Raw genomic sequence first — 57,671 nt, 5'->3', positions numbered from 1 at the left:
GCTGAGGATCCGGACGACGAGGAGCCGGTCAAGGCCAACATCACCGAGTTCCGCACCGGGGTGCTGGGCATCCTGCCCGGCGAGGAGAACCGGATCCCGGACACCGACGAGTTCTGGGATCGGCTGATCGCCCTGGAGAGCCGGCTCGAGGGTGTCGACACGGAGCCGGGCCGGCCCGACGCGGACCTCGCCGAGACCCTCCGCGGGCTCGGGTTCACGATGGAGGAGATCGCCGACCGCGCGACCATCGGGCAGCCGCCCGAGGGTGACGCCGGGGGCAACCACGTCCACCTGTCGTTCGGAGTGCCGACCGAGCTGCTCAAGCGGTTCCTGTCGGCCGTCACCGCGCGGACCTGGCGGGACTCCACCGTCACCTACGAATCCGACCTGGGACCGATCCCGTACCGGACGAAGGCGGGACAGGAGGAGGGCGCCGCGTTCGGCGCCGCTGTCGCCGAGCAGCTCACCGCGTTCCTCGAGGCGAACGGCCTGGCCGGCTCCGACCGGGTGTCGACGGCGGTCGAGGGCGTCATGACGCTGCTCTATTCGCACAGTGCCGGCTACATGGACTCCTGGGTGCCGAGCGCGAACATCGTGAAGGCGCACGTCGCGACGCTGTCCCGGCACGACAACCGGGTGCTCTGGGGTGATCTGCCCTGGTGGGCGGCGTTCGGCCTGTCGTTGCACGCAAGCGAGATCAGGGGCGGGCTCGGCCAGGCCTACCTGGAGCACAACGGCGAGTTCCTGGACCGCATGCGGCGCGCCGCCGAGGACACACCCGAGCTGGCCGGGATGACCGCCGGCAACTGGACGGAGTACGGCAGCACCGACAAGCCGACAGTCGGCGAGTACGTGCACGCCGCCCTCACCGGCCGGCGGCTGGAGCCGTCCGACGTGTTCGGCGGGATGACCACGTTCCCGCGGCTTGACACGAACGGCGGGCGGGTCCGGCACGGCCAGGCCATCGTGGAGGTGCGCTCCGCCGACGCCCGGCGGGTCACAGTCGCCCGGACCCGGGACAACTTCCGGGAGTTCGCCGGCGTCCTGCGGTCCGGCTACGAGGGCATCGCGAACCTGCAGCCGCTGCGGACCATTCCGCTGCGGACCGGCACGGGCACGCCGTCCGGCTCTCCCGCGAGGACCGCGACGGCCGCGATGTTCCGCGCCGTCGCGCATGCCGCCGCAGGTGAGGCCGCCGCCTCCGCGGCACAGCTGCGGGCCGCCGAGGCCGGGCTCACCCCGGCGCAGCGTGCACAGTGGACCGCGATGCTCGTCCGGCGGGCCGGCGTGGAGAGCGAGGCCGGGGAGCGGGGCTTCGCCGACCAGCTCCAGCGCATCGCCGTGCAGATCGCCCCGCCGGCCGCGCGCCGGTGGCTGACGGAGGCCCGGACCGACAGGTGGCGGGACTGGGCGGCGGTCGGCGTCGAGTTCATCGAGTCAGGGCTGATCGACGAGCTCGTGCCGCTGATGGACGCGCTGGAGCACGGCGCGTCCGGCCTGCCGGCGGAGGATGCGCTCAGGTTGCTGCGGGCGAACACCGCGACGGACCGCCTGGACACCGTGCACGACCTGCTCCGCGAGGTCTCCGGGGACAACGTCGCGCTGGCGTTGGCGGTCATCCGGCCGCTACGACTGCCCGCGGCCGAGCTGCGGATGGCGGACGCGACGGCTCTCATGCTCGCCGGCGACGTGCCGGCCGCCAGGGCGGTCGTCGAGTCGGCCTTCCCGGAGCTGACACCCGAGAGCCGGGGGACCTGGGCCGGTGCCATGCACCGCATCGCAGGCACCCCGGCGGTCTCCGAGGTCCCGCGGCTCCTTGTCGACCTGGGCATCGCGGCCTGGCAGGGGATGCCGGACCTGCGAGGGGCCTTCAACGAGCAGAAGCGGCTGCGGACGTTCGCCGCCGAGGCAGACCCGGCGATCGGGCAGCTGCTCGCCAACCGGATCGCCGAGTTCCGGCGTGATCCCGGTGCCTCCCAGCACGTCAAGCGGCTCGCCGTGGCCTGGGAGCTGGGCCGGCTGGACGTCGGCGCGGCGGCGTACCGGTATCTCGCCGAGGCGGACCCGGACGCCCGGCTGGATCTGCTGTCCGAACTCGTCGACGACAGCCCGGAGTCGGATTCGGACGACGCGATGTCGACCGGCTCGGTGGACGACCGCCCGGTGGTCGACGTCCGTACGGTGCAGAACCTCTGGCTGCTGGCCGCCTACCTCGACGAGCCCGGCCCCCGGGACGTGGTCGTCAGGGACACGCTGCGGGCGGTCGCCACGGTGGCCACCGGGAACCGGGCGGCGGCGATCAACAACCTCACCGGCGTGCTGAACGGCTACCGGGAGCACATCGAGGACGCCGGCACGATCCTCACGGCGCTGCGCAGCCGCAACCTGCACGGCCCGGTGGCCGCGGCGGTGCGCGAGGTCGGCAACCTCGTTGACTCGATGGAAGACGCCCAGACCGGCAACGTGCAGGTCTACCGCGCCGACGTGGACTTCCGGACCCCGCCGCCGCTACCCAGGACGCTTCGTGGTCTCGACGCCCAGCATCGCCTCGACCAGCTGCGCAAGCACGTCGACGGCGCGCAGCAGCGGGTCGGCACCGTGCTGGAGAGTTTCCCGAACTCGGATCAGGCCGCGCTCTGGAACGCGGCCGTCGAGGGCCTGCAGCGCCTCACCGGCACGCCGGGGTCCGCGGAGGTCGCGGACCTTGCACGCCAGTTCGACCAGGCCGCGGCCGACCTCATCCGGCTGGACCGTTCCACGATCGGCGTGCTCGCGCCGCTGTGGTCCGGGCGGGCCGCGGCGGTTCGCCCGGTGCCGGCCCCGCGCTCGTTCGGCAGCTGGAAGGCGGGCGATCTGGGGGTGCTGACGGCCGGGCTGGACCGGCCGGTGCTGACAGTCAACCTGAGCGGCATCATGCCGCACGCGCTCGCCGAGCTTGAGGACGCGCTGCGCGAGCACCAGCTGTGGGGTGAGGTGCCGATCGTGGTCGCCTCGCTCGGTACGAAGGCCAACGAGGACGCGTTCACAGCGCTGCGGGAGCAATTCCGGCCGATCACGGTCCAGCAGACGCTGTCCGGTGCCGCCGGGGACATCGCGATGACCTGGCGGCTGCTCCGGCAGGACGGCAGCCAGGCGGGGGAGACGTCCGGGCTGACCGCTGACGTGTTCCGGGCCGCGTCCGGCCTGCCGGCCGTACCCCCGGGCACTGCTCTTCCGCCGGTGCTCGCCGGCCTGCTCACGGCCGGGGCCGGCGCCGAGGAGTACCACCGCAGGAACGAGAGGCAACTGACCGATCCGGGGGTACGGGACGCGCTCGACCGGCTGATCGAGAGTGCACCGGACGGGCAGCGCCTGGCCGGGTTCCGGGTCGCGCTCGGCCTGCCGGCGGAGTCCACGACCAGGCTGGCTCCGGTCGCGACGACTGTGCTCGACGTCGAACCGGCCTACACCGGTGGTCCGGTCCCGGCCTCGTTCGCCTACGACTTCCTGGCGCAGACCGGGGGCCGCAGCGAGCGGTACGCCATGGACGGCCTGCTGTTCCAGCTGGTCCTGGCCGGCCGGATCGGCGCGGAGCAGGCGCTCGAGCTGCTTCGCGCGGCCAGCCGTACCAAGGTCGACAACGCGGTCGTCCAGGTCTTCGAGGCGGTCTACGAGCTGATGACGCTTCCCGCCGACGTGGTGGCCGCGAATCCGCACGAGCATCCGGTGCTGAAGGGCATCCTCGCCAAGGTCGGCGAGGTGGCCAGCACGGTCCGCCCGCCCGGCACGCCGCCGCCGGACTGTGTGGACCCGAACGACCGGACCGCGTTCGTCGGGCGTCTGGACGCGCTGCGCGATCTGCTGCGCGCGGACGGGCAGTCCGCGCGGGCCGGGCTCGTCGAGACCGTCAACTACATCCTCTCCAACTGCTGAGCCGGAGCACACCGTGACCATTCCGCTGAACCCGCGCATCATGGACGCGATCTGCATGGATCACGTCGTCCCCACCACCGGCGGGCTGCACATCCGCCGGGACGGCATGATGGCGCTGACCGACGACCCGCTGCTTGTCGAGGCGTTCGACCTGGTCGCGCCGTCCGGGTACGCCTATGTCACGCTCGGTAAGGGCATGACCGAGGCGTTCGACGACCTCGCGCCGGCCGCCACCGCGTTCGACGGCGACGTCCGCACGGCCGGCCAGGCCGGTTCGCACGCCCAGCGGGTAGCCCGAAATCTGCTCTACCAGTTCCTCAACGGCCATCCCGGGTACGCGCTGGACCGCCTGGTCGAGCGGCCGCTCGGCGACCACGGGCTCAACCTGGCCGGCGTGGCCGCGCGGGCGGACGCGGCGGGGCTGCCGGTGGACGTGCGCGGCCCGTTCGACTTCGCCGGAGTGGACCCGCAGCGGCTGATCGGCTTCTCCTCGGACCTGCGGATCGTGCCGATCGCGCAGGCCGACCTGATCCGGGTTGTGCCTTACCGGCACTGGACACCCGATCCGTACCGGGACATGGGCGCTGACCTGATCGACGGCGTGCTCGCGCAGTCGTACCCGTCGGAGCGGATCGTCTTCGACGGTGCCGGTGGCGTGCTGCTCGGCCTGCCCGCCGCGCTCGCCGAACGCGCCTACGGCACGGCGTTCCGCGGTTTCCGCCCGCTCGACCCGATCGACATGCGCGCCACCACCCCGCAGATCCTGACGCGGTACGGGGACCTGCTCGCCGCGATGGCCGCCACCCCGCGCGGGACGCACGCGCTGGTCCAGGTCGGCGAGCAGGTCTCGCTGGCGATCCACGACGGGCACGGCATCTCGTTCGTCAATCCCGATCCGGCCGTCTCCGGGGTCAGCACCGTCTTCCCGGCCGCTCCCGGCGAGATCCGGCTGTCAGTGCTGGACGGCGCCATGCAGCTCGACGAGCGCCTGCTCGGGCTGGACGCGGTCCGCCCGGAACCGGCCGGGCCGCGGTTCGACGTGCGTCACTCCGGCGCGGCGAGCCTGCACCACGACTTCGGCAAGGGCAGGACGCTCGACCTGATCGGCGTCGCGCCGGGCCCGTTCATGGACCGGGTGGAGAAGGCCGCCGCCGGCCTCGACCAGTCGGTCATCGTGATCGGCGCGGAGCGGCAGTCGGACGCGCCGACCCCGGCCGAGCTGGCCGCGCTCGACTGGCAGCTGCACCAGCACCGGACGAACCGCCGCCTGCCGGTCGTCATCACGCGCGGCCCGGCCACCGAGGACCTCCGCCGGATCACCGCGTTCTACAAGGTGCCGCTGCTCTTCCAGACCGCCGGCACCGGTGGCTTCAGCCTGGACAACCTGTGGGCGGGCGTGGGCGGTGCGACCGCGCTGCCGCCGGCCAAGGAGATCACCGCGGACCTGCTGCAGGCCTATGCCGGCCGCAACCGGGTGTCCGACCTGCCGGCCGTGCCGGACGACCTGGCCAGGTTGCTTGCGACGCCGCTCGAGGACACCGACGCCATCCTGACCGAGGTCCGCAGACCGGAGTCGTCACTGCGCGGCCTGCGCGACCGGATCGGTGAGTTCGGCGCCACGAAGGACCTGTTCGCGGCGCACGCGGGCTTCCTGAACCTGCTCGACAACGACGCCTCGCTCGCCGAGCGGATGCTCGCCTACCGCGGCGGCGGCGCGGACCGGGCCGGCATGTTCTTCGCGGCGATGCCCGCGGTGGTGGCGAAGGAGCCGGCCGCACGCGCGGCCGCTGTCGCGGACATCGAGGCGATCACCCGCGGCACGCTCGACGACGGCGCCATGCGGGCCATCATGAAGGCGTTGCACCTGCACATGGAGGGCGCGGACACCCGGGTCGTGATGGACATGATCCACAGCCACAACATGTACCTGCCGAAGTCCGGCCGTGCCACCATCATCCGTCACCTGCAGGAGCTGCAGCCGAAGATGCCGGAGCAGGCCGACGGCCTCAACCAGATCGCCCTCTACGTGACGACCTGTCCGTAAGGACCGTGCCCGGCGGTCGACTGTGGGATCGCGTACCTCGCCGACCGCTTACCGAAAAGGTGACCTAGGCCATTTCCGTGAACGAACGGTGAACCGCGGATGCTCCGGCGGCGTCGTCACGCCGTCGGAGCGCCGTCAGCACGGCGGCGCGGGTGGGAGAGCGACATGGCGACTGTTCTTCTGGAGAGCCGGAGACCGCTTCGGCACGATTCACCGCCGCTGCCAACCGTGGGCAGCCCCGACCGCATCGGCCGTGCCGTCCTCGATGCCGTCCGGCTCCAGCTGCGGGACGCGGGCCGGCGCGCGGTGATGGACGCGATCCACTGTCATCCCACCTACGCTCGGGCCGGTGGCCGGGCCGCCTGGGCCCGCCGCCTCCAGGAGCTGAAGAGCGAGCTGCCGCAGTACGTCGCCGCCTTCGACCAGATCGCCATCTACGTGATGACCTGCCCGTAGCACCCACCTCATCTGCCGCTGCTGACCAGCCCGCTGACCGCCGCCGGCACGTCGATGGGCTAGTTGAGCAGACCCGCCTGGGTGGCGAGCAGTGCGGCCTGGACGCGGTTCTCGCACTCGAGTTTGAGCAGGATTCGGCTGACGTGGGTCTTGACCGTGCTCTCGGAGATGACGAGCGACTCGCTGATCGCGGTGTTCGACAGGCCGCGGGCAAGCAGTTTCAGCACCTCGATCTCGCGATCGCTGAGCTCGGCCATCCGGTCGGTCACGTCCGGGGACGGGGGAGCGCCGAGCCCGCGCAGCCGGGTGACCGCGTGCCGGGTGACCGGCGGGGACAGGAACATCTCGCCGGCGGCGGCCGCCTTCAGCGCCGGGCCCAGCTCCTCGGCGGCGGAGCTCTTCAGCACGAAGCCGGCCGCGCCGTGGGCGAGCGCCTCGTCGATGTACTGCTCCTCGCCGAACGTGGTCAGCATGATCACCCGGGCCGGGCCCCCGGTGAGGGAGCGGAGCGCGGCCAGGCCGTCCACGACCGGCATGCGGATGTCCATCAGCACGACGTCCGGCTTGAGCCGCTCGACCGCGGACCGGGCCTCCCTGCCGTTCGAGACCTCCGCGACCACCTCGACGCCCGCGATCGCGGCGAGCACCAGGCGGATGCCACCGCGGGTCAGCTCGTCGTCATCGGCGATCACGACGCGTTGACTCATCGCTCAGCAACTCCCTGGAGAACAGCACACCGGCCCGGAAACAGGAACGGTACCGGCCGGCGTTCTCCGCCGCTCGGGGACGGTGCCGGGCGGGGTCCCCTACACGGCCCGCAGCGGGTGGGTCCGGATCAGGAAGGTCGGCGACACCAGGCCCACCGGCCTCGGCAGCTTGCCGACCCGCATGTCGACCCGGCGGAAGTCGGCGGCCAGCGGCTCACCGGAGATGATCGTGTCGAGCGGGTCGGTGTACGAGCCGCCGACCGTGAGCCGGACGTCCGCGGTGCGCTGCTCGATCGGCTCGTCCACGGTGCTGAAGGTGACCAGCCGCGGCAGCGACATCCCAAGCGTGCCGAGCACGTTGCGGAACGGCTGGTTGAAGATCGGCGGCAGGCTGGTGACCTCGTCGCCGATCGTCCCGGTCATCGCCAGCAACTCGACCCCGCGCCGCCGCACGGACGCTGTGACCACTCCGTCGGCCACCGCCCAGTCGATCTCGGCCATCTTCTTGGGGAAGCCGAGGGTCTCCCGCCCGCCGATCAGCGCGACGTCGTCGTCCACGACGATCCACGGGCAGTGTGCCGCCCGGAACGGCCCGTGTTTGACGTTGAGGAAGACGGCCGCCTCGCGGTAGGTGCTGTTGAAGTTGGTCCACGGGTAGTCGGCGATGAAGACAAGCGCGGTGGACTCCTCGGCCATCTTCACGCCCGCGGGCAGCAGGGTGTTGGCCCGTTCCCGGTCGACCGGCACGGTCACCGACAGGAAGGTCGCGTTCCGGTATTTGACCTTGGCGGGGTTCTGCCGCCGTTTGATGTCCGCCATGCCCTCGTCGAGCGTGAAGGCCGGCCGCGCGTCCGGCGGCGCGACCCCTTCCTCGGACATCTGCACCGGACCCGGGTCGCCGCTCACGTCGTGGTCCTCCCACACTTGATGTGCCTCATCACGCCTCACCTGCCGGTCGGGCAATTCGTCCACACTGGACGACATCGACCCTAGTGCGAGGTCAGGTGATCCTCCAGCGTCCTGAGTCATCGATCACGTCGAGCAGCCCGTCCCACCGGTCGCGGCGGCTCACTGGCCCAGCATCTCCTTGGAGAACAGCACACCGTCCCGGAAACAGAAGCGGTACCGGCCGACGGCCTCGTTCGATCGGAGCGTGATCCGCGCCTGGTAGATGGTGCAGTTCGGGCCGCCCGGCGCGCTGCTGTCAGACGTCGCCGAGTCATCCCGGGGCAGCCGCGCGCGCACCTCGGCCTCGGCCGTGCCGACCGCGATGTCCCGGTAGGTCGCGGGCGACACCATGTACTGGGTGATGACGATCCAGAAGCTGCCGGTGCAGAGCGCCACCACCACGGCGAGCCCGGCTGCGATCAGCGCCCACGCGCGGCGCCGGCTGCGGTCCACCCGCTCCAGCTCCACGCCGACCGCGTCCGCGGCACTGCCCGGCGTCGGCGCCTGCGGGCTCAGCGGCAGCGTGGCCGCGATCCGGAAGCCGCCGTCCGGCTCCCGGCCGTGGTAGAGCACGCCACCGGTCAGCCGGACCCGTTCGGCCAGACCGCGCAGGCCCTGCCCGCTGCTCGGGTGCTCGTAGGGCTGCCCGGGGCCGTTGACCACCTCGGCGACGAGCGCGTCCGGCTCGTACCGCAGCGCCAGCCGGATCTCGCCGCCGCGCGCGTGCCGGAGCGCGTTCGTCACGCCCTCCTGCAGCGTCCGGTACGCCGCGTGGTCGATCAGCGGGTGCAGCGGCACCGGTTCGCCGTCCCGGGCGAGCGTGATCCGCGCGCCGGCCGCCCGGGCGCCCTCGACCAGCCCGTCGACGTCGCCGAGCCGGGTCTGCGCGGTCGCGTCGTCGTCGTGCTGGCCGTCGCGAAGCACCGCGAGGATCTGCCGCAGTTCGTCCATCGCCTGGCCGGACATGGTGTGCAGCAGCGGCGCGACCTCTGCAGTGCGGTCCGGCGCGGTCTGCAGCGCACCGCTGTAGAGCGACAGCAGCGTGAGCCGGTGCCCGAGCGAGTCGTGCATCTCCCTGGCCAGCCGCGTCGCCTCGCGGGCGCGTACCCGCTCAGCTGTGGTCCGCTGTTGCTCTTCGAGGTACACGGTGCGCTCGTGCATCAGCCGCAGCAACTCCTTGCGCTGCGCGTGCATGCGGGCCGCGATCGCCGGCAGCGCCTGGAAGACCACGAACGCGCCGACGGTGAACAGCACCTGCGCCGCGCCGCCCGAGTCCGAGTCCCACAGTCCGGCGACGACCTGCACGCAGAGCACCACGAGGAACACGCCTGTCACCCACACGGTGCTGCGCACCCGGAACCCGGCGGACACGCTGAGCGCGAACAGCAGGACCAGGCCGTTCTGCTCGGTGACCGCGCACAGCAGAGCCGCGACGATCAACACCACCAGGGGGTACGACCGGCGCAGCGCGACGAGTACGACGTCGGCGCAGGCGACAAGCACGACCGCCGCCACCGGCAGCCGATTGTCGATGGTCGACAACCCGACGGCGGTGGCGGCGAGGGTCAGTGCGAGGCCGGCCTCGTAGGCGAGACGTGGCCATCTCACAGTCATGGTCATTACTCCGGCAGCGTCAGACGGCTCTTCTCGGCCAGCTTGCCGTCCACGAAGCAGAACCGCCACATGGGCTGCTCGCCGGCGTTCTCAAGCGGCTTGACCGTGTAGTAGACACACGACGCGCCGGCCGGCATGCCCTGCCTGCCCGGGTCGTCGCCGTAGAGGTCCTTGTCCGTGGTGCCGCCGAGCGGCTCGGGCAGTGCGGCGCGCACGTCCTGCTCCGCCGCACCCTCCTTCTGCGCGTCGAACTGTTCCTGGGTGATCCCGGCCTCGACGATGCCCTTGCCGATGTCGTACGCCCGGTAGGCGAAGAAGCCGACGCCGCCGCAGAGCACGACGAGCACTATCGCGATGATGATTCCGGCCTTCCGCATGTCCACTCCCTCAATCGCTGTTCGGTGATGTATCAAGCCTCCCGGGAATCGATGCCGGTTTCGTCGGTGCTTCGACGGATCTTCACCGCCGCCGGATGGTACGAAAGTGCCATCGCCTGCGGATGGCCGGTGGCCCGGCTCCACAGGCGATCCGGCGCGGACGGCGGCCTGATCGCCGAGACGTCCGAGGACGACGCTCTCGCCCGCTACTCGCGCGGGTTCTCCCGCAGCGGGCGGACCGCGGCCGGCACCGGGGCACCCGCGTCGGCATAGTGGTTGGTGAAGCTTCCGGAGTAGCCGAAGAGCGGGCCGAGGCGGCGGTTCACCACGTCAACCGTGATCCGGAAGTGGCCGGCGTCGTCGTCGAACCACTCATGCACGCTGGCATCCCCGCTGAGCAGGCGTGGGCAGCGCACACCGCCGCGGAACCGCTGCTCGCCGCCGCGGATGTGCAGGCCGCCGGCCGCGTCCACGCTCAGGTGCAGGTCCACCGCGAGGTGCTGGTGGGTGCCGAGGTAGTCGACAAGCACCTGCCGCCGCTCGCTCCACACCATGGTGGCGTCGAACCGGCGCCGACGGCCGGGCGCGACCTCGAACGTCCTGACGAACGTGCGCGTCGGGCGGCCGTACGAGTCGGCGTAGTTGAAGTTCTCGATGGTGAACGGGATCGCGGCGCCGGTCTCCGGGAACAGGATGTGCCGTGCGGTGCCCAGATGCAGGAACGGCGCCACGAACGCGGGACCGCGCCAGATCCGGTCCATCACGCCGATGCCGACGCAGCCGTGGTGCTCGCCGAAGCGCTCCCGCAACCGCGGGTGGAGGCGGTCGAAATCGGCGCCGAGCGCACGCGCGAACATGGACGTCACAGCGTCTCCAGGAGGGTCGGCGCGGCGGCGGCGAGGCGGTCCGGCGGGCGGCGGAGGCAGCGCCGGGCGGCGGGCGTCTCACGGCCGGGCGGCAGGACGAGCAGCACGAGCGCGGTGAGCGCGATGGCCAGGGCGCCGGCCACCGTGCCGGAGCCGAGCAGGACGGCGGCCGCGAGCACGGCAACCCGGAGCAGCACCTCGCGGACGGTGTTGCGCAGCGCCCGCTCCGGCGGGACGCCGTGGTCGAGCCAGAGCCGGAGCCTGTCGAACGACCAGGCGGTGGCCCAGCCGAACGCGGGCCGGAACGCGAGGTCGACCAGCCGGCCGAGCGGACCCCAGCGCGTCGTGTACGTGTACCCGGTCAGGAAGCGCACACCGTCCGGCCCGGGCACGTAACGCCAGTAACCGCGGCCGTCCGCGATCGGCGAACGCACGTCGGCGGACCCGAACCGCAGCGCGGAGGTACGGGTGCCGTCCGGCCGATCGCGCTGCCCGGCGTGCATGCCGTAGCCGCCGATCTCGACGCCGGGCAGGACCGCCGTGACGTATCTGAACTCGGCCGGCGCGGTGCCCGCGATCGGCATGATCCGGGTGAACCGGGCGTCCCAGCGGCAGTGCGCCACCGGCTCCTGGCTGGCCCGCCAGATCGCGTCGAGCGGCGCCGTGATCACGGTCTCGACGTAGATGGCGCGCACGCGTACCCCCTCGGTCTGCGGTTCTCGTGATTTGAGCATGTGCTCAACACTGGCGAGCCTACGACGTTTTGAGCGATTGCTCAACCCCGGGAAAGAGCAGGCCGGAACCGGTGTCGATGCGACCTCCGGTGGTCTCCTCGAGCGGAGGGTGGTCGTCCCGGGCCGGGCGGAGCGACGGCGTGGCCGCGCACGACCGGGCGCCGGGAGGGCCTACGCGATGACGATCTGGTCCAGGTCGACCGAGGATTCGGTGGCGTGGAAGAAGCGGATCTCGGTGTCGCCGGCCGGCAGGTCGATCGGGATGGTGACGGTGGCCGGGTCGATCCAGCTGTCGTTGCCGGCCAGCTCAAGCGAGATCTTGTCGCCGTTGTTGATGATGACGTCGAGCGGGCGCGGATCGCCGCCGCAGGTGTAGTAGATGGTCAGCTGCCGGCGCCCGGCCACGAGCACCCCGCGTACGTGCACGGTGAGCGTCTGGCCGACGCCGAGGTACTGGATGCGGCTGCCGGACGCGCAGGTCGGGCAGTCGGTCGCCTCCACCCGGAAGCGTTCGTTCCCCGGGTCGGTCGCGGCGATCTTGATGGTCTTGAACACGGGGGTGGGCGACGGCGGGGGTGCGGGCGGCGCGCTTGTCGACGCGGCCGGCGCCGGAGTCGGGGAGCGCCCGAGCCCGTCGTCCACCGGCACCGCGGACGGGGACGGGGGCGGGGCGGCGGACGTGACCGCCGGCGTGGGCGACACCAGCGCCGGCGCGTCCACCTCAAGACCGAGATCACGATCAGGGGCGGGGATCAGCGAGGGTACGGCGAGCGTCGTCGCCAGTACTGCCGCCGTCAGCGACCCGATCGCCCACCATCCGCGTCCTGCCGCCGTCACCGCGTCACCGCCATCCCTGCCAGCGTGCCACGGCCTCGGTCCGGCTGGTCACGCCGAGCTTCGCGAACAGTTTGTTCAGGTGGTTCTTGACCGTCTTCTCGCTTACCGCCATCCGCTGCCCGATCGCGGCGTTGGACAGGCCGCCGGCGAGCAGCGTCATCACCTCGCGCTCCCTGGTGGTGAGCGCGAAACTGTGCCGGGCCGCGCGGTGCCGTTCCACCCGGGCCGCGGCCTCCTGCTCGCGGGCGAACGCCTCACGCATCGCGTTCGCCGCGATGTTCGCCGCGGTCGGTGTCAGCCAGCCCTGCCCGGCCGCGACCGCGTGCACCGCGCGCAGCAGGTCCGGCGGGTCGAACTGACCGTAGACGAGGTAGCCGCGGGCGCCGCCGCGAAGCATCGGTGCGATCAGCTCCGGCTCGGCGGAACCGGTCAGGACCAGCACGTTCGAGTGCTGGGAGATGTCCGCGATGACGGAGAGCCCATCCGCGACAGGCATGCGGTAGTCGAGAAGTGTGACGCGCGGGCGGTGCCGGATCGCGGCCTGCAGCCCGGCGCGCCCGTTCCCGGCCTCGGCGACCACCGCCACCGTGCCGTCCGCCTCGAGCAACGGGCGCAGCGTGGCCCGTACCGTGGGATTGTCGTCGACGATGATCGCCGTGATCATGCCGCTGATCATTGAGCCTTTTTCAACGTGGTCCCAACCCGTGCACGCCCGTTCCGTCGACCTCTGCGTAGCGTTGACCCGCTCGCCAGGTTGAAAATTGCTCATTGCAGTGGCGCCTGGACGTGGACGCTTGTGCCCCGGCCCGGCCGGGTGACCACCTCGATCGTGCCGTCGATGGTGCGTGCCCGCTCCGCCATGCCGACGATCCCGTGATGACCGTCGTCCTGCAGCGTGAGCAGGTCGTTCGGCATGGTGAAGCCGTCGCCGTCGTCCCGGACGGTGAGCGTGACCGCGCGGCCCCGGCGGGTCAGCGCGAGCGTGACGGTGACCCGGGTGGCATGCGCGTGCCGCTCGATGTTCGTCAGCGCCTCGTGCGCGATCCGGGTCAGCTCGTAGCGGATCGGGACCGGCAGTTCGGCCACGTGCACCTGCGCGTGCGTGTCGATGCCGGTCCGCGCGGAGAACCGGCCGCAGAGCCGGTCGAGCGTCACGTCAAGCGCCTCGTCCGGCGAGTCCAGCCGTAGGCCTTCGAGCAGCTCACGGGCCTGCAGGCTGGCCGCGGCCGCACCCTCGGAGATCGCGCCGGCCAGCTGTTCGGCGAGCGCGGGCTGGCGGCGCACCGACCCGGGCAGCGCGACCGCGGCAAGCGACATGCCGCGAAGCGTCTTCGCCACCGAGTCGTGCAGTTCGCGGGCCAGCCGGGCGCGTTCCAGCGCGGCCGCGTCGCGCTGGGCGATCGCCACCCGCTGCACGTTGAGCCGCATCTGCCGGGCCAGCGCGCGGGCCGCGATCGCCGCGACCACACCGGCCAGCACGCCGGCGACCGGCGCCGCGATCAGGTAGACCGCGACCGCGGCGTCCGGCGTGGTCTGCCGCAGGATCGTCACGCAGACCGCGTAGCCCTGCGCGCACTGGGCCAGCCACAGCGGCGTCGCGGCGAAGCCGAGCAGCACGCCGGCCAGCGCTGCGGACCCGGCCGCGTGCACGAAGTAGGGCACCCCGCCCCGGCCGAGCGCCAGCACCGCGAGGAGCAGCACCGCCTCGGCCGCCAGGATCGCGACCGGACGGCCGACCACGCGCGGCCACCGGGTCAGCACCGCGACCTGCCCTACGGACGTGACGATCAACAACACGATCAGGATCACCAGGGGGTACGGGTGGTCGTCACCGATCGCGAGGCCGGCCGCCGCGGTGGCGCTGGTGAGCAGCGCACGGCCGAGCAGCACCGCGCGCCCGAGCGCCGCCGCGACGACGGTCTCGGTGCGGCCGTCGGCGAACTCGGTGCGGCCGCCGGCAAACTCGGTGCGGCCGTCAGCGGTCTCGGTCAACGTGCGGCCCTCGCCAGGTACGGAAGATTGGCCCACGTGGGCGGCCCACACACTAACCGAAATCGGGGCGGGGCGGGAAGTTCTCCGCTTCTGGGCCTTTAGGCCTAACTCGGCGATGCGAGGGAGCGCTTACCGTACCGGCGGCCGTGAGGCACCTTGTCGGTTTTCCTGGGGAGTGACCCGTGTCGTACACCTTTACGAAGTTCCGTGAGGCGGAGCAGCCGCCGCAGTCGCGGTTCGGCCGCCTGGGCCGGTGGGTCCGTGGCCACCGCACCATGGTTGCCACCGCGGCCGGCATCTCCGCCGTCGCGCTCGGCGTGGCCGCGGTCGCCGGTGTGCCGCTGGCCGGCGCTGCCGAGACCGATGTGGCGCTCCCCGGCACGATCCGGGCGTCCGCGTTCGCGGAGCAGTCCGGCGCGCAGACCGAGGGCACCGCGGACGCGGGCGGCGGCAAGAACGTCGGCTGGCTGGCCGGCGGCGACTGGCTGCGCTACAACGGCGTCGACCTGGGCGCGGCCGGGCCGGTCACCGCCTCGGTGCGCGTTGCGGCCGCCTACGCGGACCGCACCGGCAGCGTGGAGATCCACCTCGACTCGACCACCGGCCCGGTTCTGGCGACCGTCCCGGTCACCGGCACCGGCGGCTGGCAGAGCTGGAAGACAAGCACCGCGGCCGGCACCTCGCCCGGCGGCCGGCACGACGTCTACCTGGTGCTGAAGAGCGGCCAGAAGCAGGACTTCGTGAACCTCAACTGGTTCGGGTTCGCCGGCACCGGTTCGTCCGCGTCGCCGTCCGGGTCGCCGTCCGTTTCTGCTCCGGGATCGGCCTCGCCGTCCGCCTCCACGCCCGCCGCGCCGGTGCCGTCCACCTCGTCTGCCGCGGCCGCACCGGCCACCGGCTGGATCCCGGTCGACCAGGCTAAGTGGCAGGCCCAGCTGGACGCGTTCAACGCGACCGTCCCGCAGGCGCCGCCGGCCGGCCGGGGGCGCAACCCCGAGTTCAACGCGACCTGCACCTACAGCCACTCCGGGCAGAACGACCCGATCGTCTTCCCCGGCATGCCCGGCGCGTCGCACATGCACTCGTTCTTCGGCAACCGCTCCACGAACGCGAACACCACCACGGACAGCCTCTTCCAGCTGACCGACACGACCTGCAACCCGGTCGAGGACCACTCCGCGTACTGGATGCCGACGCTCACCGTGGACGGCAAGGCCGTCGAGTCGAACATGTTCATCGTCTACTACGGCTCGCTGATGGCGGACACCACGAAGACCCTGCCGATGCCGAACGGCCTGCGCATGCTGCAGGGCGACTCGAAGAAGCAGGTCGCCACGCCGGTCGGCGCCGTGAACCAGTTCTACTGCTCCGGCGGCCCGCTGGACGGCCGGGCCCGCAGCGCGGACGGCAACTTCCCGATCTGCGGCGACGGCGGCACCGTGCACTTCACGATGCGCTTCGCGGACTGCTGGGACGGCAAGAACCTGGACAGCCCGAACCACAAGGACCACGTCACCAACGGCGCGAACAACACCTGCCCGCCGAGCCACCCGGTCCGGATCCCGGCCGTCACGCTGTCGATCTACTTCCCGACCGCCGGCGGTACGGACATGAAGCTCTCGTCCGGCCTGGCCTCGTCCATGCACGCGGACGGGTTCTTCGTCTGGGACGTCGACGCGATGAACAAGCGCGTCAAGAACTGTGTGATCCAGGCCGTCGCCTGCAAGAGCAACGGCGACTTCTGATAGCTGCCTGATCACCGGCGCCTCATTGGACGGCCGGAACGGAGACTCTCCGTTCCGGCCGTCTTTTCGTGAACCCGCGAGGTCGCCCGCACGTTCACAGGGCGGTTTGCCCGCCGGAGATACCGGTGCGGGTACGCGGGACTTGGAGCCGAACACATGGACGAGCCCGATCGGGACCCGAACGCGAGCGGCGCCGGCACCACCAGCGGCGCGAGCAGGCTCCCGGACGGCCCCGGTTCCTCCGGCGGCCACCCGGGGCCCGGGACCTCCGGCGGCTACCCCGCGGCCGGAGCGTCAGGTGGTTATCCCCGGCCGCTGGCACAGCGCGCGATAGTGCTTCGTGGCCTGCCGCCGTACGACGGAGACCCGGAACCGGCCGAGGGACCCGATCTGGTGCCGGTCCGGCAGACCTACCAGGAACCGATGCTGCCCCGCCGCCCTGACCCGGTCCGCGAGCCGGTCCGCGACCCGGTCCGGGAGACGCCGGAGTCGGAGCGGAGCCAGAGCCAGGAGCTGCCGCACTGGCCGGCCGCGGTCGTGCCGCGCCCGGTGTCCCCGCCCCCGCCGGAGTCCCCGACGTTCGAGCAGGCCGCGCCGTCCGTGCCGGTGCCGATGCCGCCCCGCTGGGACGGGCGGGACGAGACCGTCACGCTTCCCGGGCCGGTCCCGCCGGCCGTGCTCGCTCCCGCCGGGGAGTTGACCGAGGAGGTGCGGGTGACACCGGCCGCGCCCCAGGCCCGGCCCGGCGAACGCAATCGTCCCTGGTTGATGACGCTTGCCGTGGTGGCCACCGTCGGTGTGCTCGGCGCGGGTATGGCGCTGGTGCCGCTGCTCAACCAGGGACGGGCCGCGACCGGCGAACCGGGCACGACGGAGCCGCCGGTCCTGGCGCAGCCGCCTGCTGTTCTTCCGAGCGACACCGCGTCCGCCTCCGCGAGCGTGACCGCGTCCCCGTCGCCGTCCGCGTCGAGCAGTGCCACCCCGACGCCGTCGCCAAGCGCCTCGCCCACCGCGTCCGTCCCGGCGCCCACCGCCACCACCCCCACGGCACCGCGGACGACCGGGCCGGCCGCGCAGACCGGCCGGGTGAACAGCGGCCGAGTGAACCTCGCGCAGGGGAAGACGGCCGGCGCGTCAAGCGAGGAGAACCCGGGCTGGGGTGCGGTCAACGCGGTCGACGGTGACCTGGCGACGCGGTGGAGCAGCGCGGTCGGCGACCCGCAGTGGATCATGGTCGACCTCGGCGAGCTGTGGCAGCTCGACACCGTGACGCTCCAGTGGGAAGCCGCGTACGCCACCGCGTACCGCGTGGAGATCTCCCAGAACGGGTCCACCTGGACCCAGATCTTCAGCACCGCCAACGGTGGCAGCGGCACCGCACTTGTCCCGGCCGGCGGCAGGGCAGGCCGTTACGTGCGCGTCACCGGAACCGCCCGCGCCACCCAGTACGGCTACAGTCTGTTCGAGATCCAGGTCCGCTGACCGGCGACTCACCGCTGCCGGTACCGAACCCCCAGCACGGAGGAGTGCACGTGAACCGGCCCGAGGACGATGGGCGCTACCGGATGGTCTATGCGGCCGGGCGTCGTGAGATCACCTCCGACGATCCGGTGGTGCTGCTCGCCGAGCTCATCCCCGGCTACGCGGAGCTTCCGGAGGCGTACCGGCGCAGGGCCCGGATCGCGCATGCGGACCGGTCGCTGGAGCGGATCCAGGGCCGGGTGCTGTCCGCGTTCGACTCGTCCGGCTGTGATTCGGACGAGTTGCAGACGCTGCTGAACTCGCCGTCGAACCGCCGGGTGCCGTCGCGCTGGTCGGCGCCGGTGCCGCTGGTGCTGATCGACGTGCACTTCCCGGCCGACGACAGGCAGCGCCCCCAGCCGGCCGGCGGTGGCCGGATCATCTGGCTCGACACCCGGGACGACGACGCGTACCTGCGGTCACTGGCCGTCGCAGGCGAGATCTTCCTGATCATCCGCGATACTGCCGACGCCTCCCGGTAACCCGGGAGGGAACCGATGAACGGACGCCGCCGGCGCGTAGGCCGTTCGGCACCGGCTGTCGTTCCCGCGCCGCGCCGGCCGGTCCTCGCCTGCGGCTACCGGGTCCGACCCGCCCCGATCACGGTGCGGCATCCGGCTGCGGCGTGAGCAGGCTGGAGAGCGGCAGGTCGATGCTCTTCGCGCGGTGCTTCCATTTGTCGTTCTCCGCGTGCAGCACCTGGTCGACGCGGGTCCGGTCGAAGGACCGCTTCGGCAGCAGCAGCGTCACCCCACCGGCCACCAGCTCCGGCAGCTTGGACCGCACCGAGGTGAGCCCGACCAGCGCCTGCGCGCTTGCGGCGACGTCGATCGCCCGGTTCGCGGAGACCTGCACGTGGACCAGCCGGTGCCCGGACCGTACGGCCGGGCGCTTCTGGTGCAGTGGCAGGTAGTCGCCGGACGGCACGCCCGGCGGCTCCGGGATGATCACCCAGGCACTGCCGCCCCGCTCGGACCTCGGCCAGTTCACCACCTCGTTCGGCAGGCCGTCCGTGCCGTGCCGTGCACCTGTCGTGCGCAGCAGCGCCGGTCCGGCGGTCAGCTCCTCCCGGTCCTGCGGCGTGCCGTTCTCGTCGATCCGGTAGCCGGCCTGCAGCCGTGCCTGGTCCAGCCACCCGGCCGGCAGCAGGAACGTGCCGGCTTCCGCCGCCTGATGCCGCAGATCCGCCGGTACGTCCGCCGCCTGGTACAGGTCGACCGCGCCCCCGGCCTCGACCCGCAGGCAGAGCAGGTGCTTCTGCGGGTTGGCCCGGGCGATCCGCTCACCGTCCAGATGACCGATCAAGAACAGATTCGCCGAGGGTACGCCGTCCGCCACGACCCGCTGCGGTGTCCACGGGGAGGACAGCCACACCCGGATCGGCTCCGCGTTGACCTCAGGCGTGTCCGCGAGCCAGCGCACGCCGTGCGGGCGGGTGCCCCGGCCGGGCAGGGTCAGCGACGGGCGCGGGCTCGGCGCCGGCAGCACCCGTTCCGGTGCCACCGGCAGGAGCGCGACCGGCTCGGCAGCCGGCACCGGCGACGGCATCGGGGCGGCCGTCCGCCGGCGGCGCGGGATCAGCCAGCCGTCGTCGTTGCGCCAGCGGCTGCTCTCCGGCGAGTCCGTGACGTGGTGCCAGCTCACCGGCCGTTGCCGCTCGTCGATCGCGCGGGCCAGCCCGTCGCGGACCACGATCGTCGCGTCCGGCGGCAGTGACCAGATCTCGACGGACAGCTCCTTCTCCAGCACCGCGAGGTGGCTGCGCAGGCCGCTGGCCCGCTCCGGCGCCACCGGCGTGAGAAGCAGCAGGTCCTCGCCCTTCCAGCCGGACCCCTCAAGCAGGGCGCGCAGCTCCGCGGAGCCGACCGCGAGGCTGCTGCCGTCCGTGTAGCGAAGTGCCAGCCGCCCGTCGTCAAGGATGGTCAGGTCGATGAGTGCGGTGCCCGGCTCGGCGGACAGGTCCGCGTACCGCTCCCGGAGGATCGCCTCCGGCTGCCGTACCGTGCTGATCAGCGCGACCGCGCCCGCGGCCAGCACGGACGGGCCGCCGCTCGGCACCAGGCGCCCGTCCCGGTCGGTGGTGAACCTGGCCGTCTCTGGTGCCTGCGGCGGGCGGTGCTCCGCCCAGCGCGCCACCTTCCCGGACCGGTCCCGGGCGGCCAGGTCGCGGGAGCCGCGCAGCAGCACGGCCTCGCTGCCGGGCGCGGGCGTCCACACGGTCGCGCCCGTCGCGTCCGCCAGCTCGGTCACCTGGTCGGCGAGCTGCTCCCGGCTCTTCTCGTCCTCCGGCCAGCGCATCCACAGGCGCAGGTCACCGCCGTAGAGGTAGATCGAGGAGAGCGCTGCGGCCACGTCCCGGCCCTCGTAGCGGACCTGGGCGGGCCCGCCCCCGTCCAGCCGGTAGGTGGACAGCCGGAACCCGCCGTCCCGGGTCGCGAGCGCCACCGTCACCAGGTCCGGGTGCCCCACGCCGAGCCGGGCGGCCGCGGCCCGGCGGACCACGAAGTCCTCCCGGTTCGCGAACTCCAGCCCGCCCGGCAGCGGCAGCGTCGCCAGCCCGGCCCGCTGCAGCACCAGCCCGCCGGCCAGGTCGAACCAGCCCGGAAGCGTGGTCGCCAGCCGGGCCGGTTGCACGAGCACCCACTCGACCACCTCGCCGCTGACCCGGTCGACCGGGATCGCCTCCGACCGCGCGCCGCCCGGCCCGGCCAGCCGCTCCACTGTGGCGCCCACGGGGGCGACCAGGATGTCGCAGCCGAGCGCGCCGGCGACACGGCCGAGGAGTTTGGCGTTGCGCGCGCCGTCGTCGACCAGGATGCGCAGGTCCTTACCGGCGACCGAGGCGGCCTGCGTGTAGTCCGTCAGCTGCTCCGCGGTCAGCGCGTCCGTGGGCGCGTCCGGCCGCGCCAGCCCGCCGTCGCCGGTCCGTACCAGGACCAGGTCGCACAGGCCCTCCACGGGCATCGGCAGGTCCGCCACCTGCGGACGCTCCGGCGCGGGCTCGGGCTGCTGCTGTCGGCTGGCGTGCAAGCGTTCCTCGCTGTCTCAAGGTCGGGTGGTTCATTGTGCGGCCGGGACGGTCGCGGCGCCGAGCCGCACCGACCAGCGTGCGGCAGGAGCAGAGCCGATCACCATGGGTACGGTCCGCTGCCGCCCCTGTGGCATCGCGCGAAGCGGCGCCGACAGTCCGGGTGCGTCCTGGCCGGCGCAGACCAGCACCCGCACCTTCGCCTCCGACCTGTCGGCGACCAGCCCGTCCACCGACTCGATCCGGCGACAGCGACCGGGGATCGTCGCCCCCAGCACGTCGCCGATCACCAGCACGTCGGTGTCCGCGTCGAGTTGGGTCACGAGCGACAGCGCCTGCCGCCGGGCCGTCTCCTGGTCACCGCCGATGGTGAGCGCGTCCGGCGCCACGGCCAGATCGATCCAGAGCCGCCGGCCGTCGTGCTCGCCGAGGATCACCGGGGCGCTCGACGGCGGTGGCTGCTCGCCGTCGGCAAGCCAGCCGTAGGCGGATCCCCACCGGGCCGGGCGCGCGCCGATCAGCCGTACGCTCGCCGGTCCGGTACGGCAGACCAGGTCGGTGACAAGCGCCGCGAACGGATTCGCCGACGAGGCGGGCAGCAGCGAGGCGCCACTGATGTCCGGGGCGGGCAGCGTGATCGGGCCGGAGCGGCCTGGTACGCCGGGGGCGCCGAGGCCGGGGGAGCGAGGCCTGCCGGTGGTGGCGGCGGTGGCGGTCGCCAGTGGCGTCCACATGCCACTGTCCGATGCGGACGGATCGGTCGAGGGCGCCGCCCGGACCGGCTGGTCGGGCAGCTCCGGCGGGATCAGCTCGCCGAAGACGGCGTCTTCGGCCCTCGCCGGCGCGGGCGGATCCGTGCGCTGCCGTCCGATGCTCTCGGCCCTGGCGGACGAGGCGGTCATCGGGTCCGCGCTCACCGGTGCGGGTGGCGTGGCCGTCGCCGCGGGCGCCCAGGCCGGTACGGCGGGGGCCTCCGCCGGCGCGACGTCGTGCCCACCCCGAGCCGCGGCGTCCGGCGCGGTGCCGGAGGTGCCGGACCCGGCCCCCGGCACGGCGGACCTGGCGTCAGACGTGGCGGAGCTGGCGTCAGACGTGGCGGGCCTGACGCCGGGAGCGGCGGTCCCGGCATCGGGCGTGGCTGGCCTGGCGTCAGACGTGGCGAAGCTGGCGTCAGACGTGGCGGGCCTGACGCCGGGAGCGGCGGTCCCGGCATCGGGCGTGGCTGGCCTGGCGTCAGACGTGGCGGAGCTGGCGTCAGACGTGGCGGGCCTCACGCCGGGAGCGGCGGTCCCGGCATCGGGCATGGCGGGCTTGGTGGGCGTTGCGCTGGGTGTGGCGGGCTTGGCGTCAGGCGTGGCAGGCGTGGCCGGCCCGGCGGCAGGCGCGGTGGGCGTGGCCGGCCTGGCGTCAGGCGTGGCGGGCGGCGTGCCGAATGTGGCGGCTGGACTGTCGCGTGGATCGGTCCGGCCGGCGTATGCGTCGGTCCCGCCTGGCCTGGCGTCGCGGGTGACTGGCGCCGGGCCCGGCCCAGCGGGCGCAGCGGGGACGGCAGGCCCGGCGGGCGTACCGCCCGGGATGTTCGGCGCGGTGCCGCCTCTGCCGGCCCGGCCGGGCGTGGCCTCGGGGGCGGCGGGCGGGAAGGTGCCCGATCCCACCCCCTGTCGCTCCTGCGGTTCCGGCGGCGGGGCCTGCCGGGGGGCCGGCGGCACCGCACGGGCCGGGCCCGCGCTGGACGTCGCCGGACCGGACGGCGGCTGCTGCCGGCCCCCCGCCGAACCCAGCCCGCTAGCGCTCGGCGGTCCCCAGATCGGCGACGCCCCGCGCGTGGTCGGCCGCCGTCCCGTGGCGTCTATCGATGAGCCGGCGCCCTGGGGCGCGGTCCGGCCGGGCGTGGCGTTCCCCGGCACGGTCCTTTCCGGCGTGCTGCCTCCCGGCACGGTCCTTCCCGGCGTGCCGCCTCCCGGTGCGCCGCCGGCCGGTGCGCTGTTTCCGGGTGGGGTGCTCCCCGGCCGCGTACCCACGCCGGGGTTTCGCCCTGGACCCGCCTGCGGAGCGACGGGACGCTCCGGTGTCGCCCGGACACCACCCGGCCGCTGTCGCTCGGCGGGCCGCTCCCGGGCAGGCTCCCCACCCGGGCCCCTGGCAGGCCCACGGTCCGGCGGGCCGCCCGATGCGGCGCCCGGTACCGGCCGGGTCTTGGCCGCGGGAGCCTTCGCGCGGGCCGGCCGACGCCGGGCGGCGAGCGCCATCTGTGCCCAGACCACGAGCAGCACGGCCAGCACGACAAGCGCGATCCGGAGCGCGTTCGGCGAGGTGAGCAGGTCGAGTCCGCCCGATGGCGGCCCGTCGCCGGCCGCCTCGTCGGTCTCCTCGGGCACCGGTGTCTGCTCGGCGGCCGGTGTGGTCGCGTCCGCTGTGGGTGTGGCCGGGCTGGCCGGGGCGGATGGACTGATCACGGGCAGCGGGCCGGACTTCACGCCCGGCCCGCTCGCGTCCTTCGGCAGGGCCAGGACCCAGCCCGGCTCCACCGAGGTCGGGTCAGTCATGGTGCGTCCGTCCGGCTGCACCCGGTCCTTGTTGAGTTCGAAGATCTCCGGGTACCTGTTGCCGTCGCCGAGCGTCGTGCGGGCGATCTGGAACAGGTACTCCCGCTGCCCGTTGACCGGCGGGCCGACGACGTAGTACTTCCCCGTCTCCGCCGGAGCCACCGCCCTGACCTGCGCGAACGCGGGGGTGGCGGCCAGGATGGTGGCGGACGCGACGACCGGCAGCGTGAGCAGGGAAGCGATGCAGAGCACCGCCAGTCGTCGTCTCATGCAGACATAGTCCTTCGCCGTTCGGTCTCGATGCGCTGCGGGGTTCGCACCAGACACGTGTCGGAAATCGTGAACCGGGACGTTCCGCACTCCGTTCTCAGGGTGGTTCTTCCGAGCCTGGAGGGGTTAATGAGCGGAATTACACCGTATTCACCGAGCGGGGGCAACGTATCCGGCGCCGCGGCGGACGTCGCGGCCCGTCTCGGCGTGAGGCGTAACCGCCTGGCCGGCCTGGACGCCCGCCGACTCCGGACCTGCTCGGCCGGTACGGCACGGCCGGTCTGCTCAGTGGTGCGATGAAGATCACGTGGCCGGTCTACTCCGGCGCAGGCTGGGCCGACGCCGGATCCCTGCGGGCCGCGCCGGCAGCCGCCCCGGTGACGGACTGAGGACTCCGGTGCAGGATGCTGCTGCCGTTGCACGCGAGCGGGAAGGAGAGGTTGGCCGATGAACGCGTCCCATTGTGGCGACGGCACCATGCGGTCCCTCGTCGGCTTCCTGGTGCTCGGGCGACTCTCCGAGGCGGAGCGGGCCGCGGTCCTGCTGCATCTGGAGTCGTGCGAGTCCTGCCGTACGGAGCGTGACGAGATTCAGCGGGTCGTCTCGGTGCTCGGGCTGCTCAGCGTCGCGGACGTCCACGAGCTGATCGCCGAGTTCGGCGTGGAGGCCGGCGGTACTGCCGCCGAGGACCAGTTGTTCGGTGCGCCAGGCGACTCCCGGCCGGTGCTGCCCGCATCGTTGCTGCCGGTGTCCGCGATACCGGTGTCCGCCATGCCGGTCTCGGCGATGCCGGTCTCCGCGATGCCGATATCGGCCGTGCCGACCTCGCCTGCCGAGCCGGACTCCCAGGTCGTGGTGGGCCGGGCGCCGATCGGCACGCCGCCGCCCAGGGCGCTGCCCGCCCCGCAGCCGGCAACCCCGCCGGTGCCGGTCCCGAGCCCGCCCACCGCGTCGCAGGCTATGGTGGCCCGGCCCGCCGGTAACGCTCCGGCCGAGGTGGGTGAGCTTCGGCCGGTCGCCCGGATCGGCCCGGCGCCCACTGTCGACCGGCAGAAGCTGCGGATGGCCGAGGGCTACCTGCCACCCCGGCCGACGACCGGACCGCTGGCCCGGGGCCCGCACTCGCATCGCAAGGCACTGTCACGCCGGCGGCGTACCGCTGCGGCTGTGGGTCTGACCGGGGTGGTCGTGGTGGCGCTCGGCGTGACGCTGCTGCTCGCGCCGTGGGGCGGCGCCGAGGGGACCCCGCTTGTCGCGGTCGCCTCCATGGACGACGACGTGAGCGGCATCTCGATGTCCGCGCTGCTGTACGAGGACGACAGCACGGTCTCCGTCCGCCTGACCGCGGACGGGCTGGCCCCCGGCACGGCCTACGAGCTGTACGCGGTCAAGAACAACGGCGAGGACATGCTGCTCGGCCGGCTGACCGGCGACCCGGGCGGCGGGACATTTGCCGGTGACATTGCGTTGCCGGTCGATGACCTCTGGTATTTCAGCGTGCGTGAGGTTGACGGCGGGCTCTCGGTGTCCGCAAATGTCGTGAAGGGTTCGACGCTGCCCGGCTCCGGATCCGCAACGCCATGACGCTCGGCACGGGCCTGACCGCCCGGACCAGCGTGCCCACAGGTCACCGCAGTCAGTGAGGTCATCATTCCGATGGGGAGCACCGCCCACCGTCAAGATTCATCGGGAAAACACCCGCGAACCGTGAACTCGGGTGCTGAGGAGTTCGTTATCACTCCCATGGATCCGGCCACGGGCAGCGCGCCGCCCAGCGACTCGTCGCCTCTTCCCACCCATGACGAGGCGCTTCGGCTCGCCTACGACACGCACGGCCCGATCCTGTTGAACTACCTGATGCGCCTGACCATGGGAAATCGAAGCATGGCGGAGGACATCCTCCAGGAGACGCTCATGCGGGCGTGGAACCATCCGGAGGCGCGTACCCCCGACGGCCAGTGGAGCCGGGGCTGGCTGTTCACCGTGGCCCGGCGCATCGCGATCGATCACATCCGCTCCGCCGCCGGTCGCCCCGTGGAGCAGCTGGACGAGCGGATCGAGGAGCGGCACGCCACCGCCGATCCCATCGATCGCCTGCTCAACTCGCGGGAGGTCCGCGAGGCGGTGGCCCGGCTGCCGGAGCGGTTGCGCACCGCGCTCATCGAGATCTATTTTCAGGAGCGCTCGGTGGCGGAGGCCGCACAGAACCTCTCCGTGCCGGAGGGGACCGTCAAGTCCCGCACGTTCTACGCGCTCCGGGCCCTCCACGAGGATCTCGTGGGCCGCGGATTCACGCTCTGAGCCGTTCCTGACACACCCGCAAAGAATCTTGACCGGTCCGTGAACCCGGCCGTGCCCGGCCACGTTCACAGGGCACCTGTGGCGGAGAGGGATAACCAAGCATGGCAACCAAATCGGTGCCGGAGCGTGTCACCGCGCTCCGCTCGGTCGGCGTGAGGGCGTGGCGTTCCCTCCGGACCACCCGGCAGCGTGTCGAGGCGGGCGTCGCCCTCACCGCGGCCATCGCCTGCATCGTCGCGGCCGGCATCCAGGTGGGCCCGGCCCTGGCCGATCCGAAGATCGAGGGCCTGCCGGTGCCGGACGCCGTGCTCCCCGCGCTCGTGATCGGCGCGACCTCCTGCCCCACGATCACCGCCCCCCGGCTCGCCGCGCAGTTGATGGCCGCCTCCGAGTTCAAGGTCACGGCGAAGTCCGACATCGGCGAGGGTCTCGCCGGGCTGAACGCCGAGGAGTGGAAGAAGTGGGCGCCGTGGCAGCAGGCGGCGCGCACCGACGTGCTCGCCAACGTGCTCGCGCTCGCGCACCGCACCTGTGAGGCCACCGGCCAGGCCCGGACCGCGAAGGTGGGCGGTGACCTCTGGGAGGCCGCCGTGGCCGCCGAGCGCGTCGGCGTGGCGGCGGTGATCGCGAAGAAGGGCGTCCCGGACGCCGCTCAGGACCACGTGGACCGGGTGACCGGCTACGCCAACTGGTACGCCGAGCAGCCGCAGTTCACCGGTGACGGCCAGGCGGCGGTGCCCACATCCTCGTCGGGCGTGGACGCCCCGGGGATGAGCCTCCCGGACGAGTTCGTGGAGCCGGTGCTCAAGGCCGGCCAGATCTGCCCGGCCGTCGCCCCACCGGCGCGCATCGCCGCCCAGCTGATGGCGCTCTCCGCCTTCAACCCGAACCTGCGGGGAAGCAACGGCGGCATGGGCATCGCCCAGTTCACCGAGGCCACCTGGAAGCAGTACCGCCCGTCCGCGAACGCGTCCGTCTGGGCGCCGGAGTCGGCGATCCCCGCGCTCGGCACCGCCATGTGCGATCTGCGGAACCAGCTCTCCGGCCTGAAGCTGACGGACAAGGACGGTGCGGTCACCGATTCGTACACGCTTGCGCTCGCCGCCTTCCAGTGGGGGATCACCGCGGTCCGCGCCGAGGGTGGCGTGCCCCGCAAGGCCGCCGTCGCGCAGTTGCCCGACATGGTCGAGTCGCTGAGCAGCATCTACGACGCGGACACGCGGCTGGCACTCAACAAGCCGTCGCCCAGTCCGTCGGTCTCGTCGAGCTCCAGCCCCAGTCCCAGCCCCAGCCAGACCTCGAGCCCGAGCCCGTCGCCGTCGGCCTCGCTGAGCCCGTCCGTGACGCCGCAGCCGTCCAAGACGAGTCAGGCCCCGCCGGCCAGCAAGTGGAACCCGGCGGTCTCCTGGAAGATCGTGAACGTCCACTACAGCCGCCTGCTTGAGGTCCCCGGCTTCGAGGATTCCAACATCAGCGGCACGACCGTGCACATGTGGGACACGCCGGAGAAGAGCGGTGTCTACGACCGGGACCAGTACTGGCGCATCGCCGACCCGGACAACGACGGCTGGGTCACCATCACCAACGCCCTGTTCGGCAAGGCGCTCGGTGTCCGGGACAAGTCCACCGCGCTCTTCGCGGAGGTGGTCATTCTCGACCCGGTGGCGGGCGACAAGAACCAGCAGTGGCAGCTGAAGGAACTCGGCAACGGGCAGTACAACATCATCAACCGCAATTCCGGCAAAGCGCTCGACATCTCCGGAGACGACTGCTGTGGTGGCAACAGCACGCCGATCACGCAGTACGACCTGCAGGATTACGCGGTCGACCAGAAGTGGACACTGAACAAGTGATCATCCGTCGCTCGACGAGCTGGATCGCGGCGGCGCTCGCCGCGGTCCTGCTCGCCATCGCTCTTCCCGCAGGCCCGGCTCGCGCGGACGACGAGTACGTGCTCTATTACACAGTCACCTCGGCCTACCAGAACAGCCCGGAGAACCTCGCCGAGATCGCGACCCGGTTCCTCGGCGACGCCGCCCGCGCCAACGAGGTCTTCAACCTCAACACCGGCCGGCGGCAGCCGGACGGTGGCGTGCTCGGCGACCCGAACAAGCTGACCGCAGGCTGGTACCTGGTGCTGCCGTGGGACGCGGTCGGCGCGGGCGTGCAGTACGGCGTGCTGCCGTCCACCACACCCGCTCCCAACGGCACCGGCGCACCCGCGCCCGGCCCGGGCGCGACCGGCGCACCGGCCCCGGGGCAGACCGGCGGCGGCCTGCCGGCGAACCCCCCGCCCGCGCCGTCGGGTACGGCGGGTCCGGCCAGCCCGGCCCCGAGCGGGTCTCCGCAACCGCCGCCAAGCGGCAAGTGCGTCGCGGCGACCGCGGCCAGCGCACCGTCGAACTGGGCGATGGCCCGGGTCGCGCCGGACCAGGCCTGGCCGTACACCCGGGGCCTCGGCGTGTCCGTCGCGGTGGTGGACTCCGGCGTGGACCCCAGGGCGCCGCAGTTCGGCAGCCAGGTGGGCCGTGGCGAGGACATCGTGACCGGCGCGGACCGCGGTGACGCGGACTGCCTGGGCACCGGCACCGCGATGGCCGGCCTGGTGGTCGCCCGGCCGACCGAGAAGGACACGTTCAGCGGCATCGCGCCGGACGCGGTGGTGATGCCGATCCGGCTTGTGAACGACAACACGACCGTGGACAAGGCGCGTCAGGCCACCGCGATCGAGGTCGCGATCTCCACCGGCGCCAACGTGATCGCGCTCGGCTCCTACGTGGACATCACCTCCGACGCGGTCGCCCGTGGCGTGCAGAAGGCGCTCGACGCGGGCATCTCGGTGGTGGCCGCCGCGCCGACCGCCGCCGCCGGCGCGGTCACACCCCCGGAGGACGTGATCCTGGTCGGCGGCGTGGGGGTCGACAACAAGCTCGCCGCCGAGTACGTGGCGGACACGGTCGACGTGGTGGCACCCGGCATCAACATCTCCAGCACCGGCATCAACGGCACCACGTTCGTCGGCAGCGGGACGCAGTACGCGGTCGCCCAGGTCGCCGGCGTGGTGGCGCTGATCAGGGCGTCGAAGCCGGGGCTGAACGCCGCGCAGATCACCCACCGGCTGCAGGCCACCGCGGACGCGATGGGTGACGGCCAGCCGAACGCCAACTACGGCTACGGCATGATCAACCCGTTGTCCGCGGTGACCCGTGAGCTGCCCGACGAGGCCACGCTCATCTCGTCGGACGGCAACGGCGCGGAGCCGGTCTCCGGCGGCAACGAGATCCGGATCGCGTTCCTGCTCACCGTCCTGGCCGGCCTGGTGCTCAGCGCGCTGCTGGTCTTCCGTTTCCGGCGGACCATGCGCACGGCGGACGTGGACGACGACCTGGACACGGAGTGGCCGGCCGGCGACCCGGACAGCACGAGGCCCGCGGCGCCCTCCGCACCCGGGCCTCGCTGAGACGGCGATCGGCAGATGACCGCGGCCGGCTACGTGGTGGCAGAGAGGAGTCCGTTCGTGAACCCGCACGGGCGTGAATTCGTGACGGACACGTTCGAGGGCAGCACGGCAAGGGACTCGGTGCCACGTGGCTGACGACGTCTGCGCCGAGCCGCAGCTGCGCGACTCGCTCGGCCTGTACCTGGCCGGCACGCTGCCGGACGACGAATGCGCGGCGGTCGAGTCGCACCTCGGCACCTGCGCGCTGTGCCTGGCGGACGCGGACCGTCTCGGTGAGGCGCTGGCGATGCTCGCCATCCTCTCCGAGACGGACCGCCGCGAGCTCGTCGCCGAGTTCGCGGCCCGCCCCACCCCGGCCATCCAAGATCAAGATCTCGCGGGGGTACGACCGGCGCTCGCCACCTCCGGCCCGTCCCGGCGCCCGTCCTCGGACCGGCCGTCGCCCGCAGCCGGCGGGTCCACCCGTCCCGGTGGCCGGAAGCAGCGCCGTTCGCGGGTGCTGCTGGCCGGCGTCGGGCTGGCCGTGGTGCTGCTGCTCTCCACTGGCGTCGCACTCGGCACCTCCCTGATGGGCCGGCTCGGCGGCTCGGACGCGGTGACGCTGCTGACCGACGCGGAGGACAGCGCGACCGGCGCCACGCTGGCCGTGACCGTCTCCGACCGGGACGGCGAGGTGCGGCTGCGCGCCACGCTGTCCGGCCTGCGCCCGGCCGAGACCTACCGGCTGATCGTCACCGACCTGGACGGCAGGGACTGGCTGATGACCGAGCTGATCGGCGTCGACAAGCCAATCGAGGTGGAGGGCGCCTGCCCGGTGCCGCTCGACCGCCTGGCCAGCATCCGGGTGAACGCCTCGGACGGGACGCTCGCGGTCATGGCGGTCGTCAACCGGGCCGCCACCCCCGGCTCGTCGGACTAGCCGCGCCGTAGCCGCGCCGTGGCCGCGCCCCCGCGGGTCTCACGGCATCTGGCACTGTGCCGCCCGCGGCGGCCGCCACCGTGCCGTCGGACGACCACACCGGCCGCCTGTCCGTGCCGATCAGCGTGCCGTGACTCAGTCCCGGCCCGGTGTCGAGCGGGCCCGGGGAGCCGGCGTCACGGCCCCGGCGGTTCCGGGCACCGACAGAGCAGCGGCACACGGCCCCGGCGGGCCCAGCCGCCGGCCCGCGGAGCCGGTGTTACGGCCCCGGCTGCTCGGGGCACCGGCAGGGCAGCGGCACACGGTCCCGGCGGGCCCGGCCGCCGGCCCGGGGAGCCGGTGTTACGGCCCCGGCGGCTCGGGGCACCGGCAGGGCAGCGGCACACGGTCCCGGCGGGCCCGGCCGCCGGCCCGCGGAGCCGGCGTCACGGCCGCGGCGGGGCCGGGCGCTGGCAGGGCGGCGGCACCAGGTGCGCGGTCCTGTTTCGTGGCCGGGTCGGCAGCGCCGGTCCGGTCGGTGAGCAGCGCGTCGACCGCGGCGTCGTCACCTGTTGCCGAGGCGTGACCCGCGGCATCCGCGCTGCTGACATACTTCGATCGAATTCCGGCGGACGGGCCTTCGGTAACGGCCGGGAGGCGCGTAAGGTCTTCGAGCGGACGGCGGACATGCAGGCATCCCGGCTTCCCGTCGTGGCGGGCGTGAGCACCGCGGAGCCGGCTCTGCTGACCACCGCGGGCTTTCCGGCCGGCGTGGGCGGCCGGGCGTGACGTTCTCCGCACGTCGATGAGATGCCGGAAGCACGGTGTTCTACGGTTCCCGGGTGCGTTGTCATACGGCCTGCGGGCCGGCAGAGTGATCCGGTGGGTGCCGCGGGGGCGCGCCCGGCCGGGCGGACACGGTAGGGGATTGTGGACGTTCAGGAACAAGCGCCGGCCGACCCCGACGCCGGCGCCGACACGTGGCTGAGATCGGTGCAGGCCGCGCACGGGCCGATCGTGTACCGCTACCTCGCCGGAGTCACTCTTGGTGATCGGGCCGCTGCGGAGGACCTGTTGCAGGAGGTGTTGCTGCGCGCCTGGCGGCACTACCCGACGTTGTCCCAGAGCCCGGCTGGTGTTCGCTCCTGGATGTTCGCGGTGGCCCGTAACCTGGTCATCGACGCGGGCCGGGCCCGCCGTGCCCGTCCCGCCGAGGTGAGCCCACCCGATCTCACGCAGCTTCCGGAGCCTGGCGACGCGATGGACCAGGTGCTCACCGCGGGCCTCGTCCGCGAGGCGCTCCAGCAGCTCAGCCCGTTGCATCGGACGGTCCTGATCGAGATCTACTTCGGTGGCGCCCAGGCGGCCGATGTCGCAGGCCGATTGGGCGTACCGGAGGGCACCATAAAGTCGCGAGCGCATTACGCTCTGCGTGCGCTGCGATCCGTTCTCCAACAGATGGAGTCCGGATGATGACGGACCGGGGACGTTGAGGTCACGGTTCGACGGCGACCCGTGAGTAACGTCTGTGACCGTTTTCCCTCGCATTGACAATCCCTTGTGCCGCGTCAAGTATGTGGTGGTTCGCGACCCGGTACGCGCGGGTGGACCCTAGGAGAGAACGGCATGTCGGACAGCCCGGAGGCCCTGTGTGATCAGGGTGGGCGCGGGGTGCTGAGCCCCGGGCGCAGGGCGTTTTCGTCTCGGGTGGGGCGCCGGCGGTGACGATCGGTCATCCTGGCCGTCCGGCGATGCCGGCCGGTCCTCGGCGCGGGTCCGCGAGCGCACTCCGCTGGGTGGCGGAAAATCTGGCAGTCGTCGGGCCCGACCCGGACGGCTCAATCGTCGCCATGTCCGGCCTCCTTCCGGTGGAACCGGGCGTCGTCACAGTCGTGGGCCAGCTCACCGGGCCCGACGACTGGGCGATGATCACCGAGGTGCTGCCGATCGCGGTCCCGCCCGGCGCCGCCGCCCGGCTCGCGGTCTCCGGCGCCGGGATGAGCCCGCCGCACGGCCCGCCCCCCGCCGCACTGCTCGCCGAACAACTCCAGGCGGACGTGTACGCCCCGAACGGCCAGCTCCTGCTGGTGCCCGGCGGTGGCATGTTCGCTGTCGACGGATGGCGCTGGTTCAGCCCGGACGGCATGGTCCGGCAGGGCGGCCGCCGGTTCCCCCGCCCGCACTGGGAGTCCGAGGTGGACACGCTGGCCCGGCACGCGGTCAGCGGGGTGCGCGCGTACGCCGTACCCGCGGGATTGTGGATCTTCTCGGATCTGCCCGGACTGCCGGATCCGAGCCTTGACGACCTGGTGCTCGCGGTTCCCGTCGACCCGGACCGGGTCACCATCGTGCTCGGCCGGCCAGGTGCTCCCGCGCCGAGCGTCGACGCGGCCCGGTCGATGCTCGACGCCCTCGACCCATCCATGGTCATCGCGCCCTACGGTGATGCGGCAGCCGAGTCGCTGCGGCTCGCCACCGCGATCGCCGAGCACTGGGACAGCCCGGTCGAGGTCGCCACCGGCCTGCCCACGCTCGATGTCGAGTACGAGCTGGTCTCCGTCGCGGTCGACCCGGACGGGGAGAGCTGGTGGACGCCGCCGGTCTCCCGGCTCCGCGTCGCGCCAGGCCTCCCGCCCGCCCCGGCCGGTACCGTCGAGCTCCTCGCCGACCTGCGTCCGGCCGGCCCCGGCGGCTACCGGCTCAACGAGCGCTGGGTCGTCGAGGCCACCCAGTTCGGCTTCTGGGTCCGGCCGCCGTTCGCCGGTCAGCACGTCACCGAGGTGCGCCGCCGCCCGTGGAACGCGCAGCGGCTCACCATCCAGGTCGGGCTGCCCGGCCTGCCGCTGCCCGATGACGTGCTGCCGATGCTTCACATGCTTCTCAACCGGCTCCCCGCGTACGTGCGCGCCCGGGTCGCCTTCGTCCCCGAGGAACTCAACCACCTCCTCGAACCGGACTCCACAGACCGGCCCGACGTGGTACTCGCCGCGCAGCGTTCCACCACGCCCCGCTGGTGGCGCCGCGACGACCGGCTCTTCGCGGTGCTACTCACCGCGGACGGCCCCACCGGGATGGTCCGCACCGACGCCGGCGAGGTGGAGCCCGGCCAGCTCGGCGAGATCATCGCCACCTACCGGGACCCGGATCCGCGCCCGGTGCTGCTGCTCGCGTCCGCGCCTGTCGCACCGGACGTCGAACAGCTGCTCGCCGACCAGCTGCAGTCGTTCGTGATCGGGCGCCGCAACGACGGGTGGTGGGCCAGCGCGGCACGCCGGATCGGCCTGGAGCCGCGCGCCGCGGTCATGCTCCCGTCCGGATTCCCGTTCACCGACGCGGAGCTGACCGCCGCGCTCGCCCCGGCCCGCCCGGCACCACGCCGTCAGCCGGTCCGCGCGGCCGATCACGAGCCGCTGCTGTCCCTCACGCCCGGCGGCCAGGAGAGCACGGTGGTGGCGCAGCGGCAGCGCGAGGGCCGGTCCGCGGCGCACACGGTCCTGGTGGCCGCCGGACCGGACTGGCGCCACCCGTTCCGCCTCGACGGGCGGCCCGCGACAGCCTGGGAGCTGGCCCGCACCATCGCCGATCACCGGCCCGGCTGGGCCGGCGACCGGGAGACCGTCTGGCTGGAGGCAGGCGAGCTCAGCGAGGCCCTGCTGCGCCTGCTCGCCAACTACCTCGGCACGCCGGTCGGTACCCGGGCCCGGCTCGTGCCGGACGCGCCGCCTGCGGCACGGGCCACCGGCTGGTTCGCGGTGCCGCCACGCGACGAGGAGGGACAGGACCTCGTCGACCGGTACGGCCGGGGAGGCTATCCAGACCAGGAGAGGCACCACCATGGGGAAGCCTGAGCGGAAGCCGGAGTCCATTGCGGACGTCACAGCGCCGGTCGGTGGTGCGGCGGCCGAGGCACCCGGGGTGAGCGGTGGGCAGGGCGCGGCTGAAGCCGGTGCTGCCACTTCGGCTGGGGCCGGTGCTGCCACTGGGGCTGGGGCTGGTGCTGCGACTTCGGCTGGGGCCGGTGCTGCCACCGGGGCTGACACTCGGGCTGAGTCCGGTGCTGTCACCGGGGCTGGGGCCGGTGGCGTTGCTGTGTCCGGCGGTGCTGTTGCGACCGGCGCGGCGAAGGCGGACGTCGCGGAGTCCGGCAGGGCCGCGGGGGCATCCCCGCGCCGCACGCCGGACGCTGGAAAGCCCCGCAGCGCCTTCGCTCCCGACCCGGAGGACAGCGGCCCGCACCCGACGTTCTCCAGCGCACGTCCGACGGACAGCGGCCCGAACCCGACGTTCTCCAGCCCACGTCCGACGGACAGCGGCCCGCACCCCACGTTCTCCAGCAAACGTCCGACGGACAGCGGCCCCGCCGGGAGCGGCGCGTTCCCACGCCCTGCCGACAGCGGCGGATACCAGCGCCCTACCGAGAGTGGCGCCTATCAGCGCCCTACCGAGAGTGGCGCCTACCCGCGTCCCACCGAGAGTGGCGCCTACCCGCGCCCTACCGAGAGCGGTGCCTTCTCCCGGCCCACCGCGAGCGGCGCGCATCAGACGCCAGACAACAAGCGCCCACCGGTGCAGCGCGCCGTCGCGCTCAGCGGGCTGCCGCCCTACGAGGCCGGCCCTTCCGACGGCCCGCAGTCGACGCCCGCCCCGCCGCCCACGCCCGCCTCGCCGCCCCGAAGCCCTCAGCGCGGTGGCGACCGCGTCGTCGTACCCACGAATCGCCCCACCAGCTCCGCACCCGCTGCCGCGCCCACGTCCCCCGCCCCGGGTGCGCCCGCGATGCCGCCGATGCCCGCGTTCCCACCGCGCCCGGTCTCACCCGCGCCGACGGCCGACGCGGTTCCGGTGCTCGCCGAAGCGTCGCTACCGGACGTGGACCCGGATGACGACCCGCACGCCACCCAGATCGTCGCCGTCCGCCCGGCCGATCCGCCCGCCGCGCCGGGCCGCTCGGCAGGTGAGCGGTTCCGCCCCTGGCTTGTTCCGCTCGTGCTTGTCGGTGTGGTCGCCATCGTCGCCGCGCTGATCGGCGGCAACCGACTCCCGGACGGGCAGTTCACGGACGACGCCGCCGGGCCGGTTCCGCCCGCCGGTCCCGCTGTCACGTTCATCACGCTCGGCCCGCCGTCCAGCCCGGTCGCGTCCGCGCCCGGCTCGGTGACGCCGAGCGGCTCGGTCACCGCGTCCCCGTCTGCGACCCCCACCCCGTCCGTCTCGGCGGGTGCCACAACCCCGGCCGTACCGGCGACGAAGGCCCCTGCCCAGACCGCGGATCCGGGCCGTGGGACCGGGAAGGCCAACACGTCCGGGGCGAACCTCGCGCTGAACCGGCCGGTCTCCGCGTCCAGCTACGAGGGCGAGGCCCAGTGGCCCGCGTCCGCGGCCGTCGACGGGGACACCACCACCCGGTGGAGCAGCGCGTTCTCCGCCGAACCGCAGTCGATCACGGTCGACCTCGGCGAGGTCTGGACGATCAGCACCGTGGAAATCATGTGGGAGCGCGCGCACGCGAAGTCGTACTACGTCGAGGCGTCCGGCGACGGCAGCACCTGGACCCGGATCTACAGCACCACCGCGGGCGCCGAGGGGCAGGCGGTCATCTCGGTCGCCAAGGTCCCCGGCCGGTTCGTGCGGATCACCGGCACGGTCCGCAGCTCCGAGTACGGCTACTCGATCAACGAGTGGCGGGTCTACTAACCGTTTTCGGCTGCCCGTACATCTGTGGATCTTTCCGCCTCGGCGTCCGACCGCGCCCGAAGCCGCCCGACTCCGTCCGCTTGCCCGCCTCCGTTGTCCGAGTGGGTGGAAAGGGGATTACCTTCGCCTGAACGTCGAACTATGCGCGCCCCGCTTCCGTTAAACCGGCGACAACCTCCACGAGCGAAGGCGAGCGGGCGCGATGGGGAACACCCGGCATCCGGCAGCACAGCGGTCGCTGGCATGACGGCGGATCGCTGCACCGACAAGGCGACGCAGACGCTTCTCGGGCTCTACGCACTCGGCAGGCTCTCCGCCGCCGAGCAGAACCGTACCCTTCGGCATCTGGAAGTCTGCCCGTCCTGTCGCACCGAGGTCGCGGACCTGAGCCGGGTCACCTCCGCGCTCGGCCTGCTGACCCCCACGGACATCGCCGAGATCCTCGCCGAGGACGCCGGCCCGCCAGGTCTGACGCCCGGCCCTCGCGCCCCCGTCTGCACCGGTGCGCGCGGCACCCGCGACCGCCGCCCCGGTCGCGCCTCGGCCGGCACCATCGTCCGCGGCTGGAAGTCCTAGACGTTTTCCTTGTCCGGCCCGGTTTCCGGTCGAGACGACGCCGCGAACAGCCCGGTGTGTTGCGGAAGGCGCGTGATGAACGCCTGAAGCCGCCGGTGATGCGCCGTGCACACGCCGATCAGCCGATCAGCGTCCCGGGCAGTGAACGCGGCCAGCATGTCCGCGTGGTCCGCGTGAAGCAGTGCCCGTTCCGCCGCGGCCAGGTGCGACATCGGCTGCAGCGGCTCCGTCATGTTCCACGCGGTGCCGAGCATGTTCAGCAGCCGGCTCATCCGGCACGGCTCGATCAACGCCAGGTGGAACCGCCGGCTCTCGCGGTGGTGCGCGCGCCCGTCGCCCACGCGCACCGCCTCCTCGAGCGCCGCGTGTGCGGTCCGTGCGCGCTCCACGTCGGCCTCGCCCGCCCGCCCCACCGCCACCCGCAACGCCGCGGTCTCCAACGCCTCCCGCGCCAGGTAGATCTCCGCGAACTCCGCCGCGGTAAGCATCGCCACCCGGTACCCGAAGTTCGGCCGGTGGTCGACCAGTCCCTCGCCGATCAGCGTCATCAGCGCCTCCCGCACCGGAATGCGGCTCACCCCGAACACCGCCGCGACCGCGTCCACCGGGATCGGCGTACCCGGCGGCGCCTCGCCGTCCAGGATGCACGCCCGCAACTCGGCCAGGATCACCGACTGCGAGCTGCCCAGCGGCCGCCCCGACAGCCACGTGACAAGCACCGACCGGTGGCGGGAGACGGACATCCCCCGACCATATTCCGGTCGCGTTATCGCCAGGTTTCGGTGCGGGCGCGGCAGGTCACCAGCGCCGCGGTCCCGGTGGCCGAACGCACAGGCCGGCGGTTCCGCGACCCCCGTCTGCCGCCGCGGAACCGTCCTGCCTCGCGATGGGATGCGCCGCCGCTGCGGGTTCCCCGCAGCGGTCCGGCGTCCGGCACCAGACAACCAGCCGTGCGCCGCCCGGTCAGCGATTCCGCAGCAGATCGGAGAATAAAGGCCAAAAGCACAGTTCAAGGGCGCTCCGGGGGTACGGCCGGACCGGAGAATTCCGGAGGATCAGGCGCCCAGGTCGGTCAGCACCACGTCGGTGATCTCGACGCTGAGCGCGGGATTGCCGCCCATCTGGAACGTCAGCTCGCTCGACCGGCTGGTCATGGCCCCGGTGAACCGGTACGTGTGCTGCTGCGGCTCCGTGGAGACCGGGATCGTCTCCATCAGCGACGGGTGGTCCCACGGTGGCTGGTCACCTTGGACCCGCACGCCGATCGTGGCGTCCACGCTCGCCTTCGCTGTGAAGCTGAGCGTGTAGCCGTGGCCGGACGTCACCGGCAGGCAGCCGCGGATGACGAGCATGTCCCACTTCTTGAGCCCGGCGCCCGACTGGGCGGTGGCGGTCCAGCCGTGCGTGGTGAAGTCGCCGAGCCGGACCAGGTCGCTGTTCGACCACCAGGCGTCGAACCGCTGGTCGCTCGTCGCGTCCGGGCGGGCCACGTCCAGCAGGTCGCCGCCCGGCGCGGGCGGGCCGGCCGTGCACGGCGTCTCCGCCGCGGCCGTGCTGTCCGCCTGGGGCGCCACGCTGTCCGTCGCGCCTCCCGCCGGCGGCGCTGCCAGGCCGGTGACCGAGGGCTCATTCCGGTTTGCGACGAAGGCCCAGGTCAGTCCGCCCGCGAGGACGCCGGTCACGGCCACGATCGCGGCGATCAGCAGCGGCCATCGCCACCGCCGGACCGGCCGCGGATCGACAGTGCCGAACCGGTTGTAGCCCTCGGGCACGTCGAAGCCTGGCAGCTCCTTCCCGGCCCCGGCCCCGGGCTCGGGCGCGGGCTCGGTCACGGTCTTGCGGCGAAGGGATTTCTGCAGCTCGTAGACGCGGACCATGGTGTCGTGCCGGCTCCGCCACTGCGCGGTCACGGCCGTGTCACCGCCGCAGATCCCGATGATCGGCATGACCATCCGGTCGAACGAGGGCGGTGTCTTGACCGTCCCGGCGAGCACCGCGTACACCTGCGAGTCGCTCATCGGATGCCGGCTCACCACGTACGACCGGGTCTGACCCGCCGCCCGGACGAACGCGTCGAGCTGCGCGCAGAAGTGCCGGACCGGACTGTCCTCATGCTCCACCGCCATGCCGCTCCTCCGCTCGAATACGACCGAACGACATCGTAGAGTGACATGTCGATCGATGTCCGTACCCCCGGCCCCGCAGTGCGGTGCGGCTCAGCCCTCCGTCACACCCACCTCCCACAGCGCGCTGACCGGCATCGCCCGCAGCCGCTCCCCGAACGGCAGCGTCGTCGTCCCGGTGTAGAGCACGAGCCCGGTGACGAAGTCGTCGCCCAGCCGCTCCTGGAGGCGCCGTAGCCCGCGGAAGTCCTCTGCGCGCACCGTGGAGGCCGCTTTCACCTCGATGCCGACCACCTGGCCGCGCCGGTTCTCAAGCACCGCGTCGACCTCCACCTTGTCCCGGTCGCGGTAGTGGGAGAGCACCGCGAGCTGGTCGGACCAGGTCAACTGCCGGGCCAGTTCGGAGAGGACGAAGCCCTCCAGCAGCCCGCCGAACGGCGCTCCCGGACGCAACAGCGTATGCGCGTTCATCGCGAGCTGCTGCGACGCGATCCCGGAATCCACAAAGATCGTTTTCGGTGTCCGAGTGGCCTGGGCGCCGAGGTTGCGCGACCAGCCCGGGATCTGCTTGATCAGGAAGACCTCGTCGAGCAGCTGCACGTACCGGTTGATCGTCGGGCGGCTCAGCTCCAGGCCGGACTCCAGCCCACGGACCGTCGTCGCGGACCGCGCCGCGAGCAGGCCGATCAGCCGGTGCAATTGAGGCACTCGCTCGATCTCCGCCAGCTGCCGCACGTCCCGGTCGACAAGCGCCTGCACGTAACTGTCCAGGAACCGGCCACGCCGCCGCGGATCGTTACGGCTGACCGCCTCCGGCATGCCGCCGCGGACGACGCGAGCCGCGTAGTCGGCGCGGCTGACCGCCGACTCGTGCCGCAGGCCGGGGCCGAGCGCGAACACCGCGTCGATGAACCGGTCCGGCGTGCCGTCTATCTCGCCCTGGGAGAACGGCCACAGCTCCACCGTCTCCATCCGGCCGGGCAGCGCGTCCGGCAGATCGCGGAGCGCGAGCAGCCGGGACGAGCCGCTGAGCAGGTAACTGCCCGGCCTCGGGTCGGAGTCGACGGATGCCTTGATCGCCAGCAGCAGCTCCGGCACGCGTTGGATCTCGTCGATGACCATCAGGTCGTCCGAGTCGACGAAACCGACCGGATCGGCGAGCGCCGCCTCGCGGTCCTGCGGCAGGTCGAGGTCCCGCCGCTGCGCCGGGCGGCCGCTCGCGATCACTCTGATCAGGGTGCTCTTGCCGGACTGCCGGGCGCCGTTGACCAGCACCACCCGGGTGTCCGCGAGAGCGGCGTCGACGAGCGCCTGCGCGCGTCGCGGAAGCAGATCAGACCTGGCCATGCCCCCATCATATGGCGCAATCTTGCAGTAAGCGACCTTGAGACTTTACGTTTGCGAAGCCGGAGCCTTTACACTTGCGAACCCGTTGACTTTACGTTTGAGAAGGTGCCAGCTTTACAGTTGCGACACCTGAAGGCGTGGATTCCGCGGTCAGAAAAGGTCGTGCGGGTCGATCTGGATGCGGACCGGGTGGGGGGACTTGCGGGCGCTGCGGACGCCGGCGGCCTCGTGAAGCGACTTCGCCAGGGCGGCGGAGGCGCCGCGGCGGACCCGGACCAGCATGCGTTCCTGGTCGTCGGCGGCCGGGACCGGTCCGAGCAGCTCGGCCTCGTCGGGGAGGTGGGCGGTCTCCAGCAGGTCGGCGACCGCGTCGGGCGGGCCGGTGAGGCTGGCAATCCGGGCGGCGGGCGGGAAGGCCAGTTCGCGGCGTTCGGCAAGCTCGCGGGCGGCGTACCAGGCGGGGTCCCAGCGCAGCAACGCCTGCACGGCGGGAATGGCGCCGTCCGCGACCACCACCACGCGGCCGCCGGCGCGGTGCGGGCGGGCCAGCGCGGCCGCTGTCAGCCAGCGGCGCAACGCCTCCTCGCCGGCGCGCAGGTCCGCGCGGGTGAGCAGCGCCCAGGTGTCAAGCAGCAGCACCGCGCCGTAGCCGCCCTCCGCGACCGGCTCGGCGCCGGGCGTGCAGACCACGACCGCGGGCTCGTCCGGCACAAGCGTGAGCACCTCGTCCCGGCCGGACGTGCGCACCGGCACGCCGGGAAACGCGCGGCCCAGCTCCTCCGCGGTGCGCCGGGCTCCGATAATCGAGGCGCGAAGGCGGTGACCGCCGCACTCCGGGCAGGTGTAGTCCGCCGCGACCCGCCCGCACCAGCGGCAGCCCGGCACCGCGTGCGACGAGCGCAGCTCAAGCGGGCCCTGGCAGTGCGCGCAGCGGGCGGGGGAGCGGCAGGTCACGCACGCGGTCGACGGCAGGTACCCGCGCCTCGGCACCTGCACCAGCACCGGCGCGCCGGCCCGCAGCGCGGTCCGGGCCGCCTCCCAGGCCACGCTCGGCAGCCGCGCGGTCTCCGCGGCCGCGTCCCGGGCCAGCTGCGGGTCGTCGCCGATCGGGGCCACGTGCGGGGCGCGCGCCCGCAGCGCGTCCCGGCTGCCGGCCAGCTCGTGCGCCCAGCCGGTCTCCACGAGCAGCTGCGCCTCCGCGGTCCGGGTGAAGCCGCCGGCCAGCACCGCGGCGCCGGTCAGCTGCGCGCGGGTCAGCAGCACCTCGCGCGCGTGCGGGTAGGGCGCGCGCGGCTCGCCGTGCGAGTCGTCGCCGTCGTCCCAGATCACCACCAGGCCCAGGTCGTGCACGGGTGCGAACGCGGCCGCGCGCGTCCCGATCACCACCGGCGCCTCGCCGCGCAGCCCGGCCAGGAACGCCCGGTACCGCTTCGCCGGCCCCAGCGACGCCGCAAGCACCGTGTGCCGCCCGGCGCCAAGCGTCGCGGTCAGCGCCGCGTCCAGCCGTTCCAGGTCGCGCGCGTCCGGCACCACCGCGACCACGCCCTGACCTGCGGCGACGGTCACCGCGGCCGCCTCGGCGATCCGCCGCGGCCAGTCCTCGCCGGGCAACGCGGACCACACGGCCCGCGGCGCGCGCCGCTCTTCGAGCGCAAGCAGGAAACCGGGCCCATGAGGGTACGGCGCCCACCCTTCTCCGCCCAGCTCGGTGACCGACGCCGTCCCCGTCTCGGCAGGGCCGTCGGCGGCCTCGTCGCGTACCCCCGGATCGGTCTCGGGTGTGGGTTTCTCCTGCTCCGCGCGAGCGTGGCGGGCCGGGACGGCCAGCCGGAGCACGTCGGCCAGGCTTCCCGCGTAGCGCTCGGCGATCGTCCGGACCAGGTGCAGCACCTCGTCGGTAAGCACCCGTTCCGGCGAGACGAGCTTGTCGAGGAAGCCGAGCTTCCCCTCGTGCGTGGACGTCGCCACCCGCTCCAGCAGCCAGCCGTCGATCAGCTGGCCGGCGAACCGCACCCGGACCCGCGTGCCCGGCTGCGCGGTCTCGCCCAGCTCGGCCGGGACCAGGTAGTCGAACGCGCGGTCCAGGTGGGGGAGCGGCACGTCCACGCAGATCCGGGCGACCGGCAGCGTCTCGGCCGGCTCCCGCGGCGGTTTCGGTTTCGCCGCCTGGGACCGGCCCGGCTTGCCGCCCGGCGTCGGCGGGGGCGCGGCAGCCTTGGCGGCCACCGCGCGTGCCACAGACGCGCCGCCCCCGACCGCATCAGCGGTCAGGGTCAGCCCGTCCAGCGACAGCTCACCCGCCGACTCGTCTCCCACCACGAAATCCTGTCACGTGCCTCCGACAGGATCGCGGAGAGGCGTTACTGCAGACGACCGGTGAACGCCAGCACAAGCGTCTCGATTGCCGAGGCCGGCTCGCGTAGCACCAGGTTACGGCCGCCTGCCGCGGCCGCCACCTTCTCAAGCGACGCCGCGTCCGCGTCCGGGCCGACCGCGATCGTGACGACCTGCACCGGCTTGTCCTTGATCTGCTCCTTGGCGAGCTTCGCGGTCAGCTGCTCGAGCGTCAGCCCGGTCGCGACCTCGTTCGCCCCGTCCGTGATGATCACGACCGAGTTGGTGCTGCCGGCCTCCCACTGCTTCTGCATGGTCTTGAACGCGTCGTAGACCGTGTCGTACAGCGGGGTGTCGCCCTCGGCCCGCAGCGCGCCGACCGCCTGGTTGAGCGCCTGCGCACGCGGGATCGCGCCCGCGTTCGCCGGGTACGGGCCGAACGGCACCAGCTCCCGGTGCGCCTGACCGTCCCCGCGCCCGGAGAACTCCCACAGCCCGATGCTCATCGTGTGCGGCAGCAGGTTGAAGCCGGCGCCCGCGGTCTGCTGCAGCAGCGCCAGCCGGTTGAGCTTGGTGTCCGGCACGGGCTTCGTCATCGACCCGGACGTGTCGAGCACGACGAGCAGGTTGACCTTGCGCTGCAGGTCAGCCCACGCGGCCATGACCTGGCTGAGCCGCTCCGGGGTGATCGCGGCCCGGGCGGCGGGCGGCGCGGCCGGGTAACCGGCGCTCACCGGCAGCGCGGCGGTGCCGTCGGTCGCGCCGTCCGGCGTGCGCAGGTAGTGCCGGGCCAGGATCGCGCGCGCGTCCGGCCCGTGCAGATACTGCCGGATGTCATCGGCCGCGGCTCGGTCCCGGCCGGAAACCCAGCTCGCGGTGAGCGGCACGTAGGGGAAGTCCGCCACGAACGACTGCTGCGTGTCGTAGACCGGCGCCATCTCACCGGCCGGGTTCGCCGCGTTGTACTCCGCGACCTCCTTCTCCAGCGCCGGGAACGCCGCGACCGCCGAGTTCTGATCGATCGCGGCCGCGGTGGACTGCGCCGCGAAGAACACGCCCGCGTCCGGTGCGAAACCGCCGACCACCCGGCTGACCTGCAGGCCCGCGATCAGCTGCTGTTGGCCGACCTCGCCGGTGCCGGTCGGGTCCAGGATGGAGAGCACCGACGCCAGCCCGGCCGTCGAGGTGGCCGGGTCGGTCAGGCCGACGCGCATGCTCGCGTACTCGGGATGGCCGGCCTTGGCCCACACGTCCGGCTGGGAGAGCGCGCCGATCACGTCCTGCCGGCCGAGCGGGCGCTGCGGCCAGCCGAGCGCGGTGGCCATCGGCTTGCGGAGCGCGAGCACCGCGGGCGAGGTGGCGATGCTCTCCGGCTGTGCGCCGAGCAGTTCGGCGGCCTCGGGACGGGAGCCCGCGACGCTGAGCCAGACGCTTGAGTCCGGCACCCACACGTCCGGCTTGTCGCCGTCCCGGGCCGGGTCCCAGCCGGGGCCGACCGCGGCCGCTGCCTGCCCGGACTCCTGCACGACGGTCCGCGCGGTGACGCACGCGCCGTCCACTGTGGGCCGGGTGGCGTTCCACTTCGCGAGCACCTGGTTCAGCGCCGGCTCCACGGTCGGGGAGGCCACGACCGTGACGGTCGAGGAGGTCAGGCACCGTCCGGCCAGCGACAGCATGCCCCGCTGCCAGAGCACGCCGACAGTGCCGGCCGCGACGGCCATGCAGAGCAGGATGACCAGACCTATGCGAAGCACGGTCAGGCCCGGGCGGCGACGCCGGGTGACCACGCCTGAAGTGTCCATGTCTATCTACCTCTCCCAGGGTTTGACGTGCGTACCGTATGTGGTCTCCGCAGCCCGGAGGGCATTTTGTGAACAACGCGGCAACAATCGAGATCTGTGAACTCGGCACCGTTCCACACCGTTGCTAGGGCGTTCTTCTGCCCGGACGACGCCGTCCGGGCACGGCGCTGGTGCGTGGACGGTGAGATGACTGTGCAGAAGGTGCTGGCCGGCAAGTACGAACTGCTATTGCCGGTCGGGGTCGGGCCCCACGGCACCATGTGGCGCGCGACCGCGCTCGAGACCGGCGCCACGCACGCGGTGAAGATCCTCGCCGGTGAGTACGCCGGGGACGAGCGCGTGGTGAGCCGGCTGCGCGATGCGGCCCCGGCCCTCGCCGAGCGGATCCACCCGGTGTGGGAGCCGGTCACCGACCTGGTGATCGAGGGGGACACGGCCGGGCTCGTCTCCGGCCTGATCACCGGGGTGGACCTGCGGCGCTGGATCTCCCGTGGCGGGTCGGCGCCGCTCGTGGAGGTGCTCACCATCGCCGCGTCCTGCGCCGGCGCGCTCACCGCCGCACACGAACGCGGCATCGTCCACCGGAACATCAAACCAAGCAACGTTCTGTTCGCCGACGACGGCTCCGTGCACCTCACCGACGCCCGGATGGGCTGGCTCACCGGCCGTGACGAGGACACCCACGGCGAGCCCGAGCCGGCCGGCGACATCCGCCAGTTCGGTGCGCTGCTCCACGAGATGATCACCGGGCGGCCACCGGCCGATGACGAGTCCTCCGCGCGGCCGCTCACCGAGGCAGCCGGCGCCGGGGTCGCCGCGCTGATCCAGGCCTGTCTGTCCGCACGGCCCGCCGACCGGCCGGACGCGAAGGAGCTTGCCGCACGGCTCCAGGCCGCGGCGGCGGACACCGCCCCGGCGTTGCTCGCGTCGCCCTACGTGGGCCGCCGTCGCGTGGACACCGGCGAACCGGACCCCGGGCCGGAGGACAGCGGAGCGTCCTGGATGGTCGGCTCGCCGTCCGGCGGGTGGAGCCGGTCGTCGCCGACGAGCAGCGGGAGCGGACGGCGCCTGCAGACGGCGATGCCGCTGAAAGGGCTCTATCCGCTGGGACATCCCACGCCGGGCCCCGCGCCCGAGACGTTCGGCGGGACGCCCGAGACGTTCGGCGGGACGCCCGCGACGTTCGGCGGGACGCCCGAGGCCGAGGCGTCCGGCGGGTCCCGGAATCAGGCGACGTTCGGGGCGCCTCAGGATTCGGGAAGCTCACGAGTGTCCGGGAGCGCGGGAGCCGTCGGAGCCCCGACGCCCGCGGATGACCTGCCGACCGTCGCGAGCCCGCCGTCCGCGAGCGGGTCGCCTGCCGGTTCACCTGCCGGTTCACCTGCCGGTTCACCTGCCGGGTCGTCTGCCGGTTCACCTGCTGCTTCGCCGGGCCCGACGTCGTCCGGCCGGAACAGAGTGCCCGCGCCGGCGTCACCGCCGTTCGGAAAGCCGCCTGAGCCCGCGCCGGCCCGCCGTCCCGCCCGCCTGGACCCGGGCCCGCTGTGGAAACAGCCCGTGCCCGTGGAGCAGGCCGTGCCCCGGGTGGCCCCGGTGCCCGTCGATCCGCAATCGTCCCGGCCGGTGCCGCCGGTCGCGCTTCCGGCCGCACGTCTATCGGAGTCGTCGTCCCGGCCGGTGCCGTCGGTCGCGCCTCCCGCCGCACGTCTATCGGAGTCGTCGTCCCGGCCCGCGCCGCCGGTCGGGCCTCCGGCCGGGCCTCCGGCCGCACGTCTATCGGAGTCGTCGTCCCGGCCCGCGCCTCCGGCCGCACGTCCACCGGAGACAACGCCCCTGGGGCCTGCCGCGCCCGCCGCCGCGCCTGGGATGACGCCCCGGCCGCCGGCCGTACCGGCTGCCGTGCCGGAGGTGCCGGCGATGACCACACGGCCCGCGCGCCGGCCCGTGCCGCCCGGACGCCAGCGGGCGGCGGCCACCGCCGGCATCCTGACCACGGCCGTCGCCACCGGTGCGGTCCTGCTCGCCGTCACCTACTCCACCGGGCGCGCGCCCACGCCGGAGGCGGGGCCGGAGCCGCCGGCGAGCCTGGCGACCGCCTCGGTCGCCGCGCCGATCCCGTCCGGCCCGGCGACGGAGCTGAGCAGCGAGGGCGCCAAGGCCTTCGTCCCGTACTGGTTCACCACGCTCGATCACGCGCTCCGCACCGGCGACACCTCCGCGCTCGCGGCGGCGAGCGACACGTCCTGCACGTCCTGCGCGGACGCGATCGCGGCGATCACCGAGGGGTACCGCGAGGGCGGCACGATCCGGGACGCCGGCTACGTGGTGCGCAGCGTCAACCCGGACAGCTTCTTCACGCTCGACCGCCCGATCCTGCGCGTGGTCGTCGACCGCAGCCCGGGGACCGTCCTCGGCCCGGACGGCACGCCCCGCCGTACGCTGCCCCGCTTTACGTTCCTCTCCTGCCAGGTCGCGCTGACCAGGTCCGGGGAGACCTGGACGGTAAGCGACCTGCAGACCACCGCCCCACTCGCGTGAACCCGAGCAGCCGAAGGAACCAGATGACCGAGATGTCCGGCCCGCGCCTCGCGCCCTGGGTCGCGCCAGTCAACGCGCTCCTGAGCCCGGCCGATCCGCTGGTGCGCGCCCTGTCCCGGTTCTCCCTGCTGGAGCGGGCCGCCGGACTGCGCGGCGCGGACGACGAGACCGGCTTCCTGGACGGGATGCGTGTGCTTCACGAGCACATCCAGGCCGCGGACCTGACGCCGCTGGGCCGGCTGGCGATGCGTACCGAGATCGCCAGGCGCCTTTCGAACCGCGGGCGCGTGCTTCGTACGCTCCGCGCCGACCCGGAACTCGCGGAGGCACCCGTGCGCCGGCCGGTCTTCGTCACCGGGCTGCCCCGCACCGGCACCTCGCTGCTGCACGGGCTGCTCGGGCACCGTACCGGCGCGCGGGCTCCGATGTTCTGGGAACTGCTGCACCCGGCCGCGCGCGGCGGTGAGGCGGCCGGTCGCCGGCTCACCACCCGGATGCTGGCCGGCCTTTACTACGCGATGCTGCCCGCGATGCGCACAATCCATCCGCTCGGCGCGACCGATCCGGAGGAGTGCGTCTTCCTGCTGCCGCACAACGGTGTTCACCTGACCCGGGTGCCGATGCCCGGATACCGCCGCTGGTACGACGCGCACGACTTCACCCCCGATTACCGCTATCTGAAGCAGCAGCTGCAGGTGATGCAGCGGGGCAACGCGCCACAGTGGATCCTCAAGTCGCCCTGTCACCTCGGCAACCTGGACGCGCTGCTGCGGGTCTTCCCCGATGCCCTGATCGTCACCACCCACCGTGACCCGGCGGCCGCGCTCGCCTCCTGGTGCAGCTTCTGCGAGGCGACGCTGCGCATGCACAACCGGCACGTCGACCTCGCCGAGATCGGGCGCACCTGGCTCGACTTCTGGACCCGGGCCGCGTCCGCTGCCGAGGAGGTGCGGCGGCACGCGACAGCGGACTTCGTCGACGTCGGCTACGAGGCGCTCGCGGCGGACCCGGCGGGTGCCACGGCCGCGATCTGGGATCGGATCGGCCGGCCGCTGACCGGCGACGAGCGGGCCGCGCTCACCGTGTTCGCCGGGCGGGACCGCCGTCGGAGCCCCGGCACCCATCGGTACACGCTGGAGCGGTACGGCCTCGACGAGGCGGTGGTCCGGGCCGCGTTCTCCACCCGGCAGGCCGCCTGACCGAACCCGCACCCCGCCCGCCCGCAGCGGGGTGCGAGGCGGGTCAGACGTACAGCGCGATCGCGTCCTGGCTCGCCACCGTCGCGGTGAACCGGCCGGCCGAGTCGACCGTGTAGGTGGCGCCGGTGCAGCCGCCGCCCGAGGTCCGCTCGCCGTGCTGGACGTCGCAGTACGTGCCGGCCGGCAGCGAGGTCTGGAACGTGCGGGTCAGCGCGGACGTCTCGTGGTTGATCGCCAGGTAGGCCCGGTTGCCGCGGCCGAACGCGATCTGATCGGCGCCGTTGTCCCACCAGTTCGTGACAGCGGTGTCGCCGGCCGCGTTGCGCAGCGCGACCATGTTCTCGATCTGCGGCCACGCGTGCTGGCACTTCCAGCCGTCCGCCCAGCACGCGGTCACGGCGCCGCCGTTCGGCGGGCCGGCGTCCTTGTTCGACCACTCGTAGCCGGAGTTGACGTCCGGCGCGCCGTACGGCCAGGCCAGCATGAACACGTTCGCAAGCGTGTAGTCCGCGCCGTGCTTGTAGTTGAGCGTGTCGCCGACCCGCTCGGTGTCGTGGTTGTCGACGAACACCGCGGCCTGGCCGGACCCGAGATAGCCCCAACCCTCGCCGTAGTTCTTCAGGTACGCCAGGTTCTCGTTCTGGAAGACGCGTTTGAGGTCGCGGGCGTACCGGAACTCCTGCACGTCGCCGGTGGGCAGGTACTCGTTCGGCGTCACGGCCTCGCCGGCGCCGAAGATGACCTCCTGCTTCCAGTACGCGCCCGGGTTCGTCAGCCTCGACTTGATCCCGGCCAGGTCCGCGGCCGCCATGTGCTTGGCCGCGTCGATCCGGAAGCCGTCGACGCCCATCGAGGACAGGTCGTTGAGGTAGGCGGCGATCCGCCCGCGCACGTAGTCGCTGCCGGTGTTCAGATCGGAGAGGTTCTCCAGCTCGCAGTCCTGCACGTTGCCGCGGTTGGTGTAGTCATTGATCTTCGTGCGGCAGGTGTGGAAGTCCCAGTCCGCATAAGTCCCGGGATAGGTGTACTTACTGTAAGAAGTCCCGCCGGTTCCGGTCCCGCCGCCCGCGCTCATGTGATTGATCACCGAGTCCGCGACGACCTTCACCCCGGCCGTGTGGCAGGCGGCGATCATGGCCTTGAACTGGTCACGGTTGCCGAGCCGGCCGGCGATCTGATAGCTGACCGGCTGGTACGACGTCCACCACGCCTCGCCCTGTATGTGCTCCATCGGCGGGCTGACCTGCACGTACCCGTAGCCGGCCGGGCCCAGACGGTTCGTGCACTCGCGCCCGATCGCGTCGAAGCGCCACTCGAACAGAACGGCGGTCACGTCGCGGGTGCCGGGCGGTGCGGCGTTCGCATCCGGCCCGGCGGCGACCGCGCCGATCGCGAAGGCGGCGCCGGCCCCGGCCAGCACCACCGCGGCTATCGCGGCGGGCAGGCCCCGGCGTCTGCGGACTGTGCTCACGTCGTACCCCCGATGGGTTTGCTGGTTTTGGGGTGTTTTCGGGCAGCATAGGCGCGGCCCGCGACGGGAGCAAGATCGTTCCTTATCAATCCATTAAGGACGCCGCCGGTAGGGTCACACGCTCCCGGCCCACTCCGCGAGCACCTCGAAGACCGGCGCGCGGCCGGCGAACCGCTCCGACATGTCACGGCTGTCGTAGCTGTAGCCGTTTGTGGTGGCGGTTTCCCCGGCCGACGCGACCATCCGGGGCGCGAGCCAGAAGAACCGTGCCGCGCCCATCACCCGGATCGCCCGGCGCACCACGTCGGGGCCGGCGGCACCGCGTGGTCCCGGTCGACCTCGTCCGGGACCGGCTGGGCCGGACGAGATCGATCGGAAGTGTCATGCGACAACGCTAGAGCAGGGCCTTCGCCACGTCGTCGGGGTGGGTCAGCAGCGCCTCGTGGCCGCCCGGCACCGTTGTCGGGGTGAGCCCGAGCCGGGCCGCGAACTCGGCGCCCGGCTTGGCCAGCGCCAGATCCCGCTCGGCAAGCACGTACCGGGCGGTCAGCCCGATCGAGGTCACCTGCGGCACGTCGAGCGTGTCAGTGAAGTAGTGGCCCGGGTGCGGGACCAGCAGCTCGTGGATCACGCGCTGGACCGGCTCCGGCTCGTCCGGAAGCAGCACGGCCTGAAGCGCGTCGAACCCGATCGGCACCACACCCTCCGCCTCGATCGTCGCGCGGACAAATCCGCCCATCTCAGCCGGCAGCTCGTCCACCTGGGACACGCCGGGCTCCGGGACGACAGCGCTGAAATACACCACCTCGGCGATCCGGTCCGGCAGCCGGTGGGCCGCGCCGGTCGCCGGGTAGCCGCCCCAGCTGTGCGCGACCAGGACCACGTCACGCATGTCGTACCCGCGGATGGTGTCGATGATGTGGTCCACCGCGTCGGTGAGCCGGACGCCTGTCGGGTCGCCGTCGTCGATGCCAGGCATGGTCAGCGTCAGCGCGCGGTGACCGGCGGCGCGCAGCCGCGTGGCGACCGGCTGCCATGCCCACGCGCCGTGCCAGGCGCCGGGGATGAGTACGTAGTTCTTCACACTGCCGATCGTGGTCGGCGGCGCGTCATTCGGGGAGTGCTATGAATCGCAGATGACGATCCTTTTGTCGCAGGTGGCGCTGCTTGTCGAGGAGCGGTCCAGCGCGTTCGAGGCGGGCGCCGCCACCGAGATCTTCGGCCCGCCGCTCTACACGCTGACGATCTGCGCCGCCGCCCCGCACACCACGATGCGCGGCGGCCTGATCGCGCCCGCCCACGGACTGGAGGCGCTTGACACCGCGGGCACAATCGTCCTCCCGGACCGTCCCATGCAGGCGGTCGCCGCCGAGGTGATCACGGCCCTGACCAGGGCGCATGCGCGAGGTGCGCGGCTTATCGCGTCCGGCGGCGGCGTTTTCACGCTTGCCGCGGCCGGCCTCCTGGACGGGCGCCGCGTCACCACCCACCGTGATCTCGCGGGCCTCCTGCACGATCAATATCCGGGGGTACGGGTCGAGCCCGACTCGCTGTTCGTGGACGACGGTGACATCCTCACCGCGGCCGGCAGCGCCGCCGCGCTCGACCTCGGCCTGCATGTGATCCGCACCGACCACGGCGCGGAGACCGGCTGCACGGTGGCGAAGCGCCTCGCGTTCCCGGTGCACCGTGACGGCTTCCAGTCCCAGACCGTCGAGCGCGCGATGCCCGAGGTGCCGGACGAGTCGCTGGCGCCGCTGCTGAGCTGGGCGCAGCGCCGCCTGCACGAACCGATCGGCGTCGCCGAGCTGGCCACCGCGGCCGGGATCAGCGTCGCCACGCTGCACCGCCGCTTCCAGGCGCAGATCGGTGTCACGCCGCTGGCCTGGCTCACCCGCGGCCGGGTGCTCATCGCCTGCCGCCTGCTTGAGCGCGGCGAGACCCGGATGGAGGTGATCGCCCGCCGCAGCGGCCTCGGCACCGCCTCCCACCTGCGCACGGTCCTGCGCCGCGAACTCGGCGTCACCCCCACCGAATACCAGCGCCGGTACGCCCCGGCCACCGCCGTCGAGGAGCACCTTCGCCACGTGGTCCGGGTCGGCGATTAGCTCGTGTGTGGTCCCGGTCTCGTTCCCCCGATATATTCATCCGACTCGGGGCCGGGGGAGAGCGCTTCTCGAAACAACCGGGCCCTACCTTTCCGGGACAGACAGGGCGCGGATCGAGGGCGACGGGCTGAGGACGCATGCGGATTCTTATGGTGGAGGACGATTTCCGGGTCGCCGCCGCGATGATGTCGATGCTGCAGCGCAGCGGATACACGGTCGAGCACGCCGCGACGGCCGAGGCCGCGCTCTCCGCCGCCCCGTCCGACCTGGTGCTCCTCGACCTGAACCTGCCGGACGGCGACGGCGTCGACGTGTGCCGGACATTCCGGGCCCGCGACCCCGACCTGGCCATCATCGCGGTGACCGCGCGCGGTGAAGAACGGGACCGGGTCGTCGGCTTGCGGATGGGCGCGGACGACTACGTGGTCAAGCCGTTCTCCATGGCCGAGCTGCAGGCCCGCATCGAGGCGCTGCTGCGGCGTACCGCACGGTCCGGCCGGGCCGCGCCGGAAACTGTCGAGGTCGGGCCGCTGCGCATCGACTACGCCGCCCGGACGGTGCAGGTGGACGGCCGCCCGGTCTCGCTCACCCGCAAGGAGTTCGACATCCTCGGCTCGCTGGCCCGGCAGCCGGGCGTGGTGCTGACCGGCGAGCGACTGCTGCTCGACGTGTGGCAGACCACCTGGTCCGGGCGGCACACGCTGCAGGTACACGTCGGCTCGCTGCGGGCCAAGCTCGGCCGGCCCGACCTCGTGCAGAACGTTCGCGGCGTGGGCTACCGTCTCAGCACCGACTGAACGCTGAGGAGGGCCGGTGCGCAGGAGACTGGTGGCCACCTATGTTCTCCTGCTCTGCATGGTCCTGCTGGCGCTGGAGATCCCGCTCGCGGTCTCGCTCACCGGCCGGGAGACCGAGCGCGTCCTCTCCGACCGGGTCGCGGACGCCACCAGGTTCGCCTCGCTTGCCGTACCCGCGGTCCGCAGCGGCGAACTGGCCTCGCTCCTCGACGAACTCGGCCGTTACCACGAGCTGTACGGCATCGGCGCGATCTTCGTCGACTCGGACCAGCGGCCGTGGATCGGTTTCGGCGGCGACCACTCCGTCCCGGCGTACGGCGAGGTGGCGGTCCGCGGCGCGCTGGCCGGCCGCACGGTCAGCACGCCAGGCACGCTCTGGCCCTGGGAGTCCCGCCCGCTCGTGGTCGCGGTCCCGGTCAACGACGGCGGCGCGGTGCTCGGCGCGATCGTGACGATCTCACCGACCTGGGACAACCGCCGCGAGGTCGCCGTCGCCTGGCTCGAGCTGGGCGTGCTCGGCCTGTTCGCGGTGGCGGTCTGCGTGCTCGCCGCGTTCTGGCTGGCCGGCTGGGTGCTGCAACCTGTCACCCGGCTCGACGCGGTCACCCACGAGATCGCGGCCGGCGACGGCGGGGCCCGGGTCCATCCCGGAGGCGGGCCGCCCGAGCTGCGCCGCCTCTCGGCAAGCTTCAACGAGATGGCCGACGCGATGGCGGACTCGCTCGAACGCCAGCGGTCCTTCGTCGCACACGCCAGCCACCAGCTGCGCAACCCGCTCACCGTGCTCCGCCTGCGGGTGGAGAGCCTGGGCCTGTACCTGGCCGACGACGACGCACGCGAGGACCACCGGTTCGCGCTCGAGGAGACCGACAGGTTCGCCGGGATGCTCGACGGCCTGCTCTCCCTGGCCCGCGCCGAGCGGGGCCGGTACGAGACGGAGACCGTCGACGCGGTCGCCGTCACGCTGAACCGGGAACGGTCCTGGCGCCCGCTCACCGAGCTGCGCGGCATCACGCTTCGGGTCACCGTGCCGGACCGGCCACGGCACATCGAGACCATCCCGACCGGCCTCGACCAGGCGCTCGACGCGCTGATCGACAACGCGCTCAAGTTCACGCCCGGCGGCGGCAGCGTCGAGGTGACTGTGGAGTCGCGGGACGGCGGCGTCGAGGTGACCGTACGAGACACCGGCCCCGGCATGACCGAGGAGCAGTGCCGGCACGCCACCGACCGCTTCTGGCGCGCACCCGACGCGCAGAACGTGGACGGAGCCGGCCTGGGCCTGCCGATCGTCGCCGTCCTCGTGGAGGCGTCCGGCGGCAGGATGACGCTCGCACCGGCCCCGGCCGGCGGCCTGGAGGCCCGGCTCTGGTGGCGCCCCGGAAAAGCAGTTCCGGCTACGGTTTGACTGACCGGTAGTAGCGCGCCGCGCCCGGATGCAGCGGCGCCGGCATGGTGGCGGCCGCGGACCGCACGTCCAGCGCCTCGAGCGCCGGGTGCGCCACGGCAAGCACGTCCCGCCGCTCCAGCAGCAGCCGAGTCACGTCGTAGGCCAGCGCGTCCGGCAGCGATGCGGACGCCAGCAGCAGCGTCGCGTCCGCGATGGTGGCCGACGGCGGCGCCTGATACGTCGAGGTCGGCACGTTACGCACCACGTACACGTCGCTGTACGTGCTCCGCAGCGCGCCCGCCCACCCGGACAGGTCCACGATCCGGATCCGCGTCCGGGCGCTCAACTCGCGGATCCGCGCGACCGGCAGCCCGCCGGAGAAGAAGAACGCGTCGAGGTCGCCCCTGGTCAGCGCCGCCGTCGCATTGTCCAGGCTCCGCTCACTCCGGACGTAGGCGCCCGCGGTGAGGCCGGCCGCCGCAAGCAGCCGCCCCGCCGTGACCGCGGTCCCCGACCCGGTCTCACCCACCGACACCCGCCGGCCGCGCAGATCGTCCACAGTGGTGATCGGGTGGTCCGCCGGCACCACCAGATGCAGCAGGTCGTCGTAGACGCGGGCCAGCGCGGTCACCGACGCGTCCACGCCAAGCAGATCCGTCTGCGACAGGCCGATCTCCGCCTCGCCGCGCGCGATCAGGTCCACGGTCCCCGCCGACGCCATCGGCGTCACCACCGAGGCCTCGACGTCCCGCAGATGGCGATTGACCAGGTCCGCCAGCCCTGCGCCGAGGTCACCGGCGCTGGACGCGATGCGCAGCCGGCGCGGCCCCACGGGCCCACCGGAACAGGCCGCGGCACCGGCCAGCACGGCCAGCCCGGCCAGCACCGCGCGGCGTGGCACGGCGTTCGCTGGTTCGTCTCTGTTGTTCATGAGTTCGCACAAGTTTGGCACAAATCCCGGCCCCGAACGTCGCACGTCCGGCCCTGCTCCGACACGGTGTTACGAACAGCAAGGGAGGACAGTTATGAGTTTCCTCACGAGCACCTTCGTCACGGCGTTCGAAGCGGTGTGCCTGGTCCGCTGCGCCCGCCCCGTCCTGCAGCCCGAGACACGCCGGCTGTCGTCCCGCCCGGTGGCGACCCAGAGCGCGGCCGTGGCGGAGTTCGACCGCGAGGACGCGTCGCAGCGCTTGACCGACCTGCTCGCCTGCCTCGGCTACCACGCCCGCGCCGAGGAGCGCGACGGCGGCGGCGTCCGCCGCTACGCGGTCCAGCAGGTCACCATCGCCGAACCGGACCGCCTCGCCGTCGACCGGATGATGGTCGCCTCCTGGCAGCGCGGCCGCCAACGCCTGCTCGGCACCGACCCGCTCGGCCACTCGTCACCGCACCACGCACACCGCGTCGTCCTGGCCCGCGCCGCCTGGAACGCCGGCCTCCTCGTCGGCCGCCTGCGTCCCCGCCACGGCCAACTCCGCATCGGCATCGCCGAACCCGACATGGTGGCGATCCTCGTCCGGGCCGCCCGCCTGCTCGGCGTGACCGCAAGCGTGAGCCGCCGCTCCGGCTGCTTCGTCGTCGCCGTCCCCGAGTCCGCCGCCCCGACCCTGGCCGGCTACCAGACGCCCGTCACCCCCTACGCCCGCCCCACCCGCATCCCCCACGCCCAGCCCGACCTCGCCGTCGCCTGACAAAGCCAACGGCCCAGCCGTCAGCGCCGATCACCGGGCCGAGCGATGTCAGGCCGAAAGCCACGGTCAAGGCCAAGGTCAACGGATTCATCTGCCTGGTTGATCGCGCATCACCACCCGAGGCCTCCCGGCGACACCGGTCGGCCGCAGGCGGCCTCCCTGCCAGGTTCGTGGTTGCACGACCAGGCAACCTTTGACCCCGCCCCACCCCACCCGCCAGGACCGTCCACGGCCGCCGCCCACTCAACGCAGCGGCGGCCGCCCCGGCCTGGTCGCACCATCAGTGGAGAATGACCCCAATCCGGGCCCGGCGAGCACCGTCACAGCCCTCTCAGCAACGGCCATCGCGCCCACCGGCCACGCGGATCGCGGATCGCGGATCGCGGCAGATAGTGCGTTGCGGCGGTAGCGGTTTGCTCGTCACAGGGCAACCGCGCAGCTGGATCGGGCAAACCTGCCGCGCCAGAGGGGATGATCTTCGGGTGGATGCAACGACGTTGCACTGGACCGCACGCCACTATCTGGCGCAGCGAGCTGCGGACCTCAGGGCCGCATACGTTCGGCTGCCCAACGCGGGCCGTCGGGTCGACGAGCACACGTACACAGCCGAAGCGAAGCGCACGATTCCTCGCTACAACGTCGTGGACGCCATCCTCGAAGAGGTCGAACGTCTCGATCCGGATCACCTTCCCGGCATCGAGGTCCTCACCCGTGCCCTGTTCACGGCAGCTGAGGTGGCAGACTCTGTGTTCACCAAGCCGCCGGGCGGCGAGATCGAGGCACAGGCCATGGCCGATGAGCGCCGCCTCTTCTCGGCAAACGTACAGCGCTGGAGGGAACAGCCCACTCTCCGCGCGGAGCCCCTTCCGTACCGGCGCGTGCTGACGCCACAGGAGGGCTCCACGTGGCGCGCATCGCTGCAGCGGCGCTGGGGCGTACAGGGCGGCCTGTGGCATCCGATGCTGAGCAGCCCGACTCCGCCCGACGTGCTGGTCGTACACGGAGAGTCAATGTGGGAGGAAGACGGTGTCAACCACGTCCACCAGGTGCTACAGCGGTTGAAGCGCCCGCGGGTGGCTGAGTTGCGCGAGTACGGCCCCGACTATGTGTTGGACGTCGTCACCGTCGCACCGAGGTATACCGGTGCCGAGGGCCTCTGGACCGACGAACACGACGACTGGATCGCCTACGCATCGCACGAGGGCACCGTTGCCTTCGGCGGCGTCCTGGCCACCGGTCTCATGACGACCTGGCCTGCAGTCGACAGCTGGCGATGGCCGGAACCACAGCGCTGAGTCCTCCCGTAACCACGGCCTCCCGAACGAGACAGTCGTCGCACTGTTCCGCAATGAGCCTTCTCCATCGTGACGGTGCAGGTCGCGGGCAGGAGTGCACCGGTGTCCACGTAGGACGAAGCTCGCGGTAGACGGCAGTCGACCAAGATCAGATGCCCCCGCCGGGAGCCTCGCCATGCTGTCTTGCCCGTCCATGATCTCGTTGCCCCGGCCGGACCTTGAACCATCTCGCCGACCGCATCCTCGGCTGCCGTCAGCAGTGCAGAACTCGATGGCGCCGGCTGACACCGGGCCGCCAGGCCCTCCTCGCCCTGGCCCATCCGCGCAACGGTGACACCTGTGCCCACCTCGCTGCCGGGTTCGAGAGCGGAATCGCGACCGCCTGGCGTTACGTCCAGGAAGCGGTCGTCCTGCTTAGCGCCGCCGACGCCTGGACGCAGCGATGCGACGCATCCGCCTGCTGGCCTACGCGATCCTCGACGGCACACTGATCCCGATCGACCGGGTCGCCGACCAGCGGCCCCACTACTCCGGCAAACATCGCCGTCACGGCGTGAACATGCAGGTCATCTGGGACGCGGCCGGCGTCTGGGGTGGGCGTCGGCCGCACTTCCCGGCGCCGTCCACGACCTGACGGCTGCTCGCACCCACGGCATCATCGACGCACTGACCAGCGCCAACGTGATGACTTTCGCCGACAAGCCATACCAGGGCGCCGACGGCACCGTCCGGTCGCCGTTCAAACGCCAGCGCCACCGACCGAAGCTGTCACGCCGGCAGGAGGCCCTCAACCGCGTCCGCGTGAGGGTTCGCGTCCGCGTGAGGGTCTGCGTCCGCGTGAGGGTCTGCGTCCGCGTGAGGGTTCGCGTCCGCGTGAGGGTCTGCGTCCGCGTGAGGGTCTGCGTCCGCGTGAGGGTTCGCGTCCGCGTGAGGGTCTGCGTCCGCGTGAGGGTCTGCGTCCGCGTGAGGGTTCGCGTCCGCGTGAGGGTTCGCGTCCGCGTGAGGGTCTGCGTCCGCGTGAGGGTTCGCGTCCGCGTGAGGGTCTGCGTC

The 57,671-nt window shown here is 72.7% G+C and carries 43 protein-coding genes and 1 pseudogene (1 of these 44 running past the window's edge); 24 read left to right on the top strand and 20 right to left on the bottom strand.

The window, feature by feature from the left end:
* The 3 genes from ACIA8K_RS03675 to ACIA8K_RS03665 all read left to right on the top strand — a co-directional run.
* On the top strand, nucleotides 1–3,912 hold the 3' portion of the coding sequence (locus ACIA8K_RS03675; protein WP_396054597.1) for a hypothetical protein. It extends 11,679 nt beyond the left edge of the window; only the last 3,912 of its 15,591 coding nucleotides appear in the window; its start codon lies beyond the left edge, outside the window; its stop codon occupies nucleotides 3,910–3,912.
* Between the two features lie 13 nt (nucleotides 3,913–3,925).
* Nucleotides 3,926–5,956: a hypothetical protein gene (locus ACIA8K_RS03670; RefSeq protein ID WP_396054595.1), complete on the top strand. Its 2,031-nt coding sequence runs from the start codon at nucleotides 3,926–3,928 to the stop codon at nucleotides 5,954–5,956.
* A gap of 165 nt (nucleotides 5,957–6,121) precedes the next feature.
* Nucleotides 6,122–6,412, top strand: a complete 291-nt coding sequence (locus tag ACIA8K_RS03665) for a hypothetical protein (protein ID WP_396054593.1) — start codon at nucleotides 6,122–6,124, stop codon at nucleotides 6,410–6,412.
* Nucleotides 6,413–6,471: 59 nt separating this feature from the next.
* On the opposite strand, the gene ACIA8K_RS03660 is transcribed toward ACIA8K_RS03665, so the two are convergent.
* The 9 genes from ACIA8K_RS03660 to ACIA8K_RS03620 all read right to left on the bottom strand — a co-directional run bounded on the left by ACIA8K_RS03660 (nucleotide 6,472) and on the right by ACIA8K_RS03620 (nucleotide 14,487).
* Nucleotides 6,472–7,119 carry a response regulator gene (locus ACIA8K_RS03660; protein ID WP_396054591.1) on the bottom strand — a complete coding sequence of 216 codons (648 nt, stop codon included), beginning with the start codon at nucleotides 7,117–7,119 and terminating at the stop codon, nucleotides 6,472–6,474.
* A 99-nt stretch (nucleotides 7,120–7,218) separates the two neighbouring features.
* The gene (locus ACIA8K_RS03655) at nucleotides 7,219–8,025 is read right to left on the bottom strand and encodes an acetoacetate decarboxylase family protein (RefSeq protein ID WP_396054589.1); all 807 of its coding nucleotides are present in this window, start codon (nucleotides 8,023–8,025) and stop codon (nucleotides 7,219–7,221) included.
* A gap of 162 nt (nucleotides 8,026–8,187) precedes the next feature.
* Nucleotides 8,188–9,681 carry a sensor histidine kinase gene (locus ACIA8K_RS03650; protein ID WP_396054587.1) on the bottom strand — a complete coding sequence of 498 codons (1,494 nt, stop codon included), beginning with the start codon at nucleotides 9,679–9,681 and terminating at the stop codon, nucleotides 8,188–8,190.
* Nucleotides 9,682–9,686: 5 nt separating this feature from the next.
* On the bottom strand, nucleotides 9,687–10,058 hold the full coding sequence (locus ACIA8K_RS03645) for a hypothetical protein (RefSeq protein ID WP_396054585.1): 372 nt from the start codon (nucleotides 10,056–10,058) through the stop codon (nucleotides 9,687–9,689).
* Nucleotides 10,059–10,264: 206 nt separating this feature from the next.
* On the bottom strand, nucleotides 10,265–10,915 hold the full coding sequence (locus tag ACIA8K_RS03640; protein WP_396055624.1) for a DUF4166 domain-containing protein: 651 nt from the start codon (nucleotides 10,913–10,915) through the stop codon (nucleotides 10,265–10,267).
* 5 nt (nucleotides 10,916–10,920) lie between these two features.
* Nucleotides 10,921–11,658: a hypothetical protein gene (locus ACIA8K_RS03635; RefSeq protein WP_396054583.1), complete on the bottom strand. Its 738-nt coding sequence runs from the start codon at nucleotides 11,656–11,658 to the stop codon at nucleotides 10,921–10,923.
* 171 nt (nucleotides 11,659–11,829) lie between these two features.
* Nucleotides 11,830–12,495 (bottom strand): hypothetical protein, encoded by a 666-nt coding sequence (locus ACIA8K_RS03630; RefSeq protein ID WP_396054581.1) that lies wholly within the window; start codon nucleotides 12,493–12,495, stop codon nucleotides 11,830–11,832.
* A gap of 4 nt (nucleotides 12,496–12,499) precedes the next feature.
* Nucleotides 12,500–13,159, bottom strand: a complete 660-nt coding sequence (locus ACIA8K_RS03625) for a LuxR C-terminal-related transcriptional regulator (protein WP_396054579.1) — start codon at nucleotides 13,157–13,159, stop codon at nucleotides 12,500–12,502.
* Nucleotides 13,160–13,260: 101 nt separating this feature from the next.
* A complete protein-coding gene (locus ACIA8K_RS03620; RefSeq protein ID WP_396054577.1) occupies nucleotides 13,261–14,487 on the bottom strand; it encodes a sensor histidine kinase in 1,227 nt (408 codons plus the stop codon).
* A gap of 182 nt (nucleotides 14,488–14,669) precedes the next feature.
* Here ACIA8K_RS03620 and ACIA8K_RS03615 point away from each other — a divergent pair, with 182 nt between their 5' ends.
* The 3 genes from ACIA8K_RS03615 to ACIA8K_RS03605 all read left to right on the top strand — a co-directional run bounded on the left by ACIA8K_RS03615 (nucleotide 14,670) and on the right by ACIA8K_RS03605 (nucleotide 18,235).
* A complete protein-coding gene (locus ACIA8K_RS03615) occupies nucleotides 14,670–16,232 on the top strand; it encodes a DUF1996 domain-containing protein (protein ID WP_396054575.1) in 1,563 nt (520 codons plus the stop codon).
* A gap of 156 nt (nucleotides 16,233–16,388) precedes the next feature.
* A complete protein-coding gene (locus tag ACIA8K_RS03610) occupies nucleotides 16,389–17,714 on the top strand; it encodes a discoidin domain-containing protein (protein WP_396054573.1) in 1,326 nt (441 codons plus the stop codon).
* 50 nt (nucleotides 17,715–17,764) lie between these two features.
* The gene (locus ACIA8K_RS03605) at nucleotides 17,765–18,235 is read left to right on the top strand and encodes a hypothetical protein (protein ID WP_396054571.1); all 471 of its coding nucleotides are present in this window, start codon (nucleotides 17,765–17,767) and stop codon (nucleotides 18,233–18,235) included.
* A 118-nt stretch (nucleotides 18,236–18,353) separates the two neighbouring features.
* Here the strand turns inward: ACIA8K_RS03605 and ACIA8K_RS03600 are convergent, their stop codons facing one another.
* Nucleotides 18,354–20,783: a hypothetical protein gene (locus tag ACIA8K_RS03600; protein WP_396054569.1), complete on the bottom strand. Its 2,430-nt coding sequence runs from the start codon at nucleotides 20,781–20,783 to the stop codon at nucleotides 18,354–18,356.
* 30 nt (nucleotides 20,784–20,813) lie between these two features.
* Complete coding sequence (locus ACIA8K_RS03595; RefSeq protein WP_396054567.1) at nucleotides 20,814–23,597, bottom strand: hypothetical protein; 2,784 nt, start codon at nucleotides 23,595–23,597, stop codon at nucleotides 20,814–20,816.
* 447 nt (nucleotides 23,598–24,044) lie between these two features.
* Here ACIA8K_RS03595 and ACIA8K_RS03590 point away from each other — a divergent pair, with 447 nt between their 5' ends.
* The 10 genes from ACIA8K_RS03590 (at nucleotide 24,045) to ACIA8K_RS03545 (ending at nucleotide 36,526) form a co-directional block, all read left to right on the top strand.
* The gene (locus tag ACIA8K_RS03590; protein ID WP_396054565.1) at nucleotides 24,045–25,181 is read left to right on the top strand and encodes a zf-HC2 domain-containing protein; all 1,137 of its coding nucleotides are present in this window, start codon (nucleotides 24,045–24,047) and stop codon (nucleotides 25,179–25,181) included.
* Nucleotides 25,182–25,340: 159 nt separating this feature from the next.
* The gene (locus tag ACIA8K_RS03585) at nucleotides 25,341–25,898 is read left to right on the top strand and encodes a sigma-70 family RNA polymerase sigma factor (protein WP_396054563.1); all 558 of its coding nucleotides are present in this window, start codon (nucleotides 25,341–25,343) and stop codon (nucleotides 25,896–25,898) included.
* A 101-nt stretch (nucleotides 25,899–25,999) separates the two neighbouring features.
* Nucleotides 26,000–27,751, top strand: a complete 1,752-nt coding sequence (locus tag ACIA8K_RS03580; protein ID WP_396054561.1) for an RICIN domain-containing protein — start codon at nucleotides 26,000–26,002, stop codon at nucleotides 27,749–27,751.
* Nucleotides 27,748–29,358 carry a S8 family serine peptidase gene (locus ACIA8K_RS03575; protein ID WP_396054559.1) on the top strand — a complete coding sequence of 537 codons (1,611 nt, stop codon included), beginning with the start codon at nucleotides 27,748–27,750 and terminating at the stop codon, nucleotides 29,356–29,358. Before ACIA8K_RS03580 ends, ACIA8K_RS03575 begins: the two co-directional genes overlap by 4 nt.
* A 127-nt stretch (nucleotides 29,359–29,485) precedes the next feature.
* Nucleotides 29,486–30,277, top strand: a complete 792-nt coding sequence (locus tag ACIA8K_RS03570) for a zf-HC2 domain-containing protein (protein WP_396054557.1) — start codon at nucleotides 29,486–29,488, stop codon at nucleotides 30,275–30,277.
* An 18-nt stretch (nucleotides 30,278–30,295) separates the two neighbouring features.
* Nucleotides 30,296–31,045 carry a hypothetical protein gene (locus ACIA8K_RS03565; protein ID WP_396054555.1) on the top strand — a complete coding sequence of 250 codons (750 nt, stop codon included), beginning with the start codon at nucleotides 30,296–30,298 and terminating at the stop codon, nucleotides 31,043–31,045.
* A 141-nt stretch (nucleotides 31,046–31,186) separates the two neighbouring features.
* Nucleotides 31,187–31,729 carry a sigma-70 family RNA polymerase sigma factor gene (locus tag ACIA8K_RS03560; RefSeq protein ID WP_396054553.1) on the top strand — a complete coding sequence of 181 codons (543 nt, stop codon included), beginning with the start codon at nucleotides 31,187–31,189 and terminating at the stop codon, nucleotides 31,727–31,729.
* A 323-nt stretch (nucleotides 31,730–32,052) separates the two neighbouring features.
* Nucleotides 32,053–34,104: a hypothetical protein gene (locus ACIA8K_RS03555; protein ID WP_396054551.1), complete on the top strand. Its 2,052-nt coding sequence runs from the start codon at nucleotides 32,053–32,055 to the stop codon at nucleotides 34,102–34,104.
* 718 nt (nucleotides 34,105–34,822) lie between these two features.
* Nucleotides 34,823–35,950, top strand: coding sequence for a discoidin domain-containing protein (locus ACIA8K_RS03550; protein ID WP_396054549.1), 1,128 nt, complete (start codon nucleotides 34,823–34,825; stop codon nucleotides 35,948–35,950).
* 243 nt (nucleotides 35,951–36,193) lie between these two features.
* Complete coding sequence (locus ACIA8K_RS03545) at nucleotides 36,194–36,526, top strand: anti-sigma factor family protein (RefSeq protein ID WP_396054547.1); 333 nt, start codon at nucleotides 36,194–36,196, stop codon at nucleotides 36,524–36,526.
* Here ACIA8K_RS03545 and ACIA8K_RS03540 read toward each other — a convergent pair.
* The 5 genes from ACIA8K_RS03540 to ACIA8K_RS03520 form a co-directional block, all read right to left on the bottom strand.
* Nucleotides 36,523–37,269 (bottom strand): GntR family transcriptional regulator, encoded by a 747-nt coding sequence (locus ACIA8K_RS03540; RefSeq protein WP_396054545.1) that lies wholly within the window; start codon nucleotides 37,267–37,269, stop codon nucleotides 36,523–36,525. The genes ACIA8K_RS03545 and ACIA8K_RS03540 overlap by 4 nt on opposite strands.
* 312 nt (nucleotides 37,270–37,581) lie before the next feature.
* The gene (locus ACIA8K_RS03535) at nucleotides 37,582–38,652 is read right to left on the bottom strand and encodes a hypothetical protein (RefSeq protein ID WP_396054543.1); all 1,071 of its coding nucleotides are present in this window, start codon (nucleotides 38,650–38,652) and stop codon (nucleotides 37,582–37,584) included.
* Between the two features lie 90 nt (nucleotides 38,653–38,742).
* Nucleotides 38,743–39,996 (bottom strand): ATP-binding protein, encoded by a 1,254-nt coding sequence (locus tag ACIA8K_RS03530; protein ID WP_396054541.1) that lies wholly within the window; start codon nucleotides 39,994–39,996, stop codon nucleotides 38,743–38,745.
* Between the two features lie 150 nt (nucleotides 39,997–40,146).
* The gene (locus ACIA8K_RS03525) at nucleotides 40,147–42,312 is read right to left on the bottom strand and encodes a primosomal protein N' (protein ID WP_396054539.1); all 2,166 of its coding nucleotides are present in this window, start codon (nucleotides 42,310–42,312) and stop codon (nucleotides 40,147–40,149) included.
* Between the two features lie 44 nt (nucleotides 42,313–42,356).
* Nucleotides 42,357–44,132 (bottom strand): substrate-binding domain-containing protein, encoded by a 1,776-nt coding sequence (locus ACIA8K_RS03520; protein ID WP_396054537.1) that lies wholly within the window; start codon nucleotides 44,130–44,132, stop codon nucleotides 42,357–42,359.
* Between the two features lie 96 nt (nucleotides 44,133–44,228).
* Between ACIA8K_RS03520 and ACIA8K_RS03515 the strand changes: the two genes are divergently transcribed.
* Together ACIA8K_RS03515 and ACIA8K_RS03510 are read left to right on the top strand one after the other, a co-directional pair.
* Nucleotides 44,229–46,670, top strand: coding sequence for a DUF6318 family protein (locus tag ACIA8K_RS03515; RefSeq protein ID WP_396054535.1), 2,442 nt, complete (start codon nucleotides 44,229–44,231; stop codon nucleotides 46,668–46,670).
* 23 nt (nucleotides 46,671–46,693) lie between these two features.
* A complete protein-coding gene (locus ACIA8K_RS03510) occupies nucleotides 46,694–47,869 on the top strand; it encodes a sulfotransferase family protein (RefSeq protein WP_396054534.1) in 1,176 nt (391 codons plus the stop codon).
* Nucleotides 47,870–47,912: 43 nt separating this feature from the next.
* Here ACIA8K_RS03510 and ACIA8K_RS03505 read toward each other — a convergent pair whose 3' ends face one another.
* From ACIA8K_RS03505 to ACIA8K_RS03495, 3 genes are all read right to left on the bottom strand, one after another.
* Nucleotides 47,913–49,340, bottom strand: coding sequence for an alpha-amylase family protein (locus ACIA8K_RS03505; RefSeq protein WP_396054532.1), 1,428 nt, complete (start codon nucleotides 49,338–49,340; stop codon nucleotides 47,913–47,915).
* Between the two features lie 114 nt (nucleotides 49,341–49,454).
* Nucleotides 49,455–49,643: a hypothetical protein gene (locus ACIA8K_RS03500; RefSeq protein WP_396054530.1), complete on the bottom strand. Its 189-nt coding sequence runs from the start codon at nucleotides 49,641–49,643 to the stop codon at nucleotides 49,455–49,457.
* 91 nt (nucleotides 49,644–49,734) lie between these two features.
* Nucleotides 49,735–50,424 (bottom strand): alpha/beta fold hydrolase, encoded by a 690-nt coding sequence (locus ACIA8K_RS03495; protein ID WP_396054528.1) that lies wholly within the window; start codon nucleotides 50,422–50,424, stop codon nucleotides 49,735–49,737.
* Nucleotides 50,425–50,476: 52 nt separating this feature from the next.
* Between ACIA8K_RS03495 and ACIA8K_RS03490 the strand changes: the two genes are divergently transcribed.
* The 3 genes from ACIA8K_RS03490 to ACIA8K_RS03480 all read left to right on the top strand — a co-directional run bounded on the left by ACIA8K_RS03490 (nucleotide 50,477) and on the right by ACIA8K_RS03480 (nucleotide 53,653).
* Entirely contained in the window at nucleotides 50,477–51,448 is a 972-nt protein-coding gene (locus ACIA8K_RS03490) for a helix-turn-helix domain-containing protein (protein ID WP_396054526.1), read from the top strand.
* Between the two features lie 137 nt (nucleotides 51,449–51,585).
* Entirely contained in the window at nucleotides 51,586–52,245 is a 660-nt protein-coding gene (locus tag ACIA8K_RS03485; RefSeq protein ID WP_396054524.1) for a response regulator transcription factor, read from the top strand.
* Between the two features lie 16 nt (nucleotides 52,246–52,261).
* Entirely contained in the window at nucleotides 52,262–53,653 is a 1,392-nt protein-coding gene (locus tag ACIA8K_RS03480) for a sensor histidine kinase (RefSeq protein ID WP_396054522.1), read from the top strand.
* Here ACIA8K_RS03480 and ACIA8K_RS03475 read toward each other — a convergent pair.
* On the bottom strand, nucleotides 53,643–54,566 hold the full coding sequence (locus ACIA8K_RS03475; RefSeq protein WP_396054520.1) for a TAXI family TRAP transporter solute-binding subunit: 924 nt from the start codon (nucleotides 54,564–54,566) through the stop codon (nucleotides 53,643–53,645). The genes ACIA8K_RS03480 and ACIA8K_RS03475 overlap by 11 nt on opposite strands.
* 94 nt (nucleotides 54,567–54,660) lie before the next feature.
* On the opposite strand from ACIA8K_RS03475, the gene ACIA8K_RS03470 reads away from it, so the two are divergent.
* The 3 genes and pseudogenes from ACIA8K_RS03470 to ACIA8K_RS03460 form a co-directional block, all read left to right on the top strand.
* Complete coding sequence (locus ACIA8K_RS03470; protein ID WP_396054518.1) at nucleotides 54,661–55,326, top strand: hypothetical protein; 666 nt, start codon at nucleotides 54,661–54,663, stop codon at nucleotides 55,324–55,326.
* A 482-nt stretch (nucleotides 55,327–55,808) separates the two neighbouring features.
* Nucleotides 55,809–56,621, top strand: a complete 813-nt coding sequence (locus tag ACIA8K_RS03465; RefSeq protein ID WP_396054516.1) for a hypothetical protein — start codon at nucleotides 55,809–55,811, stop codon at nucleotides 56,619–56,621.
* Between the two features lie 175 nt (nucleotides 56,622–56,796).
* Nucleotides 56,797–57,434: pseudogene (locus ACIA8K_RS03460) on the top strand (transposase family protein); the annotation flags it as partial.
* Nucleotides 57,435–57,671 lie beyond the last annotated feature (237 nt).

It is taken from the genome of Catenuloplanes sp. NPDC051500 (assembly GCF_044454585.1).
Taxonomy (GTDB): domain Bacteria; phylum Actinomycetota; class Actinomycetes; order Mycobacteriales; family Micromonosporaceae; genus Catenuloplanes.
This window is presented reverse-complemented; position numbering and strand designations above follow the sequence as displayed.

Coding starts and splice junctions, on each gene's coding strand:
- ACIA8K_RS03595 (WP_396054567.1), bottom strand. CDS start 23,597: ATGAGACGACGACTGGCGGTGCTCTGCATCGCTTCCCTGCTCACGCTG.
- ACIA8K_RS03590 (WP_396054565.1), top strand. CDS start 24,045: ATGAACGCGTCCCATTGTGGCGACGGCACCATGCGGTCCCTCGTCGGC.
- ACIA8K_RS03470 (WP_396054518.1), top strand. CDS start 54,661: ATGAGTTTCCTCACGAGCACCTTCGTCACGGCGTTCGAAGCGGTGTGC.
- ACIA8K_RS03475 (WP_396054520.1), bottom strand. CDS start 54,566: ATGAACAACAGAGACGAACCAGCGAACGCCGTGCCACGCCGCGCGGTG.
- ACIA8K_RS03490 (WP_396054526.1), top strand. CDS start 50,477: ATGACGATCCTTTTGTCGCAGGTGGCGCTGCTTGTCGAGGAGCGGTCC.
- ACIA8K_RS03485 (WP_396054524.1), top strand. CDS start 51,586: ATGCGGATTCTTATGGTGGAGGACGATTTCCGGGTCGCCGCCGCGATG.
- ACIA8K_RS03530 (WP_396054541.1), bottom strand. CDS start 39,996: ATGGCCAGGTCTGATCTGCTTCCGCGACGCGCGCAGGCGCTCGTCGAC.
- ACIA8K_RS03545 (WP_396054547.1), top strand. CDS start 36,194: ATGACGGCGGATCGCTGCACCGACAAGGCGACGCAGACGCTTCTCGGG.
- ACIA8K_RS03580 (WP_396054561.1), top strand. CDS start 26,000: ATGGCAACCAAATCGGTGCCGGAGCGTGTCACCGCGCTCCGCTCGGTC.
- ACIA8K_RS03585 (WP_396054563.1), top strand. CDS start 25,341: ATGGATCCGGCCACGGGCAGCGCGCCGCCCAGCGACTCGTCGCCTCTT.
- ACIA8K_RS03540 (WP_396054545.1), bottom strand. CDS start 37,269: ATGTCCGTCTCCCGCCACCGGTCGGTGCTTGTCACGTGGCTGTCGGGG.
- ACIA8K_RS03635 (WP_396054583.1), bottom strand. CDS start 11,658: ATGCTCAAATCACGAGAACCGCAGACCGAGGGGGTACGCGTGCGCGCC.
- ACIA8K_RS03640 (WP_396055624.1), bottom strand. CDS start 10,915: ATGTTCGCGCGTGCGCTCGGCGCCGATTTCGACCGCCTCCACCCGCGG.
- ACIA8K_RS03535 (WP_396054543.1), bottom strand. CDS start 38,652: ATGGCGGTGGAGCATGAGGACAGTCCGGTCCGGCACTTCTGCGCGCAG.
- ACIA8K_RS03625 (WP_396054579.1), bottom strand. CDS start 13,159: ATGATCACGGCGATCATCGTCGACGACAATCCCACGGTACGGGCCACG.
- ACIA8K_RS03665 (WP_396054593.1), top strand. CDS start 6,122: ATGGCGACTGTTCTTCTGGAGAGCCGGAGACCGCTTCGGCACGATTCA.
- ACIA8K_RS03650 (WP_396054587.1), bottom strand. CDS start 9,681: ATGACTGTGAGATGGCCACGTCTCGCCTACGAGGCCGGCCTCGCACTG.
- ACIA8K_RS03660 (WP_396054591.1), bottom strand. CDS start 7,119: ATGAGTCAACGCGTCGTGATCGCCGATGACGACGAGCTGACCCGCGGT.
- ACIA8K_RS03610 (WP_396054573.1), top strand. CDS start 16,389: ATGGACGAGCCCGATCGGGACCCGAACGCGAGCGGCGCCGGCACCACC.
- ACIA8K_RS03510 (WP_396054534.1), top strand. CDS start 46,694: ATGACCGAGATGTCCGGCCCGCGCCTCGCGCCCTGGGTCGCGCCAGTC.
- ACIA8K_RS03645 (WP_396054585.1), bottom strand. CDS start 10,058: ATGCGGAAGGCCGGAATCATCATCGCGATAGTGCTCGTCGTGCTCTGC.
- ACIA8K_RS03520 (WP_396054537.1), bottom strand. CDS start 44,132: ATGGACACTTCAGGCGTGGTCACCCGGCGTCGCCGCCCGGGCCTGACC.